The sequence below is a fragment of the Legionella shakespearei DSM 23087 genome, from assembly GCF_000373765.1.
Classification (GTDB): Bacteria; Pseudomonadota; Gammaproteobacteria; order Legionellales; family Legionellaceae; genus Legionella; species Legionella shakespearei.
In genome coordinates this window covers 115,343-173,013 of record NZ_KB892426.1, presented here as the reverse complement: position 1 = coordinate 173,013, position 57,671 = coordinate 115,343, and the positions used below count along the sequence as shown (strand labels likewise).

The window sequence follows — 57,671 nt, the reverse complement described above, 5'->3', positions numbered from 1 at the left end:
CACTCGACATAGATATTATTTTTTATGGCGAGAGAACGATACGCACCAATACTTTAACCATTCCCCACCCTTATTTTGCCTCCAGGGATTTTGTCCTTAAGCCTTTATTGGAAATCAATCCCAATATAGTATTTTGATAGCAATAAACTAATAGAGTAACCTTTTCAGTTTTATTGACATTATTGCAAATGACTTTCAACTTGCTGCAAAACAGACTATCTTTAATCATAAGGAATATCATTTATCTTAATTCATTGTAGATATGGATAAATGTCATGAATAATAATTTTTACTTAATTTATGGAAGATCATGAAAAAAATATTTTTTTCTGCACTTATCCTGACCTCAATCAGCTTATTGACAGGCTGCTGGACGGTTCAGCAAGGACAAAAGTCCGGAATCATCGTTAAAGTGGCTAAAGAAGGCAACTTTTGGGGTACTTATGAAGGTGAAATTATTCTGGGCGGTCTTGAAAATGCCAGTGGCGTCAGTGGCAGAGCGTTTCATTTTACTTTAGGGCAATTTAAATCCGATTTGGTGAAACAGGCCGAATTCGCAATGCAAAACAATAAACACGTGATCATTAGCTACCATTGTGACGCATATACCATGCCCTGGAGTGGTGAAACCAAGTGTTTCGTTAACAAAATTAATATTTTACCTGATAAATAGTGAATACAAGAATCGGTCTCGGTTGTAGAGAGATTAAGGATCAAGAACTTTAAGGTGAGCCAAAATGTATAATAATATTTTATTTGCTACCGACTTGCTTAATGAACATACTCATCTGGCGACCAAAGCGGCTGAAATTGCCAAACAGTTTAACGCTAAATTATATCTCCTGCATGTGATTGAGCTTCCAGCCAGTTTCCAGTTAGCCCAGGGACTTGGTTTTACCGAGTTAGCGAATCCAGCCAAGGATGATGCGCAGACTGTATTATCTTTGATTGGAGAGGAGCTTAACGTACCGGCCGAACGTCAGTTTGTAGAAATAGGTTCAGTGAAGGAACATATATTATTCAAAGCCAAAGATTTAAATTGCCAACTCATTATTATAGGCAGCCGTTCCTCCAGTGGCATTCAATCACTCCTCGGCAGTACAGCACATGCCACAGTGAACCATGCATCCTGCGATGTATTGACATTGAGAGTTTAGGGTCTTAGCAAGTGCCACAACACGTCGTCAGATCCACGTTGTCCTGAGCTACGTCGTCCTGAGCGCGTCTTTTTGCGCGAAGGATCTCCCAATACTGGCACCATGCCGTTTTCAGGAGATCCTTCGCGCAAAAAGACGCGCTCAGGACGACGTAGATGGGGAAGGGTTAGCGGCTACGAGTCAGTATTATTTGTCTTTCTTTTTAGACTTCACCCGTTTCATCAGCCTTCTTTTCTTATTAACCTGACGCTGGGATAATTTATTCTTTTTCTCGGCAAATGGATTAGCTCCACCTCGAAATTCCAGTTTCAACGGGGTACCAACCAACTCCAAATGCTTTATAAATTCATTATTCAAATAGCGTTTGTAGCTGTCTGGCAGTGAATCCAGCTGATTACCATGGATAACAATTACTGGAGGGTTATGGCCACCTATGTGAGCATAACGTAACTTGATTCTGCGTCCACTCACACAGGGAGGTGTATGTTTTGTACTTATATCCTGCAACAGACGAGTTAACCTGGGAGTTGAAAACGACTGGGTTGCGGACGCATAGGCCTCATTAATATCTTTAAATAAACCGCCAACGCCACTGCCGTGCAAAGCTGAAATAAACCTGATTTTGGCAAAACTGGCAAAGTGTAATCGTCTTGATAACTCATCTTTTACACGTTCCCTATGATCTTCATCCAGGCCATCCCATTTATTCACAGCGATAACCAGCGCTTTACCAGACTCAATAATAAAGCCGAGCAAATTCATATCCTGATCTGTAATTCCCTCTCGGGCATCCAGCAACTGGAGACACACATTAGATTCTTTTATTGCCTGTAATGTTTTGATAACAGAAAATTTTTCAATTTTCTCATCAATACGGGACTTTCTACGCACCCCAGCAGTATCAATCAAAACATATTTTTGCTCATCACGCTCGAAGGGAATAGAAATACTGTCACGAGTCGTCCCTGGCATGTCATATACAACAACCCGCTCTTCGCCTAAAATTCTGTTAATTAAAGTGGATTTACCTACATTAGGCCGTCCTGCAAAAGCTATTTTAATTGTATTATCATGATCCAGCGTTTCACTCTCTTCGCTTATAAATGGTGATAATATAGTTTCCAACAGAGAGCTGATGCCGCTGCCATGTGACGCAGATATAGAATGAACATCTGTAAGCCCCAGAGACTGGAAATCAGAACAGGCAATATCATCATCCAGCCCTTCCGTTTTATTAACCACCAGATGGATACGCTTGTTTAATTTTCTTAAATTATCAGCAATGTTTTCGTCAATTCCTGTTAAGCCAGAGCGCCCATCAACCAGAAACAGTACTGCATCAGCCTCATTTAATGCGATTGCTGATTGCTTTGACATCAAACTGTCTACAGCAATATCATCAACACCTATACCACCGGTATCGACTACGATATATGGCCTGCCGTTAAAATCAGCATGTCCATACTGTCTATCACGGGTAAGGCCAGGAAAATCAGCGACCAAAGCGTCCTGAGTTTTAGTCAATCTGTTAAACAGAGTTGATTTACCCACATTCGGACGCCCAACAAGCGCTATTACTGGAATCATTATTAGCTCACAGACAGTTGATTAAGCATTCCATTGTCGGTTAACACAAACAGAGTCCGGCCTGTTACAGTTGGTGATACGCTGACACTGCCAGGTAACTGGGCTCGAGCGAGTAATTCACCTGTTTGCGCTTCTATGAAATGCAGATATCCTGTTTTATCGCCGACAACAACATCCTCTCCCAAAAGTACCGGCTCAGTAAGCCCTCTTGCTTTCAATGCAGTTTGCTTCCAATTCACATTACCTGTGCGCTTGTCCAAAGACCAGACAACGTCATTGCTGTCAGTAACGTAAAGCGTATTATTGCTTAAGACCATATTTTTATAAACGGAACCTGGCTTTCTCCAAAGAAACTGTCCATCAGTTAATGATAAAGCACCTATATAACCCTGATAACTCGCCAAATAAGCAACTTTATCTTTTACAATAGGATCTGAATCTATATCAACCAAACGCTCTACATCACTGGCTCCCGTAGCGTATGCGATACTTCTTTGCCAAATCAGCTGACCTGTTTGTATCTCATATGCATCCAGTTTTCCGTCAGAAAATCCAATCAGAACCAGATTATCAACGATAATCGGAGAAGAACTGGCTTTTAAAACCAGGCTGGGAGAACCATGCTCTGCAAACCAAAGCTGCTTGCCCGTAACTGCATCAAAGGCAAATACTTTGCCATCTATGGTTTTTGCTATTACTTTCTGATGAGATAAAGCGGGTGGAGACAGAACCTCTCCAGATACTTTTGTCTGCCACAACTCTTTGCCATCGGCCTGATTCAACAAGGCTATGGTCGATGAATTAGTGCTGACCACTATAAAACCATCCGCTACAGTAGGCCCGCTTAAAATGCCATGCGCAAGTTGGGTAGACCATTTAATTTGGCCATCACTTTTTTTAACTGCCTGAATTAATCCACTGGCATCCGCTGTATAAATCATATCGCCACGAATGACCGGTTTAAGTTTTAAGTAATCTTTGCCCTTATGAGCCCGTCCAACAGGAGCAGACCAATTTTGGGATACCTTAACCTTTGATTCTATTTCTTTAAGATCTTTAGGTTTCGGTGTATTATCTTTGCCTAGCATATAATCATCAACTGTATTACATCCCTGCAACAAGACAGACATCAACAAAACCAATATTTTAACTTTCATAAAACTTTAGCCTTATATTAATAAATTAAGCAGCCTGCGCTTTTTTATCATCAGAAATCATGGATTGACTTTTCAGCGCCAGCTCATTTGTTTTCATTTCTAAAAACAAATTGCCCATACCATTATTTTTTACTTCATTAATTGCCAGTCTATATGAGGTAATAGCTTGTTCATATTGACCTGTAGCACCGTAAATATCACCTTTCAATTCGTTAATAACAGGTAAATACGCTTCGTCATCAACAGAACTCAGCTCTTTTAAAGCATTGGTGTACGATTTTTCTGCGGCCAATAACCTGGCAATCCGGATTTTCGCTATCTGTTTCAGCGCAGTCATGTTGCTTTTGGCTGCTACACTCTGTAACTCGCTTTTTGCCTGATCCAGCTTGTTTTTAGAAACATAAATTTTAGCGAGGGTCATATGAGCAACGTCAGCATAAACGGTATTCCCGTAATCTTTAATCAACTCATTAGCATAAGATCTTACGGCTTTAATATTTTGATGCGAAAAAGCAACCATCATGTTTTCATAAGTCATAGATGCTTGTTGCGTCAGTTTATCCTGATGCCAATGCATGTACCTATAACCTGCGATACAAAGAAGAATCAGTGAAAAAATTATGGTTACTATATTTCCATAGCGTCCCCACCATTTTTTAATGTTCTCTAATTGTTCTTCTTCCGTCATATAAACTGACATTATACTCTCCCGCCTTACGCAAAAATCTGTTGTACACTGAGTCTTTTGGCAAAAGTAACAACAGCACTATGAATGCTTATAAAAATCCTTTAAAAATTGATTTACGTTTTGCTGCTCTATTGTAGTTTGCTCTGCCTCAATTCGTAAATCCTTAATGCTGACCTTGTCATTTTCAATTTCATCATCACCCAAAATCAAGGCCAGACGCGCCCCACTTTTATCTGCTTTTTTAAATTGGCTTTTAAATGATCCACCTGAAGTATTCGTCATTATTTCAATTTCAGGATCGTGATTGCGGATTGACTCTGCCAGCAGAATCCCTTTAATCAGGGCTGCATTACTGGTAGCAATAAGAAACAACGACTTATTGTTTTTCTTTTGTTGCGCTAATTCCAGGGTTTCCATTAACAGAACAATGCGTTCTATACCCAGAGCAAAACCTGCAGCAGGCGTTGGATTACCGCCAAGCTGCTCAACTAATATATCATAACGGCCCCCGGCACAAACAGTAGCCTGGCTTCCAAGCTTGTCCGTTACCCATTCAAATACCGTATGACCGTAATAATCCAAACCTCTGACCAATACCGGATTAATTTTATAAGGTATATTTAATGCGTCAAGGCCCTCACAAAATGCTTGAAAATGTGCGCGGCTTTGTTCACCCAATGCATCCATCAACTTGGGAGCATTAGCTATCAGCGCTTTTAATTCAGGATTTTTGCTATCGAGAATTCTTAGCGGATTTCGCTCTAAACGGCGCTTGCTGTCTTCATCCAACAGATCAAAATGTTCTTTGAAGTAATTTACTAACGTAGCTCGGTAATTTTGCCGTTCACTTAATTCACCCAGAGTATTAATCTCTAATTGGACAGACTCGGCAAATCCTAATTGCTTCCACATGCGATGGCAAATAGCAATGAGTTCAACTTCCATAATTGGGCCAGAAACACCAAAGGCTTCTACTCCAAATTGCGTGAATTGCCTGTAGCGCCCTTTTTGTGGGCGTTCGTGGCGAAACATAGGGCCCATGTACCATAATTTTTGTTGCTGATTGTAAAGCAAGCCGTGTTCCAGACAGGCACGTACGCATCCTGCAGTACCTTCTGGCCGCAGAGTCAGGCTATCACCGTTTAAATCACTAAAGGTATACATCTCTTTTTCAACAATATCAGTCACTTCACCAATAGTTCTTTTAAAGAGTTGTGTATTTTCTATAATCGGAAAACGAATTTCCTGATATCCATAACGTGAAAGACAGTCAGTGAATACCTGCTCTATGAAGCGCCAGACCGCTGTTTGGTCTGGCAAAATGTCATTCATCCCACGTATTGCTTGAATTCGTTCAGACACCTTTTTTCTCCAAAGGCGTCATTTGCGCATTAGGGGTTAACAGGGATTGCATTTTAGACAAATCTGTTAATTTAAGTTCTGAAGGTGCGTCATTTAACGACAACTCGGATATTTTCTCATTAGCATTATATGCCGGTTGTGCGTCTTTATTTTTTTGCCACCAGATACCTACAGCTACTAAAACACCAACGGCAAACAATATGGTCACCATTCTTATTACATATTCAGCTTTGTGCGATTCACGCTTACTTTGCCATAAGGCTCTTTCCGGCTTTTTCTCTACAGTATACTGATCATTAAATACAGCTAAAAAGGGATCTGGTGATACACCAAGAAGTTTTGAATAGGCGCGCAAATACCCTTTAACAAATACGGGTTCTGGTAATGAGTTAAAATCACCAGACTCAATCAGTTCTATGATACGCGCTCTCAAATGCAACTTACTGGCAACGTATTCTATACTGTACCCTTTTTGTTGACGTAAATTTGCCAGTTGCGAACCTGGGTTATCAATTTCGGAATTATATGTATCATCCATTGTGGCTATTGTATTCATTATTTACTCCACTAATATCAGTAGTTGGCTCCATTTTTTTGAGGCTGCTTTCATATTCTGCGGCCAGAGTCTGATTTCCATTTTTCTCAGCAAGACTCTTCGCAAAAGATAAAAATATTCGGTCATTTAACACTAAATCAGGATGTTGCTGAACCAACAGCAAGGCTTTTTCATCATTACCCGCTTTACTTTCCAGTTTGGCTAACTCATATAATGACACTCTGCGTGACGGATCCTGATTCAGCGCATTATTAAAATAAAGCCTGGCCTTTTCAATATCAGGAACTTCAAGTGCGCACAATCCCGCATTTTCGTAGGCCCCGGAAGTATGGACGTATTTCACATCCTTTACTGCTTTTAAGAAATAGCTTTCCGCCTTTTTATAATCACCCTGCCTGCACAAGAAAGTACCATAGTTATTGAGCTGGGCACCTGAACTACCAGACAATGCTATAGCCTTCACGTAATATTTCTTTGCTTCTTCCAGTTCACTGGTCTGTTCAAAATAATAAGCCATAGCGGCATTCACATCCGCTGACTCTGGTTCCTGCTCCATAGCAGTCAGTAATTTTCTTTTAGCTCTCGGCCGGTCACCTTGTTTTAGATACCCTAATCCCAGCTGTACATTATAACTTGCAGCCTTGCTCAGGTCTGTTTTCTTGTTACCAGTATCTTCTTCCTTATTTTCTGCGTGCTGGCATCCGGCTATCAGCAAGAAAGCAATCAAAAATGTGACTCGTAAAGACCTTAGCACGATAACCACTTATATGTTAGAAATGATTCCGCATTATAACCACTTACTGGCAAATTAAAAATGATTTGTGATCTCATTTCTCAACTAATTAGTCTGCAGAGCTAATAATTTCGTTTGATGAGTTGTTTTTAGGGATAAAATGAAGTTTTTGCCATCGCTGGGAGCGGCTTGTCCTATCCTTCACTTCGCCTGCTAACTGTCCGCAGGCGGCATCAATATCGTCACCACGTGTTTTTCGTGTAATCGTATTGATTCCATGTTTAATAAGATGATCTCTGAATGCATCAATAGCGGCTTGGGATGAGCGTTCGTATTGTGTCATTGGAAAGGGATTAAACGGGATTAAATTTACTTTTGATGGGACATCTTTAAGCAATTTAACCAGTTGTGCCGCATGTTCTGGTTGATCATTAACGCCTTTTAGCATTACATACTCAAATGTCACTTTTCGTCTTGGTTCATCTTTGAAATATCGTTTGCATAAAGCCATTAGTTGCGCCAGTGGATATTTTTTGTTAATGGGTACCAGTTCATTTCTTAAAGCATCATTCGGGGCGTGAAGCGAAACCGCTAAAGCGACCGGGCTTTCTTCCCTTAAACGCTCCAAATCAGGCAATACACCTGAGGTGCTTAAAGTAACACGACGCTTTGACAGGCCATAAGCAAAATCATCCATCATAAGGTTCATGGCAGAAACGACATTATCAAAGTTCAGCAAAGGCTCACCCATGCCCATCATGACTACATTCGTGACACGCTGATCATGTGTTCCCTGAGACTGAGATAATTCTCTGACAGCCAACCATACCTGTCCGATTATTTCCGCTGTGCTTAAATTACGATTAAATCCTTGCTTCGCGGTAGAACAGAAAGAACAATTCAGCGCACAGCCAACCTGAGAGGAAACACAAAGGGTTCCACGGTTAGCTTCAGGAATGAATACTGTTTCAATGCAATTACCGCAATCGAGTTTCAGTAACCATTTGTGGGTTCCATCATTCGATTTCTGGCAGGTTACAATTTCAGGTAACCCGATAAAAGACAAGCGGGACAGCTTTTCTCTCAAAGCTTTCCCGATGTTAGTCATTTGCTCAAAATCAGTTAAACCGGCCTGATGAATCCATTGAATTAATTGCTGGGCTCTAAAAGGCTTTTCATCCCATTGAGCAAGCAATTCACGCAATTGTTGATAGGTGTAATTCAATAAATTTACTTTTTGACCGGTCATTTTAACTCCAAAACTGATCTTATCTGTCACATACTTCATGAGGTTCAAAGAAGAATGCAATTTCACGAGCAGCATTCTCGGCACTGTCAGAACCGTGTACGGCATTGGCATCGATACTGTCAGCAAAATCAGCACGAATAGTACCAGGAGCAGCCTCTTTTGGATTAGTAGCACCCATGATGTCTCTGTTTTTTGCAACAGCATTGTCGCCTTTTAATACCTGGATCATAACAGGACCAGAAATCATAAACTCAACCAGATCGTTGAAGAAAGGACGAGCCCTGTGGATATCATAAAAATCTTCTGCCTGAGTACGTGACAACTGAGCCATTTTTGCAGCAACAATATTTAAACCGGCATTTTCAAAACGTGAATAGATTTGACCTATAACAGATTTTGCTACAGCATCTGGCTTAATAATAGACAGGGTTAATTCTTTTGACATAATGCACTCCGACATGGTTAACGTTAAAAGTGCATTATTATACATGAAAATATGGGGTTGTGGCTAATATAAATTCATGTTGGGTGTGAACAATTCCCGCCTGCAAGCAGACCGGGCTACGGTACCATGCCACGTCAGGGCTGTTTTAAATCTGACGAGGCCGTACTACGTTCACGCCTCGCCCAGTGTTCTGTCAAAATATAAGGGCTCACGGTTGATAGCGTCTTGTTCCGGATTAACTTTATAATCAGGCAGTAGCTGAATTAATTCATTGACGCGCAGAATAGTATCATAAAACTGGGTTCGGAATGCTCTGGCCTGCTCCGCCATTTCGTCGGTTTCTTCAACCAAAGGCCGAACTTCATCATCAAAAGCTATGATGATCTTCAGCATCTCATCCATATTACCGATGAGTTTATCTTTTAACTCCTCGGTAAGAGGAATATTCAGCTCTTTATTAAACTCTTCCACAAAAAGGTACTGATTACCCATAGATTCTGCTTTGACGTAGTCGCAGAAAATTAATGCCTGATTCATTCCTTGTCTGACCTGACTCTTCTTATTTTCAAACCCCTTGTTCTTCAAAGTAGTGCTTACCGCGGAAAGTGACGATTCAAATGCATTTTTCCATGCTGATGCAATGGTACGTAAAAACTGTTGGCTTTTTGCAATGACTTCATTTTGCTTTAATTGCAGTTTGTGAAAATTCTCACCCAGAATAACAAGCTGGGCACGCTCATTCTCCATAGATTCCCGCGTCGATGCCCCCTGAGAATCTTCGCTTTTGCTGCTTTCACCGGACAAAAGGTAATCTATAAATAATTTTTGTACGTATAAATGATAGTCATTAGCCTGCTGCAAGACGATCCCATTCAATACGTTTTTTAAAGGTATGCGCAACAATGAATGATAAAAACTAAATGGGCTTTTAATAGCGCTTAATAATTCATCATGAGGCAAAGTAATATTCAGCTTTCCCAATATTCGTTCCGCAGTAATCACCCCATAGGTTGAAAACCATTTGTTTAATTGCTCATCATTTACTATTTCGTCCATTATTCATCCAATTTAAATTAGTCTGTTGCTATGGTATAAAGGGCTTCTTTTAAGAAGTATAGTGTATTTTATAAATGGTAAAACGATTAGATACAGATTTACAAATCTTACATGATTTTCTACGAATTAAAACACCTGAATTATGGCTGAGTTATGCCAGTGACCATATTCCCCTTCTCCTGGCAGATCATGCACATTGTGAACGAAAGGCAGCCGCCACTGCGATTAATTTTATCAGCAAATACCCAGAGCGTCATGAATTGGTTTCTGTGATGTCTCCATTGGCCAGAGAAGAATTACTTCATTTTGAAAAAGTGATTCACCTGATGCAAAGGAAAGGAATTACTTTTGGCCCACTACAGCCATCAGAATACGCAACGACCCTTCACAAACACATCACCAAAAAGGATGGAATAGAACGGCTTTGTGATCAATTGATTATAGGAGCCATAATAGAAGCACGTTCCTGTGAGCGGTTTAATGCCATTATTCCCTATATAGAAGATCAGGAACTTGCCAGGTTTTATGGTACGTTGATCAAATCAGAAGCACGACATTTTGAAGACTATTTAGGCTTGGCTAAATTATATGGAGGAGCTATAGAAGAACGATTGAATCGCTTCCTGACTTTGGAAAATGAATTTATCCGGTCTGAAGATGTGGTGTTCCGCTTTCATAGCGGCATCCCCACTGAAGCAATGATGTATCGCTTAACTTAAGGAGTTCCGCCGTCCCGCGGCTTGTCCGCGGGATCCAGGAATCTCACTCCGAACTTAGATCTCTGGATACCGCGGACAAGCCGCGGTACGGTGGAGTAGTGCTTAACTTAATGGCAGTGTCCTCGGGACGGTGGAATATAAGTTAATACACTATCGCTAATACGGGCTTCAGAACTTACAAATCCCTTACATTGAAGGACCGCTTGGTCTGAATTCCATATTGGGAAGATTAACCTTTAAGAAATGATTCAATCCATGATCCTTATTATCTCTTAATTCTTCAAACGCCTTTTGGGTTAACTCAGCACCACTGCTATTAACAAATTTTGCTGGATTTGTAGCAGAAGGCTTGTATCCCTCTTCAGCCAACCATTCATGCACCGCCTCCGAAAAATAATCATCTAAGGATTTTGCCTTGGGTGCACCTTCAGGAGTAGGCGCAGGAGCTGTATTATCGATGTTATCTGAACGAGTCAATTTATCAATTACAAGCTTACCGTCATCGGAAAACTGTACTTTATGCTGTAAAACAGGCAGAGGAATCTCTTGGGCTGCACCAAATTTATCTGACAAAAAGTCAGTCAAAGCATCACAACCATCTAATGCACCTGGCGTTTTTATAGCAGCAAGAGCCGGGCCATATGTAGGAATCACGTTAAGGGCATCACCAAATACAGGAATATCACCCAAAGTAGTACCAGTCATTACCGAATCACCAATATTGGAACGCATTTCTTTAAATTCCTGGTTTAAAGCCTTGTTCAGCATGCCATACATGGTCAACAATCCTAACATAGCAGCACGCCAGTCATCATAAGCCCTGACTTCAGAATGGTGCGCGGCATCAGCCAATCTCCATGCTTCATCCCATAAGACAATTTCTCTACCTGACTGAGGATCACGTTCAATACGTCCTTTAATCAGTTCGTCACGAGCTTCAGCTTGAGCCATTTCGCGGTCAGCCTTTAAAGCTTGCCGCTCGGCGTCACGCTTTTTATTTTCTTCGTCCGTGCGTATTCTTAGAAGTTCTTCTCTCATCTCTTTTTCTGATTTAGCCATCTGTAAACTCCTGAATAAAAATCAATACTGCGCGAAATAGATTCCCTTTGTTCTATCATAACACAAAAACTTAGGTGTGTCATCCCAGTCGCTCAACACGAAACGCTGTAATTTTTGAGGATCATTATCGTACTCGGTTAATCCAGACTTATGAGTATGGCCATGGATTAACGTAAATAGCCGATGAGACTTCATATGTTGCATTACCGCATCTGCTACCACATCCATCTCTTCCATGGATTTACTGTGATTACTTAAACTGATGTCGCGAACCTTATTAACCAATTTCTCACGGAAAGATAAAGGCAGGCATAAAAACAATTTGGTAAACAATACGTTTCTTGTCAAGAGCCTGAAGCGTTGGTGGCTTATATCCTTAGTACAATAGCGATCACCATGCGACAGTAAAACCCGCTCTTCTCCCAAGGTAATAACCGTTGGATCTGCCAGGACTTGCCATCCTGCAAGTTTGGCAAAGGTCTTCCCCAATAAAAAATCGCGATTGCCGTGCATGTAATATAGTGAGATGCCCTGCTGTTTTAAATTGGATAATTTCAAAGCTATTGAACGGCTCCAGTCATTTAAAGAATCATCTCCTGCCCAGGCATGGAAAAAATCACCTAAAATGTAGATACTCTTTACAGAACCTTGCGCCCATGAAAGGAACTCATTAAAGCGGTTAAGAATTCCCTCATCATCCGGATGCAAATGCAAATCAGATATAAATACCGCATCAATCATAGAGGCTCAATAACAATATGCTGGTCAACAAGATAGATTTGACATGGGCCATTGACTGGTTCTATCGCATCACTCAAGCGATAATATCCAGCAATAGAAACCAGTTCTGCGTCAAGTGCCTGACAAAAAATTCTGGCCTCGACATCGCCGGTGATACCAGCCAGTGCACGCCCTCTTAACGCCCCATAGACATGAATATTGCCATCGGACAATAACTCGGCCCCATGGCTCACCGATGAAGTAACAATCAAATCACTACCTTTCGCAACTACTTGCTGCCCTGATCGCACAGGAGTTGTTAATAATCTGGCTTTTACAGGTTCTACGGCTGTATTTTCTACAGTAACTGGTTCGATGATTGGCTTATCTTGCGCTGTTGATGCATTTAACACAGCCAAACCATGGCAATGAGCCAAAGTATCCTGTAAGGCGTTTCCGCCCTGGATTGCGACCGGAATCATTCCATAATCACGGGCAATCTGACATAAACCCTGCAGATCAAACTCAAGATGATTTACCGCAGACAAATCGAAGACAACTGGTGTTTTTTCGAATAGTTTGGGTGCCTTAACTACAGTTTCAGCAAATTGTTGTGAAAAAATATCCTTATCTGTATTTAAAACTTGCAAAACAGTAAAAGTATAAAGCCTCCCTTTCAACTTAAATCCTTGAGTTTTTGTGATATTTTCACTCATGAGTATGATATCCATAACTGATATTTTTGTTTATACTAGCATGCGGGAACCAATAACAGAAGGATAACAAAGTGGATAAACGATGGTTTGAACAATATCAAAATGACGTGCCACATGAAATTGACCCAAGTCAATATATATCCCTGGTCGAATTATTTAAAGAATCCTGTACCCGTTACAGTAAGAAAAGTGCTTACTCTAACCTGGGCACTGAAATTTCTTACTCACAACTGGATCATTTAAGCAGAAATCTTGCTGCATACCTGCAACAGCTTGGTTTGGAGAAAGGTGCACGAATAGCCATCATGATGCCCAACATTCTTCAATATCCTGTGGCCTTGTTCGCTATCTTGCGTGCTGGCTATATCGTTGTGAATACTAATCCACTATACACCGCTGATGAAGTGATTCATCAGATGAATGATTCAGGTGCAGAAGCAATTATTGTTTTGGCCAATTTTGCCAAAACAGTTGAGAAAGCCTTGCCTTCCACTCCAGCGTTAAAACACGTTATTGTTACCCAAATTGGCGATCTGTTTCCCACGTTCAAACGTATGATAGTCAACTTTGTTGTGAAACATGTAAAAAAACTGGTCCCTTCTTATAAAATTCCACATGCTGTCGCTTTTAATTATGCTTTGCTTGAAGGTGCACAGGCGACCTTGCATCATGTTGAATTAAACCATGACAACATCGCCTTTTTGCAATACACCGGAGGTACAACCGGTGTTGCCAAAGGTGCAATTCTTACCCATGGCAATATGATTGCAAATGTTTTACAGGCATATTCATGGATAGCTCCCTTAGGGATTGACAAGCAGGATATTATTATTACTGCTTTACCGCTTTATCATATATTTTCCCTTACTGCCAATTGCCTTACATTTCTGAAAGCCGGTGCTAAAAATATATTGATTACCAATCCCAGGGATGTCAGCCATTTCATTGATGAAATAAAAAACACTGGCTTTACCGCTTTTACAGGCGTGAATACCTTATATAACTCCCTGTTAAATCATCCAAAGTTTAAAGAAATAGACTTCAGCAAACTCAAACTGGCTTTGTCCGGGGGCATGGCTCTGCAAAAGAGCGTATCCTTGCGATGGTCTGAAATGACCAAAACACGTGTTCTGGAGGCTTATGGTTTAACAGAAACCAGCCCGGCCGCAACTATAAACCCTATGTATCTTGAGGGATATAATGGCAGTATAGGATTACCATTACCCTCAACAGATGTATCCATTCGTGATGATAATGGAAAAGAAGTTGCTATAGGTTCGAGTGGAGAGTTATGCATCAAGGGACCTCAGGTAATGGCCGGTTATTGGAACAGACCGGATGAAACTGCATTGGTCTTTACCAAGGACGGATTTTTGAAAACTGGCGATATTGCGCGAATGGATGAAGAGGGATTCATCTATCTGGTGGATAGAAAGAAAGACATGATTGTTGTTTCCGGATTTAATGTTTACCCCAATGAAGTGGAGCAGGTCATTGGTTTGCATCCAGGAGTATTGGAAGTGGGTGTTGTTGGTGTTGCCGATGAAGAGTCCGGCGAAAGAGTCAAGGCGTGTATCGTTAAAAAAGATCCTGCATTGACGGCCGAACAGGTTATCGCACATTGCCGTGAACACTTGACCGCTTATAAAGTACCCAAGATAGTTGAATTTTGTGATGATCTGCCCAAAACAAATGTAGGCAAGATTTTAAGACGCGCCCTTAAAGATCGAGAGATTGAGAGGAAATCGTCAAAAGCGCAAACTGAAACTGTGTAGCAGATCCCCGTCATCAGGACGACGAGGATCGGAATATGGTACCGTGCCACGCCAGGGCTAGCCCGGTCTGCTTGCAGCCGGGATCGTTGTAGCAATGAGCTTATTCCCGTATTACGGCTACGCCTAATACGGGCTACGAGTCCGTGCGGAGCACACGATCACACTAAAAATATTGTGAATAAATACGTAAAAAAGTACCATCGGTTTCGATGTCCAGAATAATACGATTAATAGCCCTTATCAGATTTTCCTCACCCTTATTGGTCATAATCGCATAGCCCTCACCAATAGGAATCTTTCCGCCAATTAGCTTATAAATTCCTGGGGTTATCGCTATCCAGTATTTTACTGATTCGTAATCCATAATAGCAGCATCGATTTCATTATTTTTCAGGCCGAGAAACATGTCTTCCAGTTCATCGTAATACACAATTTTATTTTTCCTGTTTTCCGACTCAACCAACAGGCTGTATGCAGTAGCAGCACGAACACCAATTTTCTTTCCATACAGATCATCCGGATCCTGCAATTTGGAACTGCTGTTGGCAAAATATTGGGCATTGCTTGCCAAATACGGCAGACTAAACAGATACTTTTCCTTTCTGCCTTCGGTAATAATCATAGAGGAAATCACCACATCAACCTTCTGCTTTTTCAAAGCATCAAACAGATCATCAAAAGCATAAGGTTTAAATTCACACTTCACTTTCAGTCGTTTGCATATTTCAGTCATCAAATCAAAATCAAAACCATACATCATACTGCTGTGATCAGCCCAGGTTTCGAAGGGGGGATTAAATTTGGATGAACCAATAACCAGAGTCTGGGCATGCGAGGTTGTATACAATAATAAGGCACAGCAACAAAGAACGAATAGCTTCATATACTTACCATTATTAATTATTCCATAGTAAGCATGGCACATAAAATTATTTTGTACAAATCAAGGACAAAGTAACTATTTATAGTCAATCAGTTGTTTCATAATTCGAGCAGTAGCTCCCCAGATGATTCCCTCATAAGGGATGAATTGACAACTCTTAAAATGCAGGCCGTGACGTTCAACACGAATGTCACGGTAGTTACTTGCCTGTTTCACCAGATTAAAGGGAACAGAAACAATTGCAGTCACTTCCTGAATATTCATAGAGTAAGGGTGGATGGCTTCTATAGTAGCGAGCCAGGGATAAATCAGAATTCCATTCAGGGTTCTTTCCACTTCAAGAGCTTTTACAGGCATTAATCTTTCTTTATCAATATTGAGTTCCTCATAAAGCTCTCTCAATGCAGTATCATAAAGGCTATGATCTTGTTCCTCCCTTACCCCGCCAGGAAAACTTATTTCACCAGGATGATGACGTAATTGGTCATTGCGTCTGGTCAATATCAAAGAATCTGTAGACAGTTCATGCAAAACCATAACTGCTGATTCAACTGCTGTTGTTTTATTCGCTTTATTTAAGTCCATTAATTATCGCTGTAATTTTGGTATAACATTCACGATATTCATCTTCCCATTGCGAGTCAATAACTATGCCTCCACCTGCTGCCAAATGCAGGATGCCCTCTTTGGCCGTAATGGTACGAATAGCGATGTTGCTGTCGAAGCGCCCATGATGGGAAAAATAAGCAATACTTCCGCAATAAATTCCGCGCGCATAGCGTTCTTGCTCCTGAATGATTTTCATTGCTTCAATCTTGGGAGCGCCGGTGATAGACCCGCCAGGAAAACAGGAAAAAAAAGGCTCACTGAAATGAAACTCCGGACGGCAAAGCGCCTCAACATCGCTTACCAAATGATGTACCGCACTAAAACTTTGCACCTCACAAAGACTGGAAACATGCACAGAACCCGGTTTCGCAATTTTACTCAGATCATTGCGCAGCAAATCAACTATCATAATATTTTCAGCACGATTTTTATCTGAGGAATGCAGTTGATGCTTCAATTGTTCATCATCCTCAGGATTTAAAGAACGTCCTATGCTTCCCTTAATAGGTGATGTCAGTAAATAGCCGTTGTCATGCATTAAAAAACGTTCAGGAGAAAAACTAAGAATATCGGCGTCATTTGTTCTCATGAATGCCGAAAAGGGAACAGGATTTTTAAGTCCTATCTTCTGATAGAGTGCCCATGCGTTGCCTTCAAAAACCGCATGAAATGGTTGAGTGAAATTAACCTGATATGCTCTTCCCTCTTTCAGACTGCTGTGAATGGCATCAAACGAAGCTTTATACTCAATTTTTGAAATTAAAGGCAAAAACTCACTATCCAAACGGGCAGTTACCCTCAAACTGTCCGCTTTTTTCCATAACCACATGATCTCTTCCAGAATTCCCGGTGTCGACGGGTGTTCGTTTGCAGAAAACAAGGTTACCCTTTTCAGGTAATGATCTACTATTATTGCCCAATCATACAATCCCAAATCTACTAAAGGCATATCTTCCAGAGTATCCTGAACAGGAGACTCAATACCTAATAACCTGGCGCCAAAATCATACGCTATATAACCTATGGCGCCACCCTGAAACGGCAGATCACCAACAGATTCTCTGACAGCCAACCTTTTTTTAAAATGTTCTATAAAGGCAGATACATCAGGTGCATCATTCCCAAGAACAATCCTGTCATAAGGATATGCACTAAACATATCATAACGACCACGAGTTTTATCAGTGCTTTCCAAAAGCACAAAACCAGATAAATTTGAGAAATTTTGATATATATTTTGCAAAAAAACAGGATAATCCAGTGAATGCATTGTACTTTTGGACAAATTTTCTCCTAAAAATAGTATTTTATGTTGAATAGTTCTTTACAAAAAGTAAATAAAATGTACAATATACGTTCTAAAATCTTTATTTGTTGTAAGCTCATGTATATTTATTTTCAAAATCTAGCCTTTCAAAACAAACAAATATTATGGGCTTACCCCGAAGGAGGTAATTCCGCCACATGTCTTTATCAAACAGCCGGGAACAATAATACATTAGATCGTGATTTAGTAAATGACACATTAAGAGATGTGATAGGAATAGAAATCAAAGATGGGGTTGCCACTATTAGCCATGTTGATAACTTTTCAAAAAGACATCCTTACTCACCAACCCTGCTGCGTGATGGCTTAAAAAAATCAGGGACGCCTGGATTTTTTCCTGTTCACCCTCACAGTAGCTCCGAGATACCCACGGCCATCATGGCAGCACCACAACAAGACCGATCCAGCTCAACATCTAATCTGAGAGCTCAGCTGCTGTCACTGGATCACTTGCTTGAAAATCATCGTGGAGCCACACTGGTTTATGAGCAGGGACTTCCTGAAAACAACCTGGCGACTTTGGCTTTATTAACAAAACTGAGAATCCATTCACCAGGCTCTCTTAATCTCGCCCTTAAAGTCATACAAGATGTGGATTATTATCATTTACGCCAGAAGCAAATGCATCTGATTCGCACTGTATTCGAAGAGTTTATTATTCCCTCGCTACAAACGTTCCGCAAAGGAGAAGAGCCTCCTAAAAGTGTCAACGAATTCTTCTTGAAAACAATATTAGCAACAATGGCAAATGACACTTATAACCTCAAAGACACTCTTTTCGAAGAATCGGGGCCAATGCATATTCCCGATAATTATAAGTTAAGGGAAATTTATGCACGAAGAATGATGAATGGCTTATTGTATTTCATAGAAGATACAGACGTTCCATTACAAGACCCCAATCCTGAGTTAGCTCACTGGCTTGAAGAGTTCAAAAAGCATTTACAGATTCATCATAATAAATTAGTGCCATTACTGGACCAACTGAAAGAATTAGTGGTATGTACGGGACTGATGTATCATGATTTCAGTAAATTCAACCTGAAGACCTGTGTTCAGGGTGGACATATTGATTTCAGTCTTCTCTTGATTAAAATAAAAGCATTACAGTTGAGTAAAACCACACTCAAATACGCAATGAACCGTCTGGATACAGAACATCGTGTTCCTGAACACTTGATCCAGGGCGTTCCCCCCAGACTGTATTCGCTGAGACTAATGCTTTTGAGTAACTGCCCGGCAACAGTTCAAGCCAATCTGGAAGATCAAAGCATCGATGAATTTATAAATGAAATCATCAGTGAAATAATATCTGATTTAAGAGACTATACAGATGGAGACAAGTTAAAGCCAGCATCACAATGGATTTCCCATACGATAAAAACTAATGATACGAATCTTCATTTACATCAGGAATGGCATGCTCTGTTAGAAGAAAAATTAAAGACAGCAAGTCTACAGACAATTAGAATGAAACAGGAGCGCAAGCATCCGGAAACATGGAAGCAACTGGCAATCGAAGCGATTAAAAGTCTGACTGCAGATCATTTACCAAAATTGTTAAGTACCATGGCAGTTGACAGCAGTTCTCAAACAACTTCAACCATGTCGCCATAAAATAAGGCAAAACACACATCTGCATTCGCTTGATTTGTGAACTTGATTTTAACGTCTTAATTTAACGAGTTATTGATAACAAGAGTGTTTTATCCAGTCGTTACTTCGATGCCGTTCGGGCTGAGGAAGCGCGATAGCGCTGTCTCGAAGCCTTGACATGGTGCTAAGGCTTCGAGACAAGGCTAGCGCCTCTCCTCAGCCCGAACGGCATCGAAGTAAATCAATATTCTTATCCATAACTCACATTAATTTACTGGTTTTTCAATTAATTTGTGAGTATTCTATGGCATCGTTTATCGACAAGGAGCCATGTAATGACAACTGTTGCTCAATTTGATATTAGCTACACGCAATATCTGAATGAACAAGGTGAGATGACTGGAGAAAAGCCCCCTTTTGCTGCCGATCATTCAGCCCTGAAAGAATTATATAAAGTAATGGTGCTGACACGTACTTTTGATAAAAAGGCTATTGCATTACAACGGACAGGAAAAATGGGTACTTATGCGCCTATTACCGGTCAGGAAGCCATTTCAACAGCAATTGGCCATGCAATGCGTCCCGAAGATGTTCTGGTTCCCTATTACAGAGATTATGCCGCCCAATTTCAACGTGGCGTAAAAATGTCTGAAATTCTCGCCTTCTGGGGTGGAGATGAGCGCGGCAGTAAATTTGCCTGTGATTCAGAAGATTTACCCATTTGTGTACCTATTGCGTCCCAATGCTTGCATGCTGCAGGGGTAGCCTTTGCATTCCAATACAGAAATCAGCCTCGTGTTGCTGTGGTTTGCATTGGTGAAGGCGGTACTTCTGAAGGTGATTTTTATGAAGCCATCAACGTTGCCGGCACATGGAAACTCCCTATAGTATTTGTAGTGAATAACAATCAGTGGGCTATTTCAGTTCCCCGAGACAAACAGACAGGCACTGAAACTATAGCTCAAAAAGCAGTAGCAGCAGGTTTTACCGGCTTACAGATTGACGGTAATGACATATTGGCCGCCCGTCAGGTTATTGGTGATGCCATCGAAAAAGCGCGTTCAGGCCAGGGTCCAACATTAATCGAAGCCTTAACCTATCGTTTGTGTGATCATACTACTGCTGATGATGCCACTCGCTATCAACCCTCTGAAGAAGTAGACCAGGCCAGACCAAAAGAACCTATTTCACGGTTTAAGCATTTCCTCGTGGAAAATAAAATCTGGTCATCTGATGAAGAAGAAAAGCTGGTCATGGAATGCTCAGAAAAAGTAGAAGAAGCTGTAGACGAATATCTGAATGCTGTGCCTCAGCCTGTAAGCAGTATTTTTGATTACCATTATGCTGAATTACCTGAGTATCTGGTCGAACAACGTGCAATAGCCATGGAGGAAGCAGCTCATGCCTGATATTACTTTAATTGAAGCTGTAACTCAGGCTTTGGCTTATGAGTTAGCTCAAGACGAAAACGTAGTCGTTTTTGGAGAAGATGTTGGTAAAAATGGCGGTGTATTCCGTGCGACTGTAGGTTTACAGGAGCGATTTGGTGAAAAAAGAGTATTCGATACTCCTCTTGCTGAATCTATGATTGCAGGTCTTGCGGTGGGTATGTCAGTACAGGGATTAAAACCTGTTGCTGAATTTCAATTTATGGGCTTTATTTACCCTGCGATGAATCAGATTATCTGCCACGCAGCCCGTATGCGAAACAGAACTCGCGGCCGTTTACATTGTCCTATTGTATTCCGCGCTCCTTTTGGTGGCGGTATCAGAGCACCGGAACATCATTCAGAAAGTACTGAGGCTTTATTTGCCCACATACCTGGATTGCAGGTAGTAGTACCTTCTTCTCCCAAGCGCGCCTATGGGTTGCTGCTGGCTGCCATGCGTAATCCTGATCCGGTTATTTTTTTAGAGCCCAAGCGAATTTATCGCCTGGTAAAACAACCGGTTGCTGATGATGGTCAGGCTCTGCCTTTAGGTAAATGCTTTACCTTGCAACAAGGCGATGATCTGACGCTTGTCAGCTGGGGGGCGAGCATGCACGAAACGCTTCAGGCTGCAAAACAGTTAGGCGAAGAAGGCATTTCCTGTGAAGTAATAGATGTAGCTACAATAAAACCTTTAGATATTGAAACCATTATTTCATCCGTAGAAAAGACCGGACGTTGCGTCATCGTTCATGAAGGAGCCAAAACCTGTGGCGTAGGCGCAGAAATTTCGGCACAAATAATGGAAAGTTGCATGGCAGATTTATTAGCGCCAGTTCAACGTGTCACAGGTTATGATACGGTAATGCCCTATTTTCAACTTGAAAAGCAGTATATACCTAGTGTTGCACGCATTAAAAACAGTGTTATGAGCATAATGGAGTAATAATGAATATTTTTAATCTACCTGATTTAGGTGAAGGATTACCTGATGCTGAAATTCATGAATGGTTTGTCAAAGAAGGCGATACTGTAAAAGCAGATCAACCTTTAGTTTCTATGGAGACAGCTAAGGCCGTAGTAGATGTACCTTGTCCACAAAGTGGTACTATTGAAAAGCTGTTCGGTAAACCCGGTGATGTGATTAAAACTGGCGAGCCTTTGGTTGCCTTTGCTTCAACCAGCGCTAAACCTGCTGACAAAGGAACTGTTGTTGGTAATCTGGAAGAAAGCACAGAAATAACTGAAGACAATTTCATTATTGGCTCTCATTCCAGCCAAAACAGAGTTAAAACAACTCCCGCAGTGCGTATGTTAGCTAAGAAACTGGGCGTTGATTTGAACCTGTTGAAAGGCACTGGCGAGCATGGTGTGATTACTCGTAATGACGTGCAAGCTCAAGCCGATAAAAACGCACAACTTCCTGTTGGCTATGAGCCATTACGTGGTGTAAGACGTGCTATGCTCAACAGCATGGTGCAGTCGCACGCAGAAGTCGTTCCTGTCAGTATTTTTGATGAAGCGGATATCAACAACTGGAAGCCAGGTACAGATATTACCGTGCGTCTTATCAAGGCTATTGTGCATGCTACGAAGAAAGAACCCGCTCTAAATGCCTGGTTTGATACCCGACATGGTGCTCGTCAATGCTTTGATGAGGTACACCTTGGCCTGGCAATGGATAATGACGAAGGGCTGTTTGTGCCTGTAATTCATGATGCAGAAAAGCATTCCGACAGTGAACTGCGTAAAATCATCAATGAGTTCAAAGAGTCAGTAAGCAAGCGTTCTGTAGCAGCTGATAAATTAAAGGGTGCAACGATAACCCTCTCTAATTTTGGTAAATTCGCAGGTCGTTTCGCAAGCCCAATCATAGTACCCCCTATGGTATCTATATTAGCTGTTGGACGACTGTACAAGGGTGCTGTTGCAACCAGTGAAGGCAAAGTTGAAGTCCATAATCTGCTGCCTTTATCACTCAGTTTTGATCATAGAGCCGCAACAGGTGGCGAAGCAACACGCTTTTTAGGCGCGGTTATTGAGTCCTTACAAGAGAGTTAAGCTTATTCCAGACTCTTTCTCATGTAGGTTGTACCAGAGTTCAACCTACATGCTCATTTCATTAATTGTAGCCTTGATGCAGCGATAGCGTAAGGTTTTCTTTTAACCAGGTGACTACGAAAAACAATATTCTGTGTCAATTAAATGGCTTGTAATTTTATTTTTAATACACTATTCTCGATTTTCACATTCATTTAGGAGGGTAGGATGCCAAAAGGTGATAAAACTGAAAAATTAGCAGATGACACAGCAAAGACCGCAGCAGTACTGACTGGAGTCGGTATAGCAGGAGCCATAATCGGGTATTTCTTTGGTGATACCAGAGGTGGTGTTGCAGTCGCAGCCGTAGCGGCAGGTGCAACTATATATAAGCTGAATGAAATGGGGGAACAGAACAGACCGGTAGAAAACGCAGCAAACCGATTTTTTACCCCATCGGGCGCCAATAACGCAGACAATACCTTTAAAAACATAGTGAGTGGCGGCGGAGCGGTATTTGATGGCGTTGCAAGCCAGCTGACACCCAAAAAATAATGTAGCCCAGTCTGCTTGCAGGAGATTTTTGTCCTGATGGATGCTTCGAGACGGGGTTACCACCCCTCCTCAGCACGAACGGGCCGGTGAGTGGGATGGGCTAAGAAATACCTTATTTCGAATTAACATGACTTCTGAATAACGCCATAACTTTTTTTGCCTTCACCCGATCCGTTCGTGCTGAGGAGGCGCCGCTTTTTGCACCGTCTCGAAGCACTGGCACAGATTTTTTGTCCTGGGCACGCTTCGAGACGGGGTTACCACCCCTCCTCAGCACGAACGGGCCGGTGAGTGGGATGAGCTAATAAAACCCTTATCTTCGAGTTCACATCAGTCCTGAATAACACCGTAACTTTTTTCGCACTCGCACAATCCGTTCGTGCTGAGGAGGCGCGTCTTTTTACGCCGTCTCGAAGCATTGGCACCGATTTTTTGTCCTGATGCATGCTTCGAGACGGGGTTACCCCCTCCTCAGCACGAACGGGCCAGTGGGTGGGATGGGATAATAAAACCCTTATTTTCGAGTTCACATCAATCCTGAATAACACCGTAACTTTTTTCGCACTCGCACAATCCGTTCGTGCTGAGGAGGCGCGGCTTTTTGCGCCGTCTCGAAGCATTGGCACAGATTTTTTGCCCTGATGTATGCTTCGGAGACGGAGTATCCCCTCTGCACGAACATAGCAGTAAGCACCCCATTCACGGTTGCGAGCACAGACTCGTCGCACATCGTTGCTATTCCCCGATCCACGTCGTCCTGAGCGCGTCTTTTTGCGCGAAGGATCTCCCTGATTTGGCACCATGCCACTTTCAGGAGATCCTTCGCGCAAAAAGACGCGCTCAGGACGACGTGGATCGGGCGTCGGGCCAAGAGACAGTTGCTTGCAGCCAGGATAGGTGCCACTTCGATCCCGGCTGCAAGCAGACCGGGCTACAGGTCAAACGTTAGCGTTGGTGTCTTTCGCAATTTTGTTTAATAAATTAGCCAATCTGCAACCGGCGAAAAGAATTTGCTTTTGTGATATGTTCTGGACACTTAACTGATACTTCTTGCTTGGAATCCTATTTTTCCTGGTGTTATAAACTTCAGTTACCGCAAGCTTGTGAGAAGCCTTAATCCATTGTTGTGGATTCTTATCTTTAAGCGCCATATCGCAGGACCATTTTTGCTCTAACTGACGCGCTTTATTTTGAACCTGGAATTTTTTACTACCACCAATAAGTATCCCGCCACCATTATCCCAATATTTATGTAAATTCTCTCCAATAGGATTCTTGGCCAATTTAAATAAATTACCACCCAAATCACCTTCAGGCAAACGCTTGCTTACTTTGGTCACAGTGTGAAGAGGTTGATGAATATCGCCAACCAAATGAGTCAGAATACGCAGACTCAAGCCCTTATCTACATTGGTAGATTTACTGGAGGATAAAACTGCAATGGCTTGCTTGATACCCCAAAGCGCATTCATATCCTGAACCACCGGAAGCGTCGTATTGTCTTTACTAAAAGGAATATCGATATAATGCAAAGTATCATACCAATGTATGTCTTTTAATCTTATTAAATCCATCCACGCAGCTGCAGTTACAAAGTTCGTGCTATGAGACACGGTACTGTATGATTTCGTGTATTCATCACACATCTTTTTAGCTGCGGGAGTCAAGTTATCATAGGCAATCTGAGCCACCAGTTGGTGACCCATTCCATTCCATGCCTTTGCAGTTAATGCAAAACATAATAAAAACAAGATAATAACAATACGAAGCATAATTAGCTCAAATAGGGAGACCATGCAGGTTCTTGTACATCACCCTCACGCGCTGGAAGTCTCATTCTGATTCTACCGTCTATAGAAACGATACCTAATACACCTTTATCCTGGTTACGGGTGGCATAAAGCACCAAACGGCTGTTTGGCGAAACAGAAGGAGACTCATCAAGACCTGAGAATGTCAGGCTGGCGATAGGTCCACCGTTGGCATTTTGCAAACCGATATTAAAGCTTCTGTCATCACGATGCAGCATGACTATATTTTTCATATCCGGTGTGTAAGAGGCACGGGCATTATAATTGCCCTCAAAAGTAACACGGCTCACCTGCCCTGTTGCCAATGTTAATTTATAAACCTGTGGTGAACCACCACGTCCTGAAGTAAATAGCAAACTACGTCCATCAGGAGAAAAACGTGGCTCTGTGTCAATAGCATCACCAAAGGTGATTTGTTTCATACTGCCACTGCCAAGATCGACATTATAAATTTTAGGTGTGCCGCTCTTGGACAAAACGACTGCAAGCTGACGACCATCTGGCGACCAGGCTGGTGCACCGTTGATTCCGGGGAAGCTAGTAATCAGGCGACGTTGACCTGACTCCACAGAAACGGTAAAAATCTGAGCTCTCTTACGCTCGAAAGAAACATAAGAAATTGATTTTCCATCAGGTGCCCATGATGGAGACATAATAGGTTCAGAAGAAACCAGAAGACTTTGTGGGTTATGCCCATCGGCATCGGCAACTTCTAAAGAATAACGGTTCCTGTCACGACCGCGTTGTACTGAAATGTACGCGATACGGGTAGAGAATATACCGCGTTCACCGGTTAATTTCTGATACACTTCATCGCTGATATGATGCGCTAAAGGACGTATTTCACTATCGGTTATCTGATAAGACTTGGTAAGCAGAGTAGCGCCTCTTGCTGCTGCATCAGATAAAGTAAAGCTGACTTCATAGCGGTTGCCTATACGTGTTACTCTGCCAGTAACCACACTGTCAGCACCCAGCTGTTTCAACGTATCCACAGAAGACTGTGCGTTCGGGCCTTTAGGTCCTGAAACAATTTTAAATTGGCCAGATAAGGTTAAATCGTTTTCAATGACACCGGCTATTTCCTGAGCGCCAGCATCAGAACCAAATGAATTGATTGCTATAGGCAAGGCCGAATTTATCCCTTGAGTCAACTCCAAATCAAGAGCAAATAGCTGGCTGCTGCATAATACAAAAATGAGTGTGATAATTCGATTAATCACGAGTTTTACCCCCTAACTTGTTCTGGACGAACGGTTAAACTGATATCGCGAAACAGATTAAATGTTTCTGCGTCTGTAGGTACGGGAAGCGGTGATGCTTTATAAATCGCTGTTTGGGCTGATCTATCAAGCAGTGCGTCACCACTGCTGCGGGTTAAGGTGACTTCTAATACCATTCCATCTGGAGCAAGACGTATTCTGAATTGGCTCGACATGTTGCTGTCAGCGTTTTCAGGTAATATCCAGTTTCGTCCTATTGCGTTAACAATAAGCGCCTTGTACTTGTCCACCTCACCAGAGATGCGCGCCTGCCTTTCAGCATTTTGAGCTGCCTGGTGCGCAGCTGCCGCATCTGCCTGCTGTTTCCGTTCCGCATCGGCCTTTGCCTGATCAGCACGTGCTTTATCTGCTCGAGCTTTATCCGCTTTTGCCTGTTCTGCTTTTAATTTATCGGCTTTAGCCTTTTCATCGGCCTTCTTCTTATTGAGTTCAGCCAGTTTTTTTGCTTCTTCCTGCTGTTGTTTTACCAATAGGTCTTTTTGTTTTTTTAATTCCTCAATACGTTTTGCTTCGACAGCTTTTTGTTCTGCCAGTTGTTTCAGGCGCTTTTTCTCTTCTTCAGCCTGCTTTTTGCGCTCTGTAGCAATGCGATTTGCCTCTTCTTTCAACTTCGCAATTTGTTGCTGCTCTTTAATCCTTTGCTGCTTTGCCTGTTCAGCCTGACGATTAAGCTCCTTTTGCCTGTTTACTTCAGCCTGATGTTGTTGCTGGCGTTCCTGTTTCAAACGGTTGACCGTTTCCATCACCTCACTATTATCAACACTAACCGCTTTAACTGGCTCCTGTTGCTTTGCTGCTGCAGTAGCAACAATAGGCAACTCCATACCAGGAGTATTCTGGGTTTCTTTGGTCAATACAGGCCGTTGACTTGAGTTATCAGTTAACAGCATGACAATTAAAAACAAATGCAGTGCAATAGCTGAAAAAAACGCTTTGCGGTAACTTGGGGTACTTATCATGCCTGCCCCTCATTCGTTTCACTGGTTGAATCAGTCAGCAATCCTACCTGTTCAGCGCCTGCCTGCTTTAATAAAGCCATGGCCTGAACTACTTTTCCATAGGGAACACCTTGATCTCCCTTCACCAGAACATTAAGTTTTTGTCCGGACTCGCTGGCTAACTGCAATTCGGCAGCAACACGCACGACCAGTGCCTGAGATTCTATAGGATCAGCCGGAGTGCTGCTTATATTAAGAAAATAAGTGCCTTGCTGATTAACAGAAACAATTATTGGTTCCCTGTCGGTGGGCTGTAAAGTCTGACTGGCTGCTTTAGGCAAATCGACAGTGACCCCTTGAGACAACATCGGTGCAGTAATCATAAAGATCACTAATAAAACCAACATAACATCAATGTAAGGCACAACATTAATTTCTGAAATTGGACGTTCGCGTTTGACTTTTGCTCGGATCATTTGCTTATTATCCTCGTGCAGTACCAGAAGTTTGTTGTTCTATCAGCGAAATCAATTCCTCTTGAAATAAATCAAATCGATTTAATAATATATTCGCACGTGTGGTGTATCGGTTATAGGCAATAACTGCCGGTATGGCAGTAAACAATCCCAAAGCAGTTGCAACCAGTGCCTCGGAAATACCTGGAGCCACCATGGCTATAGTTGCTTGCTGTGCGTGTCCAAGAGCCTGGAATGAAGTCATAATACCCCAAACGGTGCCAAACAGGCCCACGTAAGGTGCAATGGAACCCACTGAGGCAAAAAAAGGTAAATGCTGTTCCAGTTTTTCTGCTTCTTTGGCATGGCTTATCTGCATTACCCGCTGAATGGGTTCAAGCGTAACAACACCCTGTTTTCTTGCTCTGACAAATTCTTTAAAGCCTGCGTGGAAAATAGCAGCCATTCCCTGCTTTTCATCGCTATTGCTATCAACATCAGCATAAAGTTTGCTTAAGTCACTGCTGTCCCAAAACCTGCGGTTAAATGCATCGGTTAATTGCTTTTTACGATTAAAGAACCATGCCCTTTGAAAGATCAAAGTCCATGAGACTATTGAAGCGACCAGTAGTATCATCATTACAGACTTAACAACCAGGCCTGCTTGCATAAAATACATCAATACACTTGCTTGATTACCCACGTTTCTCTCCAGTATAGAGGTTTTATCACCCTATTATATCAGGTAGTCGTCTAGGCTTTAACCGGCCATCAACGCATACTGCTTTTATATTTGCGTCACAGAGCAGTTTGCCCTGCTGGTTCAGCATACTTTGTTTAAAAATAAAACTACATGCCTTACGTTCAATAATTTCTGTTTCAATTGTTAATAAATCATCTAACAATGCTGGCTTAATATACCTCATGTTCACTTCACTTATCGCAAATAAAACCTCTAATTGCTTCAGATCACTTAATAACAGCTGCTTTTGTCTTAATAATTCCGTTCTGGCTCGTTCAAAATAGCGAAGATAGTTCGCATGATAAACAATTCCCATATAATCAACATCCTCTGAATACACCCGTACATTGCATTGATGAATGTGCTGAGAGTTCATTGTTTATTCCTGTTCCAAAGCATTTAATCCAAAATGCTGGTATGCCCTGGGAGTTGCCATTCTACCGCGAGGAGTGCGCATAAGGAATCCTTGTTGTATTAAATATGGCTCTAAAACGTCTTCAATAGTTCCTTTTTCTTCACCTATAGCAGCAGCAATGCTGTCAACACCTACCGGACCACCACTGAAACGTTCAATTACAGCCATTAACAGCTTTCTGTCCATCAGGTCAAAACCATGCTGATCCACTTCGAGCATTTCAAGCGCCCTGCTGGCTATATCCACGCTTATTATGCCACGTCCTTTCACCTCAGCATAATCGCGTACCCGGCGTAACAGCCTGTTAGCAATTCGGGGAGTGCCTCTTGAACGCATGGCAATTTCGCGTGCTCCTTCAGGTTCAGCAGGAACATTGAGAAGTTGAGCTGAACGGGTAACGATATGTGTCAGCGAGTCTACAGAATAATATTCCAGTCGCTGTACGATCCCGAAACGGTCTCTCAATGGAGACGTCAGTAACCCTGCTCTGGTAGTCGCTCCGATTAAAGTAAATGGTGGCAACTCCAGTTTGATGGAACGCGCCGCAGGACCTTCGCCTATCATAATATCCAGCTTATAATCTTCCATAGCGGGGTAAAGGATTTCTTCAATTACCGGGCTTAAGCGATGAATTTCATCAATAAAGAGGACATCATTTTCCTGAAGATTGGTTAAAATAGCAGCTATATCACCAGCCCTTTCAATAACAGGACCTGAAGTCTGACGTATATTAACACCCATTTCATGGGCAATAATATTTGCCAAAGTCGTTTTTCCAAGCCCTGGGGGGCCGAAAATCAACACATGATCCAGAGCATCATTTCTTTTTTTGGCAGCATCAATAAAAATCTGCATTTGTGAACTTACCGCTTCCTGACCGATGTATTCACGCAGGCTTAGAGGACGGATTGCACGATCTATTGCTTCTTCCGAGATAATACTTTGGGTACTGATTAAGCGATCACTTTCCAGCATAAGAGTCTTATAAGATTCACCCGATTTGAACTATTTTAACATATGTTTTTTTAATAGCAGCTTTTTCTTTATAAAATTTTCTCAGGATTTTCTCACGTAGTTTCCGAAAGATTGTGCTAACGTGGCGGGGGTGAAACTGCTTCACGTCGTCCTGAGCGCGTCTTTTTGCGCGAAGGATCTCCAAATACTGGCACCATGCCGCGTGCAGGAGATCCTTCGCGCAAAAAGACGCGCTCAGGACGACGTAGATCGGGGAATAACAAGGATGTGTAGAAGAATCAGTGGATTACAGCTAGGATGCCTATTTGATCCCGGCAGCGAGCAGACCGGGCTACACGCTCCGGAGAGCAAAGTAGCAATTGCAAGTATTCGGAATTTAGTTCATATTTGACAGCGCATTCAGCACCCATTGCTATAGGATATTAAATGAACCATTCTGTCTTTCTTACGAATCAGTTTACCAAACCAATTACACCGCTGCTTCTTCCGCAATGGCATATCGTTCCGGGCTGGGAAATGAATCAGTTGACAGAAAAGCATCTTTGTATCGCTATGGCATCAACGGTTTGGGACAAATTGGACGCGGATTGTTTAGCCCAATTTCCAAATTTAAAAACAATTTGTCATTTGGGAATAGGCACAGACAATATCGATAAAGCCTATTTGGCCGAACATGATATCAAACTCTTGTCGCAACCCAATGCCGGCATCCATGACACCGCTGAATTGGCTTTGACTTTAATGTTAAGCCTTGCGCGCAAGATACTCCCTAACCATAACTATACCCGTAATAATGAATGGATAGAGAGGAAACCTCGATTTACAGGAAATCATCTCTTTGGGAAAAGGCTGGGATTAGTAGGACTGGGAAAAATTGGCGCAACCATTGCCAGTTTTGCTGAAGCATTTAAAATGAATATCTCATACACAACCCGTACTCCTAAAGAGACGCCATATGCTTATTATTCCAATGTAAAAGAACTTGCTAAAAACAGTGATTTTTTAATTATTTGCTGTGCTTCTACCTCAGAAACCTATCATTTAATTAATGAAGAGGTACTTGAAAATCTGGGTAAAAAAGGCTATCTCATCAATGTGGCACGAGGCAGTATTGTAGACCAGGATGCACTCATTCATGCGCTCAGTCATGAGAAGATCGCGGGTGCGGGTCTTGATGTATTTTCCAATGAACCGGAAGTACCATTAGCCTTAAGATCATTAGACAATGTAGTGCTATCCCCTCATATGGGAAGTTCTACCCACGAAAATCTCGAAGCAATGTTTCAATTGCAGGCATATCAGTTAAACACTTATTTAAAAGAGTTATCCATGATGGAAAATACGTCAATTAGCTAATGCTTTTTGTGTTTTAATAAAAATAAAGGACTATTATGACAGAAAGTTACATTCTCAATACCAACGAAAAAGCTCGCGATCGCTTAAGCCTGCAGCATGAGCTTTATGCCAGGAGCAGTGTGGGGTTATTAAATGAGGCAGGGATTCGTTCCGGTATGAAAGTCCTTGAAATTGGCTGCGGATCGGGAGCAATGACTCTTGAACTGGCTAAATTAATCGGTAGCCAGGGTTCGCTGCTGGCAATTGATCTGAGTCAGGCTCAGCTGGATCACGTGCAAAAATTGACTGAAGCTCATCGCAATATAAGATTTAAGTTATGGGACGTTAATTATCTCACTGATCTTGGTGAGCAGTTTGATTTTATTTATTGCCGTATGGTATTGCATCATGTTGCTGATGCTCATCCTGTGATTCAGCAAATAAGGAGTTGCCTCAAGCCAGGCGGTATTATCGTATGTGAAGAACCGTCTATTTTTGATTCTACCTTTTGTTCTCCTCCATCAGAAGCCTACATTCAATTTACACAATGGGCCAGAAACTGTTTTATTAGCAACAAGCGTGATTTTGAGATAGCGCACCGATTGGAGCAGGAATTTGCCTCTTCTGATTTTAATGTTACGCATCATTCCTTGTATCAGCCGCTTTTGAGAACCTCACGTGAGAAGGAAATTTATTCTATGGCGCTGGATGATTTAACCCCGCAATTGTTGGAATCAGGTTTGGCATCACAGGAAGAAATTAATCATTTATCGCAGGAGCTTAAAAATCTGGCCAGTTCAAACAGTACTATGTGCTGGATTAGAATGCACAGGCTTATTGCTCAAGCTTCGTGACTGTTTAAGAATGTAGGCAGTTGTCTCTTGCGTGCATCTTTGCCGTTGAGCGCGTCTTTTTGCGTGAAGGACCTCCAAATACTGGCACCATACCACTTTCAGGAGATCCTTCGCGCCAAAAGACGCGCTCAGGACGACGGGGATCGGGGAATAGCAAAGATTGTGTAGAAAAGTCAGCTGCTTTTAACCGGGATCGTGCCACTTCCATCCCGGCTGCAAGCAGACCGGGCTACTGACCCACCTGCCATTAAGTTAAGCGCTACTCCACCGTACCGCGGCTTGTCCGCGGTATCCAGAGATCTAAGTTCGGAGTGAGATTCCTGGATCCCGCGGACAAGCCGCGGGACGGCGGAATTCCTTAACTTAACGTTTCGGATAAGAAGCTTGTTTGAGCCAGTGTCTACCTCTCCTCAGCCCGAACGGCATCGAAGTAACGACTGGATAAAACAAGCCTCTTTAAAGTGGTAGAGTCCATACTAGTACGTTAACTTAATGGCAGTGGCTACAACCCCTAGCCTACATAATCTGACATTAGTTTTCTGGCTCTGTAAATACGTGAGCGCACCGTGCCAATAGGACAATCCAGTCTCTTGGCAATGTCTTCATAGGTTTTTCCTTCAAAAATATGCATCCCGTAGCATATTCTTAACTCTTCAGATAATCTGGAAATAGCGTATTGAACCTGCTCGTTAAATTCGTTATTAAGTAATTGTCCTTCGGGTGATTGATAATTATCTGCATAATATTCATCAGCAAATTGTGCTTCAGAATCCACTCTGAGCGCTACGGAACGAAAATAATTTTTAATCGTGTTTTGAGTTATTCTGTATAACCAGGTTGAAAACTGACACTCTTCCTTAAAATAATGCAAGTGCCTATAGATTTTAATAAGAACCTCTTGCGACAGGTCATTAACATGACTATGGTCATTAGTATAAAAATAAATAATTTGTTGTATTTTAAAGCGGTATCGTTCAAACAAACTGGTGTAAGCCTGCGCATTCCCGCTGCGTGCCAAACCAATAAGATGTTCATCACTGTAAGAAGTATTTTTTTCCATAACTTCCCCATTCTTCCCTAAAAGATCAAATTGAACGCTGATAAAGAACGCAATGACCCACAAATTCAATTAACGGTCATTATGTATCATTATACATCAATTTTTCCACTACAAAGGTGTAAGTAGCGCCACTGGGCTTTAGGTATCTGATCATTAAACAAAATTAAAAAATATTTTTTTTCCGAATTTTGCATTTTAATCAGTTGAAAAAGCGGATTATGGATCACAATATTGAGCGAGTCATAAGTAATATCCCCCTCTGTAGCCCAATTTATTGTCCATCTGCCATTGCTGCAGGTGATGTGTCTGAGAGTGGGGCAAGGACTTTGATGCTTCCAGTCAATGCGCACACGAATACACAAAAATAAAATAAGTAACAATAGCAGAGAAACATGCAGCGAGGAGTGATAAACCAGTTCCAGGGTAAAGACGTACAGCACCAAAACCAAACGAAAATATACTTTCGATTTACCAGGTTTAATGATTATTTCGGACGATGGCAACAATTGCTTTTAACTCTTCATCCTGTGGTTCCTCATACCCCATAAGCCAGGAATATAATTCAGGATCGGTGGCTGTCAGGAGTAAATCAAAGGCTTTTATTTCCTTGGCAGAAAGTTTATCAAGCCCTTTAGCCAGAAATTGCTGTAAAATTAAGTCAAGCTCCAGCATTCCTCTGCGGCAATGCCACTCAAACCGTGCTTTTTCTCGTGCGTCTAGCATTAGCTTTCTCAACAAATAATGTTCTAAATAGATTTTTTAAACACATTGGACTCTATCTTCCATGCCGGGTGATGATACACTACTCTCTTTAGAACGGAAACCCTGTAATCACTATGAATAACGCAATCAGCCATCTTGTTAATACACGCTCATTAACTGTATTTGATTCTACGGAATCGGTGTCGGAATTAAACAAGCAAAAGAATTATCTTTTTGATTTGTCTTTTCTCACGATTCTTGATGTCGTTGGTGATAAAGCCAATGAATTTCTTCAAGGACAATTAACCTGTGACATTAACAGTGTCTCAGACATACAAATGATTCAGGGAGCGCAGTGTAATTTAAAGGGAAGAATTCTGTCGTTATTAGATATTATTAACTGGAATGGTTTTAAGCTGGTTTTACCTAAGGATATAAGTGAAGTAACGCTAAATTCCCTGTCCAGAACCGCATTGCTTTCAAGAGTAAGCATTAAGGAAAACAGCGGACTAAAAGTTTTGGGCTTTTATTTGCAGAATGATAATGACCTGATACCCGAATCTTCCTATTTGCCTAAAGACTTGTACGCACAGTGCCATGATACGGAATATTGTTATTATCATCTTGGCCAAGGCTTTTACATTTTTATCATTCAGGCAGATATGGAGCAGAAATTTTGCCAGCCTTTTATAGAGCAGAATCAAATGGCTGGTTCTTTGATATGGCATACATTACGGTTAATTCACAGGCAAATTGATATTTATCCCGAATCAAGGGGAATGTTTTTACCACATAGACTAGGCTTACAGGATACCCCATACATTAGTTTTAACAAAGGTTGCTACAAAGGACAGGAAATTATCGCCCGGACTCATTATCGAGCAACGCTGAAACATGAGTTAAGGGTATACATCATATCTTCCGGGCAAAAAATTTACTCAGGTCAAAAGTTATTTAGACCAGAAACCGACATGGAAGTCGGTGAGTTAGTCGATTATTCGATTTTAGATGAAGGCTGTTATGTAATTGCAGTAAGTATTTTAAAAGATGCCCCGTCTTCTGTTCGTCTGGAGGGACAAAGTACACTGGTAGAATTGGAAACACCTGCCACATATGGCAAATAAGCGGCATTCTTTAACTTAACATACTAGCACGTTAAGTTAAGAGGGTTTATTTAAAATAGGCGTAGCCTTGATGCAGCGATAGCGCTGAGTGATCCTCTCATATTGAGTACCACTCAGAACTATGCAGGATCGCCTTCCCCTCTCCAGGGGAAGGTGCCCGACAGGGCGGATGGGGGGATCAAAAAAGGAGTTTCTATCAAATAGACCATTTTGTTTTAGAGCTTTCTACCTTAAATGAGTTCTCTTTTTGATCCCCCCACCCGCCCTGTCGGGCACCCTCCCCCGGAGGTGGAGGGGCTACTTGCGCTGATCATCCTGCTTATTTACATCTTTTTACAGGTTAAAATTATGAGAGGATCACTCAGAGCGATAGCGTAATCAAGGCTACAGTTTTTTTATGTATTTAAATCAATCGTTTATTCATTAATGAGTCTTGTCTTTACCAGGTAACATTTGTTTCAGCACATTGTCTTTATCGATAAAATGATGTTTCAATGCACCTGCAATATGCAGTACTACAAACACGATAATAATCCATGCAATAACCGTGTGAGATTCTGACATAAAGTCGCCTAAGGGCTTGTCTAAGCCGATTCCGGGGAAAGGTAAATTGAACAAACCGAAATAGCTGGGTATGTATCCCGCAGCTACAGACATAATCCAACCGCTTAATGGCATCAGGATAAGCAAAACATAAAAGCTGTACTGTACGAAACGTGAAAGTACCTTTTCCCATAATTTAACTGAATCAGGTAAAGGCGGTCTACCACTGGCATGTATCCAGATAAAACGGAAAATCACTAAAAATAAAAGAGTAATTCCTGTGGATTTATGAATAGTATAGGCATGGTACTGCTCAGGAATATCCTCAAGGAAAAAGCCCACGATAAGCATCATGATTACTGCTAAAGCAATAAGCCAATGCAAAAACTTGATCACGGGGGAATAACCTGTCACTTTCCTGGAACTCATTTGCTTCTCTCCTTAGATTTAAAAACCCTGATGATATATCCATCATCAGGGCTCAATAGCAATCAAATTAATCAACCAACTCCGCTTGCGTATAAGATTGCAAGGTAGTCTGGGTTAAATCGAGCAATTCCCGAATCGCTACGAAAAACATCGTGTAATTCAAGACTGTACTTGATTTTAAATCATTAAGGATAAAGCGCCAGCGTTCAATCAATGCGATATGGTTTTCACCCCATGATTCCAGACGAGCCTGCAAATCTTTATTCTTGCTGTCGTAACCCATAATGCCCGCGGTTAATTGACGTTGCTGCCAATCCAAATCATCGCGTAATGCTTCTCTTGACAAAGATTCCCAATGATTCTCGGTTGGGTGGATAATTACTTGTGTCCTTATCCATGCCAAATCAAGGAACTCACCAATGCCAAAGTAAATTTCAGCCACCTTGGCAATCTTCATGTTATGCTTATAAGCTAACTCAATGATATCTGTTGCAGCAAAAAGCCCTCGCGTCACGGTTAACTCGTGAGCCAAACCAGGTGGTATGCCATCCTGAATTCGCTCTTGATATTGTTCCGCATACTGAGCACGACCAGTCTCACCAAATACAGCCGGCATGGCTTTTTTCAGCTCAGTAACACCCTGAGAATATAATTTTACAGTCTGACTGACATCAAGATTACGTCTTTGAGTACGTAAAAACCAGCGCGTTACCCGACGTGACAAACGTACATAAAACATCATCATTTCAATTTGCTTTTGAGCACTGATTTTTGTACCCAACTCTTCTATTTGCTTCCAGATAGACTCCAGATCCAAAACAGTTCGAGTAATCATGTAGGCTCTTACAATAGCTGAAACAGGCGCGCCAGTTTCATCCTGTAATCGATATACATAAGTGAAGCCCATTTCATTATTGATGATGTTACTTAATTTGGTAGCAATGATTTCCCTTCTTAATGGATGATCCTGCATTTGCTTGCTGAATCGTTCCTGTAATGGTTTAGGGAATGAATGAATAAGCACTTCATTCATATAACTTTCTTCCGGCACATCAGAGGCCAGTATTTGCTCTTTCAAAATGGTTTTGCTGTAACACATCAACACCGCAATACCAGGACGACCCAAACCCTGCCCAGAAAGCTTGCGTTCCATCAATGCTTTTTCATCAGGCAAGAACTCAAGATTTCTGTCTATCTTTCCGGTTCTTTCCAATTCATTGATATAACGACCTTGCAATTCAAGAGAGCGAATGGGCTGTGAAGCGGATAAGCTAATGGCGCGAGTTTGCAAGAAATTATCCCTTAAGACCAGCTTGGACACCTCATCGGTCATTTCACCGAGTAACTCATTCCTTTGCTTGTAGGTTAAATCACCAGCAGCCACTATAGTATTCAGTAGAATCTTGATATTTACTTCTTTATCCGAGCAGTTAACTCCACCGCAATTATCGATAAAATCAGTGTAAACCATTCCGCCATGCAAGGTGTATTCGACACGAGCTAATTGGGTAAAACCCAGGTTGCCGCCCTCTCCTACTACTTTACAGCGCAATTGCCTGGCGTTGATACGAGTAGCATCATTTGCCCTGTCACCCACGTTGGCGTTGGTTTCAGTGCTTGATTTAACATAGGTACCAATTCCACCGCTCCAGAGTAAATCCACCTTCGCCTTTAAAATAGTTTTGATTAACTCATTGGGTTCAATCGCTGTTTGTTTCAATCCAAATATTTTTTGCATTTCAGGACTGACTGGTATTGATTTGGCATTACGGTTAAATACGCCACCACCTTTTGATATTAACTTTTTATCGTAATCAGTCCAGTTAGAGCGAGGTAAATTAAATAAACGCTCCCTTTCCTTGAAGCTTTTCTCGGCATCAGGATTAGGGTCAATAAAAATGTGGATGTGGTTAAACGCACCAACCAGTTTAATGTGTCTGGATAACAGCATGCCATTACCAAAAACATCGCCTGCCATATCTCCAATACCGACTACGGTGAAATCATTATTGAAAATATCAATGTCCAGTTCGTAGAAATGACGCTTGACTGATTCCCATGCTCCTCTGGCGGTAATACCCATTTTCTTATGATCATAACCAATAGAGCCGCCTGAAGCGAAGGCATCGCCCAACCAAAAACCATATTCGATGGAAATGGAGTTGGCAATGTCAGAAAATGTAGCCGTACCTTTATCTGCAGCAACGACCAGATAAGGATCATCCTCATCATAAAACACCACATTTTCAGGTTTCACAACTTGACCGTCTTTGTAATTATCCGTGATGTCCAACAAACCTCTGATGAATAATTGATAGCAACTAATACCCTCTGCCATAATTTCTTCACGAGTGCCATTTACCGGCAAATGCTTAGGCACAAAGCCGCCCTTTGCTCCGCTAGGAACAATAACCGAGTTCTTCACTTGCTGGGCTTTCATCAGTCCGAGAATTTCTGTACGGAAATCTTCTCGTCTGTCTGACCAGCGTAAACCACCACGCGCGACTTTGCCACAACGCAAATGCACGCCTTCAAAACGAGGTGAGTAGACAAAAATTTCCACCATGGGATGGGGTTTTGGAACGCCTGGAATTGCCTTACTGTTCAATTTTATTGAAATGTAACTCTTATGTTTACCGCTTTTGTCTAACTGATAAAAGTTGGTACGTAAGGTCGCACTGATAGCCTGGACGTATTGCCTGATAATTTTATCTTCATCAAGGTTGGATACATTATCCAAATCCGTCAATATTTCAGCTGATAAATTATGGAATTGCTCTTCACGGTTGGCAATATGCTCAGGATTGCAACGAATTTCAAACAACCGAACCAGTTTTTTCGCGATATCAACGTTATTATTTAAAGCCATTTCCATATAGTCCTGGCTAAAAGTAAATCCTATTTGTTTGAAGTATTTAGCGTAGGTTCTTAATATTGCTACCTGGCGCCAGTCAAGTCCTGCGGAAAGAACGAGCTGGTTAAAGCCATCATTTTCAGCCTCACCAAACCACACTTTGGTAAAGGCAGTTTGGAAGAGATCTTTGATTTCATCAATGTTAAATTCAAACTCTCTGTTGTACTGCATGGCAAAGTCATTAATCCAGGTTACCTTGCCGTCTTCAAATTTCAAGACATAAGGACGTTCACTGATCGCGCGAAGGCCCAATTTTTCCAATATAGGCAAGACATCTGACAAAGGTATTGTTGTTTCATGCTGGTAGACTTTCAATCTGAAGCTGTTTTCTGATTCGTCCAAAGGCTTATAAAAATTGATGCCCAAAGAATTCTCGGGGCTAAGCACTTCAATATGTTTTATATCGTATACAGCAATACGCGGTGAGAAGTTATCGCAATAAGAGATTGGAAATGCATTTTTATAACGGGCAAACAAGTAATTAGCCTGTTCTTCACCAAATGCAGAATGCAACAAGTGCTGCAAATCATCAGTCCAGGAACGTCCTACTTCGATCAGTTTTTTCTCTATTTCTTTCAGATCATATTCAGTAAGAGTTTGTGGATTTACTTTAATAATAAAATGGATACGTGCTAAAACGGATTCAGAGAACTGCGTAGAAAAGGTAATTTCCTCAGCATTAAAACTCTCGGCCAGAATTTTTTGCATGGCGTATCGTAATTCGGTATTAAAACGGTCTTTAGGTACATAAACCAGACAGGAAATAAAGCGTCTGTATACATCCATACGTGCAAAAAGGCGAATTCGCTTTCTCTCTTGCATGTAAAAGATGCCCATAGCGATTTCAAGAAGCTCATCTTCCGAGCCTTGAATGAGGTCATCGCGTGGTAATGTTTCCAGAATATTCAGCAACACTTTACCCGCATGGCTGCGTGGATTAAGTTTGGAATTTTCCATAATTAATGCCACTTTATGGCGCAGGAAAGGAATGTGCTTGGGATTAGTATGATAGGCTGCAGAAGTATACAAACCAATTATTCTTCGCTCACCAATCACTTTACCCTTATCATTAAAGCGTTTGACACCGATATAATCCGTATATGCATCACGGTGTACGGTGGCTAAAGTATTAGTCTTGGACATAACAAGTATACGTGGAGACAGAGTCAGCTCTCGTGCTTCCGGCGTCATTGCAGAAATGCTGCGTGCACTGGATTTACTTAAATTTTCACGCAATACACCTAAACCAGTTTCAGGAATTGCCTGCAAAATGGTTTCTTTTCCTTTTTCAACCAATTCGTAATCACGAATGCCTAAAAAAGTAAAATGATGGTCTTCTATCCAGGTCAAAAAGGCCTTGGTTTCCTGCACTTCATTTGAGTCTATACTGGTGGATACATTATCCAGTTCCTTAATGGCCTCTCTGACCTCGGCACGCATTTTTTCCCAATCATCAAAGACAGCCCGGTTGTCTTCAAGTACCCTTTCGAAATTTTTATGCAATTCTTCAAGTATTGCCGGATCGGTCTGTCGATCAATTTCCATAAAAATAGGCGCTTCCTGAATGATGCCCTTTTCCGAAGTCGCCTGACCGTTACGCGGTAATATTTCAGTGACGCGATGATGCGCATCCCGTTTGACGCGAATTCCACCCATATGAATAATCAGATGAGAAGCCAGTCCCATACGGTTAATGACCATGCGCAGTGAATCCACGATAAAGGGCATGTCGTCGCAAATAATTTCTACTACTGTGTGGGTTGTTTGCCAACCATGACGTTCAAAATCAGGATTATAAATTCGGATTTTTGTTTCATTTGGCGCGCGTTCTGCAATAAGAGACCAGAAGTTAATTACAGCACCGTACAGGTCATCAATATCCCATTCATGAAGGTCTTCCAGAGCCACCGTGCCGTATAATTGCTTGGCAAATTCAGCGCAAAAAGATGTTTGATCGCCAGTCATCGAGTGTTTTATCTTCTCGACAACCCCTTCAATGATGACATCCTTACCCTCTTCAAATTTATAAGACATTCATTCACCCCGTCAGGATTAGAGCATTAAATTATTTAATTATTGAATATATACCAGAGTATCTGTAGATGCCCAAGATGCCAACTCAATAACTTCTTTATTTTTCATACGAATACAGCCACGAGAACCCGGAACGCCCAATTGGGTCGTATCAGGGGTGCCATGGATGTAAATAAACCGTTCCAGACTATCTACATTGCCGCCTTTATTACGTCCTGGCTCCAGGCCATCCAGTTGCAGAATCCGGGTCAATATCCAGTCTCTTTCCGGAAATTGCTCAGCCAGTTCCGCTGTGTAGATTTCACCAGTCCACTCCCTTGCAACCATGATACTGTTCTCTTGATGTTCGGTGCCCAGTATTGAGTGCACCTTGTGCCATCCACGCGGCGTGCACTCACTATTCTTCACTTCACCAACACCATTTTTTGCCGTAGAGACTGAATAGGTACACACCAAATCATCATCTTCGAAACAGCTCATTTCCTGCTTTGCAGTGGAAATTACTATAATTTTGCTCTTTTGCGTCATGTCATGAACCACTAATTGCTATCGTTTTAGTATTAACAAATTCCAATATGCCCTCTCTGGACAATTCACGTCCGTAACCGGAATGCTTTATACCACCAAAAGGCAGTCTGGGATCTGAGGCAACCAGCGCATTCACAAAACACACTCCTGCTTCAATTTCCTGTGTTGCAATACGTTCTCCTCGTTGTAAATCCCGAGTAAACACTGCAGCGCCAAGTCCATATTGCCCCATATTGGCATGCCGGATGGCTTCTTCCTCAGATCCTACAGTGCTTATGGCTATGACAGGACCAAAGACTTCTTCATCAAAAGCAGTCATACCGGGCTTTACATCCGTTAATAAAGTAGGAGGATAATAAAAACCTTTACAATCAGGAATTATACCACCAAGCAATAATTTAGCACCTTGTTTAACAGATTTTTCTACTTGAAAATGCAGGGTTTCACGTAAATCACTTCGTGCCAGTGGCCCCATGTTTATTTTTGGATCAAGCGGGTCACCCATTTTAAAGGAAGACATATTCTGAATGATTTTTTCGGTTAATTCCGCGGCAATGGATTGCATGACAATTACTCGTTTTGCAGCGATACAAACCTGACCGGAATTACTCAATCTTGAATTAACAATACAACGTGCTGCCAAATCGACATCTGCATCTTCCAGTACCAGATAGGGATCGGCACCGCCCAGCTCCAAAACAGATTTTTTTAAGAATTTTCCAGCATGTGAGGCAACTGCACTACCAGCACGACCGCTTCCGGTTAAAGTTACTGCAGAAACAAAATCGTTTTCAATCACTTTGGCAGCACCCTCATTATCTAAAATCATATGCTGAAACAGAGCAGGAGGAAATTGCGCTTCCAGAAATAATTCTTCTATTTTATTTCCAGTACCAGAGGATATAGGGGCATGTTTCAATAAAGCAGCATTACCAGCCATGATCGTTGGCACTGCAAAACGAAATACCTGCCAGAAAGGAAAGTTCCAGGGCATGATCCCGAAAACAATACCTAATGGCCTGTAACATACCTTGGAGAGCTTCATTTCTGTCTGAACCACTCGAGGGCTCAGGTAGCTTTCAGCATGTGCGGCATAATGCTCGCAAAGCAACATGCATTTATCAATTTCAGCTTTTCCTGTAGTAATGGGTTTGCCCATTTCTGTGGTCATCAGCTTTGCAAGTTCATCCTTTTTTTGTCCTAGTAGCTTAGCCAAATTGAGTAGCAGTTCCTGCCTCTTGCTAAAGGATGTTCCCTTCCATGTTAAATAACTGTGATGTGCTGCTTCAATTTTTTTCTGGATAGCCTGCTCATCAAGACAATCATAACTATTCAATATTTGCTCAGTTGCGGGATTTATAGTCTGAATTTTCATTAAGTCACCATGCGTAAGTTACATTTATATAGGTTAGACCAAAATTTGCATGCTATTTCATTTAAAGTAAGCAACTCTCCTTGCACTTTACTTTTAAATGTTGATACTATTTTTATATTCTATGCTCTTTTACATTAAAGAACAGTACTATAAATCAAGATGTTATTTAATTGGTTTGGTTTTCCCATATCATTTTCTCTCGAGTGCAATGATTGGGTAGTAATAATTAACCTTAGGATAATTAATGAAGCACGTAGAGCCGCCCTTTAATGCCCTTCACCAGATAGCAGCATGGTCTGTCCATTTGTTTACGGCAAGTGCAGCATTTTTTGGAATTCTTACTCTGGCTAAAATATATCAGCACGAATATGTTTTTGCTTTATGGCTTATGGCCCTTACCGTTTTTATAGATGCAGTGGATGGCAGCATGGCACGCTTTGTTCGTGTCAAAGAAGTTGCTCCCAAGCTTGATGGTGCTCTGCTGGACAATATAGTAGATTATTTAAACTATGTGATTACGCCCTGCTTTTTCCTTCTGGTTAAACCAGACATGTTGCCACCAGATTATGCCGCGTTCATAGTCGCTGCAATAAGCATTACTTCAGCCTATCAATTCTGTCAGGATGATGCCAAAACTCCGGATCACTTTTTTAAAGGCTTCCCCTGTTACTGGAACATTGCCGTCTTTTATATGTTTATTTTTGATACATCTATGACAGTGAATACTATTCTGCTCTTACTCTTTTGTGTTCTGATTTTTGTTCCAGTCAAATACGTTTACCCATCGAGACTGGATTATTTAACTGATTCCAAAACCTTAAAAATATTAATGCATTGCTGCTCAGCCCTTTACGGGATCAGTTCCGCATGTTTGCTGATTTATTATCCGAATACCAGTAAGATTTGGCTCACAGTGTCTTTAGGCTATATTAGTATGTATTTGTTTTTAAGTTTTTATCGAACTTATTCTCCTATGATTAAGGCTAAAATTGCGGCAAACAGGGATCTGTAAATCTATTTTTTTAATCCGCCATAGACTTTGGCTGTTTTATGATTAAAATAGCAGCCAAGGTTTGTTTTTCGAGGAAATCATGTCATTTTTTAATCATTTAATAAAATTATTACCAATATCATTGCTGCTCATCAATACGGCTCAGGCAGCTTCAACATTCCCGAGAGGTTGTGAAGTGAGTGGTTTTGGCTATGAACAGAATTATTTAATCCTTAATGAAACCGGTAATCAGTCTTATTATCTAATGCAAAACCGATCTGATGCTAAAATTGAACTAGAGCGCCATGATACAGGCGATGCATTCATGAGCCCTCCTCTACAAGCTACTATTGAAGCAGGCAATTGGGCAGCTTTTGCATCTGATGTTAAAAACGTCAATTTCAAATGCTACAAACATATAGATGAAAATACATCCATCGTAAATTGCAGCGAAGTACTGGAAGTATGCCAATATCCACGCGTCAGATTTGCTTTGAGCAATATGGGTAATTACTGGATCTCAATGAATAAATCACAAGGTGGCGTTATTCAGGAGTCAGTGGCCAAGGGTATTTATCTTAAGTGGTGATAGTAATTCGCTGATCGTAGTCCGTATTGGCGAAGCGTAATACGAGATCAATCTTAGTGAGAACTTCGATCCCGTATTACGCTTCGCTAATACGGGCTACAGACTTACAAACGCAAGGTAACGTTGATATGAGCAGAACAGAATCAAAAATGCTTCCACTGGGAACTATTGCTCCTAATTTTGAACTGGAAGATGTAATAACAGGAAAGCGAGTTAAATTAGCCGAATCCCCTGATTTCACTGCCACAGTCATTATGTTTATCTGTAATCATTGTCCTTATGTGAAACATATAAACACCGAGCTAACTCAGTTGGCTAATGATTACATACGCAAAGGAGTCAGATTTATAGCTATATCATCTAATGATATAGAACATTATCCTGATGACTCTCCAGAAAACATGAAAGCTACAGCAGAAACTCATCACTATCCCTTCCCTTATCTTTATGATGCAACTCAGGAAGTAGCTAGAGCCTATAATGCGGCCTGTACACCTGATTTTTATGTTTTTGGTAATGATTTATCTCTGGTTTATCGCGGACAGCTGGATGATTCAAGACCAGGAAATAATATTCCCGTGACCGGAAGTTCGATTCGCCAGGCCTTGGATTGCCTTCTTAATGACAAGCCAATAAATTTTGCGCAAAAGCCAAGTCTGGGTTGCAATATTAAGTGGAAACAGTAAGATCGTAGCCCGGTTGCTTGCAACCGGGATTTCGACATCCTCAAACATATCCTCAGTTACAAACCACTGTCTCTTCTACACATCGCATCTTTGCTATTCCCTGATCCACGTCGTCCTGAGCGCGTCTTTTGGCGCGAAGGATCTCCCTATACTGGCACCATGCCGCTTGCAGGAGATCCTTCGCGCCAAAAGACGCGTTCAGGACGACGTGGTATGTAGTTTTTATATAAAAAAAGCCGCTCTTTTCAGGGCGGCTTCATTAATTATTAGTCCGCATTCACATGCGGTGCTGAGAGTATCAGGCAGCTGGAGAGGCTATTGCTTTTACTTCATCAATCTTCTCATCAAGTGTAGCTTTCATGTTATCAAGAGCAACTTCAACAGTTGACTTAGGAGTCGTGAAGAATGTGCCTGTATAACCATGAGTAGATGTTGCAGCAACAATCAATGCGGGTATAACAAGTATTGTAGCCAATACACCGATAAGGCCACGGATAATTGGGTTAATATTGAACCAGACACCGGGATGATTTTTTAATGTATTAGCCTCATCACTATTGAGTATGGTATTGCAATCTGTTACGAATTTTTCGAAGCCTGCTTTCATATTATCTTGCGAGTTCCAGAATGACGCACAAGACGCTTTCAAGGCCTGACTCATTTTCGTAGCAGCAAGAGAAATTGATCGCTTGTCTTCTTCAGAATAAGCGTCTGCAGCTGAAAGACATTTAACTTCCAAATCGTTTGCCAAATTACAAAATTCAACCAGTTTTTTGTATAACGCTTTGTTATGCTTCTCATCAGCCCCTTTATCAGCTAATGCCAATCGCGCTGCTGCACCTGGCAAGGTTGCCTGAGGGTTGAACCCGATACCATTGGCTGCATCAGCAGGGTCTAGCTCTAATCGATTATCACCAACAAGTTCGAGTAACTCTTCTCTTGCTTCAAGCATAATAGCAATGGCAAGAAGTAAGTCGATAAGCTGACTAGGCGTAAATGGCTGAGGATTTCCTCCGCCTAAAATAATCATATCAACTGGAGACAATTGCAAGTCACCAGAGTTCGATGCACTTTGAATAATTTGTCCAAATGCATCTGATACGCTATGCACATCGGATAATGCACGAATATTAGTGCCCTGTGCCTGTAATAAAGCTCCTGCTTCAGCAACAGAAACCACTCCCAAATAAAGCGCTTTATTATCTGCACCTTGCTTATAAGCAGCTAAAATCATTTGTTCAATAGTGTGTCGTGGATTGCTCGCTATTTTAGCTGCATTAACCAGCATCACTTGTAACAAGTTGTTAACCGTATAACCAACAGCCAGGACTGACTTTTTACCACTCAGAATATCATCAAGATTCGCAACAACCTGGTTAAGCATTTGAACCAAAACATCATTTCCTGATTGTGGAACCGAGTTCATTATCTCGCCAACAATTACTTTTATCAGAGCATTCTGAGCCTTTAAAGGCAAATCTGCCAAAACTAAAGCATTTGATTCATTCAGAAGTTTTGCATCCGGTCCTTCTAATGCTGCCGGCTGTTCATAAGACACTAATAAATTTTTCAAAAATTCTTTAACTTTCCATCTTGAAACTTTTGCAGCTGCATTATCAATTGACTTGTTGATTACCCTCTTCGCATCATCAACCTTTTTTTCAAGAGCTTGCTTGTGCTTTAAAGCTTCCTGGCATTCATCGTTAAAACGGGCAAAAGCTTCCTGTCGTTGAGCCTGTGGCAAAACACTTAAAGCATTACGCAGTTCTGTTCTGGCTTTGTTGAATTCAACAATATCATCATCCATAGTTGCCAAAGTAGCTTGAAGAAATTTCTGTCCTGCCTCATATGCTGCGTCAAACAAGTCTTCGAGTTTTTCTTCAGCTTCAGCGATCGCAGCTTCTTTTGCTTCTGCATCAGCAGCAAGCTGTTCTTCGTGTGCATTGATTTCAGCGACTAATGGTTCTGCTTGTCTTTTCAAAGATTCTCTCATTTCCTGAACATCGCGAGTTTCTACTGTTTTAAGTTTTTCTTTCTGTTTCTTGGTAAGTTCACGCTCGTTTAATGCTGCAAGAGTGGTTTCATAATTATTTAAAAGATCAATAACTTTCTCTGCATTTTCTTTCGTCACAGGTTTTTTGTTAATCTTAACCATGCTACTTAGAGCGGTAGTCAATTCATGAATTGCTTGAGTAAATTTTGTATCAGAAATTTTGGACATAGTAACTTCACCTTAAATTTTGGTTGCGTCAATTATACGCACATTTACCAAAATAACAACTCAATTTACTTTTAAAGGACATGGTTTAATAAATATTCTTTTAAAATGAATAAGTTACTAATAATTTTTTTAGGCATATAATGTTTCTTAGATTATATGGAAGGATAAGTAATAAATGAGAATCAAACGAATTTTCATCTTGCTAAGTAATAAATTACTCTAATTATCATAATATTAGCGATGTTTTAGTAAAAAAGTTAAATTTTTAATAATACAAACCGTGATGCCAGTCATTCCCCGATCCACGTCGTCCTGAGCGCGTCTTTTGGCGCGAAGTTGATCTCCTAAAAGGCATGGTGCCAGTATTTGGAGATCCTTCGCGCCAAAAGACGCGCTCAGGACGACGTAGATCGGAGGCGTGGACGGAGATGTGGATCGCATTAGGCACTGACGCAATACAAACTACAAAATCCCACTGAATCCTGGCACGGTGTGTAGCCCGGTCTGCTTGCAGCCGGGATCAAAGTGGCACCATACCTTCGCGCAGAAAGACTCACTCAGGACGGCATAGTTCGTAGGATGGAGTTCCAAGAAGTACGAGAAAAGTGGAAACAGTTTTTGCTTTTATCAAATAGATGTAGCCTTGATGCAGCGATAGCGTAATCAAGGTTTTCATACTCAAAAAGATCTCAAGATAAGGAAAACTTGATTACGCTATCGCTGCATCAAGGCTACGGTAATTAAATGACACGAGTTGCCTCGCGTCATTTTTTAAATAGAGAATTACTTGGCTGGAACAATTTCAACTTGCAAATTAGCGATCACATCACTGTGAACGTGAACTTCTACAGTGTAGTTTCCAATTGAATGCAGAGGACCTTCTGGCATTACAATTTCTCTTTTGCTGATTTCAACTGATTTTTCAATCAAAGCATCTTTGATTTCGTTCACGCCAACAGAACCGTATAATTTACCTTCGTCACTAGCCATTGCACTAATAACAAGAGTTATATCATTCAGTTTTGCTGCACGTTGCTCAGCAGTTGCCAAAGATTGTTGTGCTTTTTTCTCTAAATCCGCACGACGCTTTTCAAACTGCTCAATGCTTTTAGCGGTAGCAAATACTGCTTTGTTTTGTGGTATTAAAAAATTACGTCCATAACCGGATTTGACATTAACTTTATCACCCAAATTACCCAGGTTACGTACTTTTTCTAATAAGATTACTTCCATCTTAATAACCCCTTAAGTTGATTCTCTCACCCTGACAGGGAGATATAATCTAAAATTAAATAAACTGTCTAATGCACCCAATAGAACGTAAGCAAACAATACAAAGAAAGGTTTTAACAATATTAAAAGAACTAATAAAGTCATTATCCTGAGTTGTCTTTTACGCGCCAATGCATAGAAAGCCAAGGCAAATCCCGAGATCAGGAAATAGGAAAGAACTAACGGTAACAAATTAATCGCATAGGAAATTTCAAAGTACGATGCTATTGAAACGGCCATCAGAATTAAAAATGAAAGCCTGCCACTGCGAAATGCCAGTAGTTCACTGCTAAATCCTCCGGGTACAAACAATTTAGCCTGTATGGATCGTGCAAAAATTAAAGAAATTAATGCAGAAACAACCACGCTTAATATTTGTATGCCGAAAAAAAGTTGAGCCAAAATAAATGTGCTTATACCATCCGTACCAGCATCCAGTAATTGTTTGTATTCCTGGAATTGCCCCAATATATTTTTAAACTGACTAAATTGTGCCAGTATAAAATCAGGTGCAAATAAATGAATTGCCGTAAACCCGATTAATGCCTGTAAGAAAAACACACCAAAAACGGCTTGCCAACTTGTAGTGCTGCGTAAAACCAGGGCTGCAAGATAACAAGGAATGTAAATAATCAGTGTATTAATTAATGCACTTTCAATGGGAACCAGCATCATCAAAGGCACAGAATGAATAACCAGAGCAGGCAACATTACTTCAAAGCCAGTCTTTGCTCCTCTGCGTAAAGTAACCAGGAGAACCAAAGCGACCGAAAGCCATGAAGCAAAAGGCAATAAAGCAAACAGAACAGCAAACATAATTGCTTGCTGTTTGTTCTCAAGTAAATTCTTACTTTGCCTTAGTATAAAGTTGCCTGTACGCATCATTTATTATCTGTGGCTGTCGCAATAAGGCAGTAAACCGATGAATCGGGCATGCTTGATTGCTTTTGCTAATTGTCTTTGAAAACGGGTTTGTGTACCAGTGATACGGCTAGGTACAATTTTACCTGTTTCAGAAATATAGTTTTTTAATAAATTGATGTCTTTGTAATCAATTTCATTGCCGCCTTCAGCACTGAATCGGCACATTTTTTTTCTACGAAAATAAGCTGACATAAATGTTTCCCCTTAAGCTGCTCTGGATTCTTTTTCTTTCTTCATCAACACGGATTCAGTAGTAATCGCTTGTTTTTGAACTGTGATTAGGTTTCTTAAAATTGCATCGTTAAATTTGAATGCATTTTTAATTTCTTCCAGTGCTTCAAGATTACATTCGATATTCAATAAAATGTAATGAGCTTTGTGAACATCATTGATTGGATACGCTAGTTGACGGCGTCCCAAATCTTCTTTACGGTGAATGATGCCATTGTGCTTGCTTATGATCCCTTCATAACGCTCAACCATTGCTGGTACTTGTTCGCTTTGATCAGGGTGCACAAGAAACATAATTTCGTAATGTCTCATGGTTTCTCCTTGTGGATAAAGCCTTCTGTTTTTATAAAATTCAGTAAGGCAAGGTTTTAAAAAGCTGCCAATCATAACTTATTTGACTAATTGTTACAATAAATAAAGAGAAGAACTCACATATGTACATGATTTATACCGTTCAGTAGCCCGTATTAGGCGATAACCGTAATACGGGAAGTAGTTTCTTGCCACTTCGATCCCGTATTACGGCTGGCGCCTAATACGGGCTACATGACCGTTTAGGTGGTCGACAATCTACTATATAACCACTAACATGCTCATATTATCCACATATGTACAATTAACACTCTCATAAACCATAAATTCTTCTTAATTTGCTATAAATATAGTGACAAGTGTTATCAAATTAGGTTACCGTTCACTTAATGGATGTTGTGACCTTAACATATAACTAATTATAAAATAACGAGGTTTTTGATGGATATCATTTCTCTTCAATTTGAAGAACCTTTAATAATCCGAGTTGCCGATACTGTAGTTAAAATTTTAGCCTTTAAAACACAAGAGCATGGGAATATTAAATTTGGTGTTGATGCTCCAAGAACAATCAATGTGCACAGGGAAGAGATTTTTCATGCGATTAAGCAAAAAGAACTTCTTAATACTACTGAGTAACCTTTTATATACATGAAATTGAATCACAACAGATATTTATTCCTTCTGTCCGGGTTGATTCTATTTCTGGCTTCTCTTTCTTTTATTATCAATTCATTAAAGTATAAATTTCCGGGGAACAATTATTTCCCGGATCATACAGCAGCAATTGCCTTGATTATTTTGCTGGCTTATTCAGGATTAGTTATTTTCTTTGGTAAAGAAAACAGAGCAAGCAAATCGTGTATTGAAATTCTGTACTTTTTTATCATTATGGCTGTGATTGCTTTCGCGACTAATGCTGTTCAGCTTACTCCATTTCACCCTGTGGATAAGGAACTTGTAGCATTTGAATCTTATTTCAATGTCAATCTGATTGCTGTTATGGAATGGACAAGCAGACACCCCTTATTAAAAAATATCTTAGCCATTGCCTATGACACACTTCCTTATCAAATGAGCTTTCTGCCCTTATGCGTTATTGTCAGTGGCAGATTTTCTCTTTTGAGAGACTATTATTTTCTTTTGCTGACGACTACCTTGATTGGATTTTTAGTGTATTATTTTTTCCCTACAACCGCTCCCGCCAGTGTGTTGGACAGTCCTTTGTTTTCGCCAGAACAAATTGCTACAGGACTTAAATTTAACCAGATACACAATCACATAATTCCAACAACAAATGAAGGAGGTTTAATCGCCCTTCCGTCCTTTCATACCATATGGGCACTGTTGTGTGTTTATCTACTGAAAGAATGGCCGATTGCCTGCGCGTTTTTATTAATAATTAATTGTTTTCTCATTGCCGCATGTGTGTTGTTGGGCTGGCATTATCCCATTGATGTAGTAGCTGCATTTATTATTGTCGGGATTAGTTATTACATATTGCTCCATATCAGACAATCCGAGCCGAGACTGGGATTTAATCGCAATACTTAAAGGGCTAATGCATCTAGTTTTGAATGTTTTGTAGCCTTGATGCAGCGACAGCGCTGAGTGATCCTCTCATAATTTTAACCTGTAAAAAGATGCAAATAAGCAGGATGATCAGCGCAAGTAGCCCCTCCACCTCCGGGGGAGGGTGCCCGACAGGGCGGGTGGGGGGATCAAAAAGAGAACTTATTTAAGGTAGAAAGGTCTAAAACAAAATGGTCTATTTAATAGAAACTCCTTTTTTGATCCCCCCATCCGCCCTGTCGGGCACCTTCCCCCGGAGAGGGGAAGGCGATCCTGCATAGGTCTGAGTGGTACTCAATATGAGAGGATCACTCAGAGCGACAGCGTAATCAAGGTTTTCCTTCACTTGCAGATCTTAAATAAGTAAACCTTGATTTCGCTATCGCTGCATCAAGGCTACAGCTTTTTTGCATGAACTTACACGGGATTGTGGTGCATTCATCCTTTAACGCTTTTTATCAATCCTGAAGGATAAGAGAGTTCATGGCTTATTAATTTATTATCCAGCACTGCATTTATCCCTGCTTTATGCAATTTAGCGTGGAGGATTTTATTGAGATTACGGCTTTGCATTCCCTTCAATAAGGGATACATTTGTATCAGCAGTCTATCATCTTGTCTGCCGATTTTTACGGGCTCGTTAATGACTCTGACCGAAGTACCTACGGATACCAAACTATATAACTCCTCTATATCTTCCGGCAACATGCGAATACAACCAGCACTCACTCTGGCACCTACGCCATCAGTTCGGTTTGTTCCATGGATAAGATATGCAGGCCAGCCGAGACGTAATGCATATTTACCCAGAGGATTATCAACTCCTGAAGGAAATTCATCAGGAAGTGGTGCGCCAAGCTCTTCAGCCGCAGCAAGTAGCTTCGGAGTTGGCCTCCAGATGGGATTAGTTGTTTTAGCAGTGACTTTTGTGAACCCCAATGGAGTATTCCATCCTTCTTTTCCAATACCTACGGGAAAAGTTATAACTATGTTCTCATCTGGAGGAAAATAGTAAAGTCGGTATTCCGCAAGATTGATGACTATGCCGGTACGGGGTACATCAGGCAGAATATATTGGGTTGGAACTAATAATTTTGTATGGGCAGGTAATGTATGTATTGCATCAACCTGAGGATTAGCATGCACCATTTCATAATAACCCACATTAAAACGTCTGCCTGCCTCATCTATAGTTTCATTGATACGCGAAGCAGTATGTTGTAGCTCACCAATAACATCTCCTGAGGCTGGTAGTACAAACACAGTTGCATGAGTGGTGGTACTTAGGCAAAAACACAGAAGTGAATATTTTATTGCATTGATACATTTACTCTTCATGCGTATGTTTCTCAACAAAAAGCAGATTTGGAACAATCCGTAGCCCGGTTGCTTGCAACCGGGATGGGATGTGTGATTGTGGAGGTGATCCCGGTTGCAAGCAACCGGGCTACGACTAGAGACTATTATCCACTTTAAAACGCTCGCCATATTTTGACTCGAAGGTTTTAAATAAAGTTTCCAGCTTATCTTTGCCGAAATCTTTAGCATAGTTCATAGGGCCACCACGGAATGGTGCGAAGCCTGTGGCGAAAATCATTCCCGCATCAAGCAGATCTGAATCAGCAACAACGCCTTCGCGTAAACACGCAGCAGACTCATTGACCATACGAAGAATCAATCGATCAGCTATGCTTTTATCAATTTGGGCAGCAGGACGCTTTTTAATTGGTTTACCGTTTTTATAACGATAAAAACCTTCACCCGTTTTACGACCCAATTTACCGGCACTGACCATATCACGTAATTTCTGCGGTACTGTTCCACCGAAATGGCCCGTTAAATTTTCAGCCACAGCCAGGCATACATCCATTCCTACTGTATCAGCTAACTCAACAGGTCCCATAAACATACCGAAGTTCAAAGCCGCTTCATCAATAGTTTCCGCACTATAGCCCTCTTCAAGCAATTGCACACATTCCATCAGATAAGGCATTAAAACGCGGTTCACTAAAAAGCCTGGACTCGATTTTACCGGCAAAGGCAATTTTCCAATTTGATTCACGAAAGCACATGAATTCTGCTGAACCTTTTTGGCGGTTTTAGAACTGCTTACCACTTCAACCAGATCCATTTTAGCCACTGGATTGAAGAAGTGAATTCCCACCAGGCGCTCAGGCTTACTTATCGCTGTGCTGATTTCATCTAATGGAATACTGGAAGTATTGGTCGCAATAATGGCATCCTTCTGCGCCCTTTGCTCTACAGACTTCATTATTTCCTGCTTGACAGCCAGATTCTCAAATACTGCTTCGATAATAACATCAGCTCTCGCTACACCGTGCCCTTCGGGATCAGGAGTCAGGTTATCCATTGCCGCCTGAATCAATCTGGGTTTGCGCAGTTTCTTCTTATACAGCGCATGAGCTCTGCCAATAGCAGGAGCTATTTGTGCATACGTTTTATCTTGCAATGTCACCTGAATGCCCTTTAATGCACACCAGGCAGCAATATCTCCCCCCATGACACCAGCACCAATAACGTGAACATGTTTTGCTTTAAAATGACTGTCTTTGGCAAAGCTCTTTAAACGTTCGCGCAAATGGAAGGCACGGATCAGATTTTTTGAAGTATCGCCCTTGGACACTAATTGCTCGACAGAATCAGCTTCCTTTAAATAAGCCCTGTCGCCAACCCCGCCCTCTTTCTCCCAAAGATCAATCACTGCATAGGGAGCGGGATAGTGTTCCTTACGTACGCGCTTGGCGACGTTATAACGTAATAAATAAGCAATAGGCTTTCTGAGCCATGAACTATTAGTCAAACCATCAATAAAGGATGGTTTATGCTTTGGCGGCCTGTTTTTAATGAAATAGACGGCGGCTCTCTTTAATTGGCGAACAGGAACAACATCATCAACCATACCCAACGCTTTAGCTTTTGGTGAGGCAATTGCGCTTCCTGTGAGAATGACCTGAGACAGTGCTTTAAAACCACCAATAAGCTGAGGTAATCTCACCGTACCGCCCCAACCTGGGTGAATACCCAGCATTACTTCAGGAAGCCCGATTCGCGTGTCTTTTTCATCAGATGCAATACGATAGGTACAAGCAAGAGCCAGTTCATAACCACCACCCATGCAAAAACCATCTATCATCGCAACACTTGGTATAGATAAAGCCTGCAGGCGCGAAAATACAGCCTGGCCTTTTTGCAGAAAATCTACTGCCTGAGCCGCATTTTCAAACTGTGAAAATGCATTCACATCAGCACCAGCAATAAATCCCTTATCTTTAAGAGAATAAATCACCAGACCTATAGCTTTTTTGTCTTGAGCAATTTCCTGTAACAAACTGTTCAGCTCATCCAGCACTTCTTCATTAATCGTATTTACTGCGGCACCTTCTCTGTTAAAACCTAACCAGAGAATCGCGTCTTTGTCTCGTTGAAGTTCCCAATGTTTGTAATTATTCATGTCCTTTCACCTCAGTCACTCGTTCAAGATACATAGCCCCACCCTGTCCACCACCGATACAAATGGAAGCCATACCTCGCGTTTCGTTTCTTTGTTCCAAAGATTTTAATACATGCAATACAATCCGGGCACCACTTGCACCTATGGGATGACCGGCTGCAATAGCACCACCCTCTCGGTTTAGCTTATCCAGCGACGGGCCGCCCATGACTTCGTTCAATCCTAATTGAGTTTTGCAATACTCTTCATCATTCCAGGCGGCAACACAACCAAGAACCTGTGCAGCAAAGGCTTCGTTAATTTCCCAGCAATCCATATCCTGGGGTTTCAATTTGTGCCGCTCCAGAATTGGTGTTGCGGCATGAACAGGCCCAAGTCCCATTTGCGACGGATCCAAAGCAGCCCATTGAGAATCAACGATGCGCCCAATCACTTTTAACTTGTATTTTTTTACAGCCTCAGCGCTGGCCAATAATAATAAACAGGCACCATCAGTAATCTGAGAGCTGTTACCTGGAGTCACCATTCCGTATTTTTTATCAAAGAAGGGTTTTAATTTAGAAAGCTTTTCTACAGTAGAATCTGGCCGCACACCATCATCCTGAGGATAAATTTTTCCTTTGGGATCAATAATAGCAGAGACCTCAGACATTCTGTTTTCATCGTAAGCAGCGGCTAATTTTAAATGGCTTTGAACAGCAAATTCATCCATTTGCTCTCTGGTAATATTAAATCTGTATGCAACCTTTTCAGCGGTTTGCCCCATATTCAAACCAACTATAGGATCGGTAAGACCTCTAAGCAAGGCAATTACCGGAGCAAGAAAAGAGGGTCTGAACTGGGTTATCAGGCCAACTTTTTGCCCCATGCTTTTGGCAGCAAACCAGTTAGCAAGCCACGAAGCCATTTTTTGGTTGAATAATAATGGAGCATGACTCATAGCATCGGTGCCACCTGCAAGAACCAGATTACTGCGGCCGCTGGCTATTTGTATTGCGGCATTATCAATCGCCTGCATTCCAGAGGCACAATTACGCATTACGGTAAAAGCCGGCACCTTGTCACCACAACCTAAGCGCAAAGCAACTACTCGGGCAATATTAGCCTCATCGGGGCCAGGCATTGCGCTACCAATGATAACTTCATCCAATTCTGTCGGGGAGAAAGGTTGACGGTTTAATAATGCTTTACCAGCAGCAACAGCGAGGTCAGATCCGGTAAACGGGCCAACGCCTTTCGCTTTAAGAAACGGTGTACGGTTTCCATCAACAACATACACTTCTCGACCACTTAAATTTGACTGATGTTTCATTAGTCCTCCTTCATCCGTACCTGTATTACAGGTTATTGTGGGTGTTTACCCTAAGCAAATTTACAGGATTAAAGAGTAGCAGTAATCCTCCAAATTTGGAAATTTTAAGTTGATTTTTATGGATAAATTTAAAGACCACTCATGGCCTGCCACATGTACTCTTACATTTTGGAATTGAAGGCCATGCTTTTTTCTGTGACGGTTTTATCATATAAATCGATGATGGTCCAAAGCTCATCGGTGCTGGCAATGTTAATTTTTTTCAATTCCCTGACGATTGCCGCTACACTGAGTAAATTTCCTTTTAATATGTCACAGACTATAAGCTCAACCTCTGATTTGTACTTCCTGAAGTTGTGCGTATAAAAAGAATAGCGATTCTCAGGAATTTTTTCTGAATAGGCCTCAAGAGCAGTACATAAGTTGATAATTTCTGGATTGTAACGAGGCAGCAGATCCAGATCCAACCGGGGAATAAGATTAAATTTTATTGAGCTGTTGCGCTTTTTACCTGACTGCAACCGGGATGAATTTAAAGAACCCTCTTTGCGACGGCCTGATTCAGTAAATTTCTCTGGTTCCCGACGATCATGCCCCCTTGGACGCTCACTTTTATTAGCATCAGAGTCTAATGCCTTACTGTATCGGCGGATTGCATCAATGAGCTGCCGTATTGAAGTAGTTTGGTCTCTGTTTCTGTAAGGTAATAGATAAATATACAGGTTTGTGAGGAACTTTTCCGGATGTTCTGTCTGGTTTAAGAATTCATTAAGTAAAGGAGCGAGATTGTTAATATCTGCTTTAACCAGATAATCCAGATCTTTAAACGCCCTTCGTTCACAGTCATTCAAAATATCGGTAAGAAGTACTGCGTTTAAAACGGTTCTGTTATCGACATACATGTTCAGGTCAGTTAAAGAGGAAAGCGATTTTACTTTTCTGTGAGTTTTTGTACCAAGCAGATATTGCTTTCTCATAGCGAGTATTTGTTTCTCAACATCAAGAGATTCCAGGATATGTTCGCTATTTAACATGTAAATGAAGTCAGAACTATAAACCGAATCGTCCTCGGTACTTTTGACATGTAATAGGGTGAGTCCGACACACTTTTGAGCAAATTGCGCCAAAGACCTGCCCCTCCCCTGATTTTCTT

The 57,671-nt window shown here is 41.3% G+C and carries 55 protein-coding genes (2 of these 55 running past the window's edge); 18 read left to right on the top strand and 37 right to left on the bottom strand.

What is annotated here, in order from left to right; all coding sequences use genetic code 11:
• The 3 genes from folK to B094_RS0113025 form a co-directional block, all read left to right on the top strand.
• On the top strand, window positions 1–137 hold the end of the coding sequence (gene folK / locus B094_RS0113035; protein ID WP_018578256.1) for a 2-amino-4-hydroxy-6-hydroxymethyldihydropteridine diphosphokinase. Its footprint begins 277 nt before the window's first position; only the last 137 of its 414 coding nucleotides appear in the window; its start codon lies off the left edge, out of view; it ends in the stop codon at window positions 135–137.
• Between the two features lie 173 nt (window positions 138–310).
• Window positions 311–673 (top strand): hypothetical protein, encoded by a 363-nt coding sequence (locus B094_RS0113030; protein WP_018578255.1) that lies wholly within the window; start codon window positions 311–313, stop codon window positions 671–673.
• A 64-nt stretch (window positions 674–737) separates the two neighbouring features.
• A complete protein-coding gene (locus B094_RS0113025) occupies window positions 738–1,157 on the top strand; it encodes a universal stress protein (RefSeq protein ID WP_018578254.1) in 420 nt (139 codons plus the stop codon).
• Window positions 1,158–1,343: 186 nt separating this feature from the next.
• Here the strand turns inward: B094_RS0113025 and der are convergent, their stop codons facing one another.
• The 9 genes from der to B094_RS0112980 all read right to left on the bottom strand — a co-directional run bounded on the left by der (window position 1,344) and on the right by B094_RS0112980 (window position 9,990).
• The gene (gene der, locus B094_RS0113020; protein ID WP_018578253.1) at window positions 1,344–2,744 is read right to left on the bottom strand and encodes a ribosome biogenesis GTPase Der; all 1,401 of its coding nucleotides are present in this window, start codon (window positions 2,742–2,744) and stop codon (window positions 1,344–1,346) included.
• Window positions 2,745–2,746: 2 nt separating this feature from the next.
• A complete protein-coding gene (gene bamB / locus B094_RS0113015) occupies window positions 2,747–3,901 on the bottom strand; it encodes an outer membrane protein assembly factor BamB (RefSeq protein ID WP_018578252.1) in 1,155 nt (384 codons plus the stop codon).
• A 25-nt stretch (window positions 3,902–3,926) separates the two neighbouring features.
• Complete coding sequence (locus B094_RS0113010; RefSeq protein WP_018578251.1) at window positions 3,927–4,601, bottom strand: YfgM family protein; 675 nt, start codon at window positions 4,599–4,601, stop codon at window positions 3,927–3,929.
• Between the two features lie 66 nt (window positions 4,602–4,667).
• Window positions 4,668–5,921: a histidine--tRNA ligase gene (gene hisS, locus B094_RS0113005; RefSeq protein WP_237762257.1), complete on the bottom strand. Its 1,254-nt coding sequence runs from the start codon at window positions 5,919–5,921 to the stop codon at window positions 4,668–4,670.
• Between the two features lie 22 nt (window positions 5,922–5,943).
• Window positions 5,944–6,507: a helix-turn-helix domain-containing protein gene (locus B094_RS0113000; RefSeq protein ID WP_018578249.1), complete on the bottom strand. Its 564-nt coding sequence runs from the start codon at window positions 6,505–6,507 to the stop codon at window positions 5,944–5,946.
• Complete coding sequence (gene pilW / locus B094_RS0112995; RefSeq protein WP_026254025.1) at window positions 6,482–7,261, bottom strand: type IV pilus biogenesis/stability protein PilW; 780 nt, start codon at window positions 7,259–7,261, stop codon at window positions 6,482–6,484. Before pilW ends, B094_RS0113000 begins: the two co-directional genes overlap by 26 nt.
• 88 nt (window positions 7,262–7,349) lie before the next feature.
• Window positions 7,350–8,489, bottom strand: a complete 1,140-nt coding sequence (rlmN, locus tag B094_RS0112990; protein ID WP_018578247.1) for a dual-specificity RNA methyltransferase RlmN — start codon at window positions 8,487–8,489, stop codon at window positions 7,350–7,352.
• Between the two features lie 19 nt (window positions 8,490–8,508).
• On the bottom strand, window positions 8,509–8,934 hold the full coding sequence (gene ndk / locus B094_RS0112985; protein ID WP_018578246.1) for a nucleoside-diphosphate kinase: 426 nt from the start codon (window positions 8,932–8,934) through the stop codon (window positions 8,509–8,511).
• 171 nt (window positions 8,935–9,105) lie between these two features.
• Window positions 9,106–9,990 (bottom strand): hypothetical protein, encoded by an 885-nt coding sequence (locus tag B094_RS0112980; protein ID WP_018578245.1) that lies wholly within the window; start codon window positions 9,988–9,990, stop codon window positions 9,106–9,108.
• A 74-nt stretch (window positions 9,991–10,064) separates the two neighbouring features.
• On the opposite strand from B094_RS0112980, the gene B094_RS0112975 reads away from it, so the two are divergent.
• The gene (locus B094_RS0112975; protein WP_018578244.1) at window positions 10,065–10,709 is read left to right on the top strand and encodes a MiaE family protein; all 645 of its coding nucleotides are present in this window, start codon (window positions 10,065–10,067) and stop codon (window positions 10,707–10,709) included.
• 186 nt (window positions 10,710–10,895) lie between these two features.
• On the opposite strand, the gene B094_RS0112970 is transcribed toward B094_RS0112975, so the two are convergent.
• The 3 genes from B094_RS0112970 to minC are packed head-to-tail and all read right to left on the bottom strand — an operon-like array spanning window position 10,896 to window position 13,204.
• The gene (locus B094_RS0112970; RefSeq protein ID WP_018578243.1) at window positions 10,896–11,768 is read right to left on the bottom strand and encodes a hypothetical protein; all 873 of its coding nucleotides are present in this window, start codon (window positions 11,766–11,768) and stop codon (window positions 10,896–10,898) included.
• 21 nt (window positions 11,769–11,789) lie between these two features.
• On the bottom strand, window positions 11,790–12,509 hold the full coding sequence (locus B094_RS0112965) for a UDP-2,3-diacylglucosamine diphosphatase (RefSeq protein WP_018578242.1): 720 nt from the start codon (window positions 12,507–12,509) through the stop codon (window positions 11,790–11,792).
• A complete protein-coding gene (minC, locus tag B094_RS0112960; RefSeq protein WP_018578241.1) occupies window positions 12,506–13,204 on the bottom strand; it encodes a septum site-determining protein MinC in 699 nt (232 codons plus the stop codon). Before minC ends, B094_RS0112965 begins: the two co-directional genes overlap by 4 nt.
• A 71-nt stretch (window positions 13,205–13,275) precedes the next feature.
• On the opposite strand from minC, the gene B094_RS0112955 reads away from it, so the two are divergent.
• Entirely contained in the window at window positions 13,276–14,979 is a 1,704-nt protein-coding gene (locus B094_RS0112955; RefSeq protein WP_018578240.1) for an AMP-binding protein, read from the top strand.
• 163 nt (window positions 14,980–15,142) lie between these two features.
• Here the strand turns inward: B094_RS0112955 and B094_RS0112950 are convergent, their stop codons facing one another.
• The 3 genes from B094_RS0112950 to pabB form a co-directional block, all read right to left on the bottom strand.
• Complete coding sequence (locus B094_RS0112950; protein ID WP_018578239.1) at window positions 15,143–15,862, bottom strand: transporter substrate-binding domain-containing protein; 720 nt, start codon at window positions 15,860–15,862, stop codon at window positions 15,143–15,145.
• A 75-nt stretch (window positions 15,863–15,937) separates the two neighbouring features.
• Window positions 15,938–16,447 (bottom strand): NUDIX hydrolase, encoded by a 510-nt coding sequence (locus B094_RS0112945; RefSeq protein WP_018578238.1) that lies wholly within the window; start codon window positions 16,445–16,447, stop codon window positions 15,938–15,940.
• Window positions 16,434–17,756, bottom strand: coding sequence for an aminodeoxychorismate synthase component I (gene pabB, locus B094_RS0112940; RefSeq protein ID WP_026254024.1), 1,323 nt, complete (start codon window positions 17,754–17,756; stop codon window positions 16,434–16,436). The genes B094_RS0112945 and pabB overlap by 14 nt, the downstream gene beginning before the upstream one ends.
• 99 nt (window positions 17,757–17,855) lie before the next feature.
• Between pabB and B094_RS0112935 the strand changes: the two genes are divergently transcribed.
• The 5 genes from B094_RS0112935 (at window position 17,856) to B094_RS0112915 (ending at window position 23,419) form a co-directional block, all read left to right on the top strand.
• Window positions 17,856–19,415 (top strand): hypothetical protein, encoded by a 1,560-nt coding sequence (locus B094_RS0112935; protein ID WP_156412808.1) that lies wholly within the window; start codon window positions 17,856–17,858, stop codon window positions 19,413–19,415.
• Window positions 19,416–19,729: 314 nt separating this feature from the next.
• Window positions 19,730–20,803, top strand: a complete 1,074-nt coding sequence (gene pdhA / locus B094_RS0112930) for a pyruvate dehydrogenase (acetyl-transferring) E1 component subunit alpha (protein ID WP_018578235.1) — start codon at window positions 19,730–19,732, stop codon at window positions 20,801–20,803.
• Complete coding sequence (locus B094_RS0112925) at window positions 20,796–21,770, top strand: alpha-ketoacid dehydrogenase subunit beta (protein ID WP_018578234.1); 975 nt, start codon at window positions 20,796–20,798, stop codon at window positions 21,768–21,770. The genes pdhA and B094_RS0112925 overlap by 8 nt, the downstream gene beginning before the upstream one ends.
• 2 nt (window positions 21,771–21,772) lie before the next feature.
• Window positions 21,773–22,885 (top strand): dihydrolipoamide acetyltransferase family protein, encoded by a 1,113-nt coding sequence (locus B094_RS0112920; protein WP_018578233.1) that lies wholly within the window; start codon window positions 21,773–21,775, stop codon window positions 22,883–22,885.
• Between the two features lie 207 nt (window positions 22,886–23,092).
• Window positions 23,093–23,419: a hypothetical protein gene (locus B094_RS0112915; RefSeq protein WP_018578232.1), complete on the top strand. Its 327-nt coding sequence runs from the start codon at window positions 23,093–23,095 to the stop codon at window positions 23,417–23,419.
• A 938-nt stretch (window positions 23,420–24,357) separates the two neighbouring features.
• Here the strand turns inward: B094_RS0112915 and B094_RS0112905 are convergent.
• From B094_RS0112905 to ruvB, 7 genes are read right to left on the bottom strand one after another with little or no spacing between them, the layout of a single operon-like run.
• Entirely contained in the window at window positions 24,358–25,191 is an 834-nt protein-coding gene (locus B094_RS0112905) for a S1/P1 nuclease (RefSeq protein ID WP_018578230.1), read from the bottom strand.
• Between the two features lie 2 nt (window positions 25,192–25,193).
• Window positions 25,194–26,453 carry a Tol-Pal system beta propeller repeat protein TolB gene (tolB, locus tag B094_RS0112900; RefSeq protein ID WP_018578229.1) on the bottom strand — a complete coding sequence of 420 codons (1,260 nt, stop codon included), beginning with the start codon at window positions 26,451–26,453 and terminating at the stop codon, window positions 25,194–25,196.
• Between the two features lie 5 nt (window positions 26,454–26,458).
• Entirely contained in the window at window positions 26,459–27,472 is a 1,014-nt protein-coding gene (gene tolA, locus B094_RS0112895; protein ID WP_018578228.1) for a cell envelope integrity protein TolA, read from the bottom strand.
• On the bottom strand, window positions 27,469–27,927 hold the full coding sequence (gene tolR, locus B094_RS0112890) for a protein TolR (RefSeq protein WP_018578227.1): 459 nt from the start codon (window positions 27,925–27,927) through the stop codon (window positions 27,469–27,471). Before tolR ends, tolA begins: the two co-directional genes overlap by 4 nt.
• 7 nt (window positions 27,928–27,934) lie before the next feature.
• Entirely contained in the window at window positions 27,935–28,609 is a 675-nt protein-coding gene (gene tolQ, locus B094_RS0112885; RefSeq protein WP_018578226.1) for a protein TolQ, read from the bottom strand.
• 25 nt (window positions 28,610–28,634) lie between these two features.
• Window positions 28,635–29,024 carry a YbgC/FadM family acyl-CoA thioesterase gene (locus tag B094_RS0112880; RefSeq protein ID WP_018578225.1) on the bottom strand — a complete coding sequence of 130 codons (390 nt, stop codon included), beginning with the start codon at window positions 29,022–29,024 and terminating at the stop codon, window positions 28,635–28,637.
• Window positions 29,025–29,027: 3 nt separating this feature from the next.
• Complete coding sequence (gene ruvB / locus B094_RS0112875) at window positions 29,028–30,038, bottom strand: Holliday junction branch migration DNA helicase RuvB (RefSeq protein WP_018578224.1); 1,011 nt, start codon at window positions 30,036–30,038, stop codon at window positions 29,028–29,030.
• A gap of 426 nt (window positions 30,039–30,464) precedes the next feature.
• On the opposite strand from ruvB, the gene B094_RS0112865 reads away from it, so the two are divergent.
• Together B094_RS0112865 and B094_RS0112860 are read left to right on the top strand one after the other, a co-directional pair.
• On the top strand, window positions 30,465–31,394 hold the full coding sequence (locus B094_RS0112865; protein ID WP_018578222.1) for an NAD(P)-dependent oxidoreductase: 930 nt from the start codon (window positions 30,465–30,467) through the stop codon (window positions 31,392–31,394).
• A 35-nt stretch (window positions 31,395–31,429) separates the two neighbouring features.
• The gene (locus B094_RS0112860) at window positions 31,430–32,227 is read left to right on the top strand and encodes a class I SAM-dependent methyltransferase (protein WP_018578221.1); all 798 of its coding nucleotides are present in this window, start codon (window positions 31,430–31,432) and stop codon (window positions 32,225–32,227) included.
• 511 nt (window positions 32,228–32,738) lie between these two features.
• Here B094_RS0112860 and B094_RS0112855 read toward each other — a convergent pair.
• Both B094_RS0112855 and B094_RS0112845 read right to left on the bottom strand, forming a co-directional pair.
• Entirely contained in the window at window positions 32,739–33,287 is a 549-nt protein-coding gene (locus B094_RS0112855; protein WP_018578220.1) for a sigma-70 family RNA polymerase sigma factor, read from the bottom strand.
• A 477-nt stretch (window positions 33,288–33,764) separates the two neighbouring features.
• Window positions 33,765–34,010, bottom strand: coding sequence for an FAD assembly factor SdhE (locus B094_RS0112845; RefSeq protein ID WP_018578218.1), 246 nt, complete (start codon window positions 34,008–34,010; stop codon window positions 33,765–33,767).
• A gap of 113 nt (window positions 34,011–34,123) precedes the next feature.
• On the opposite strand from B094_RS0112845, the gene ygfZ reads away from it, so the two are divergent.
• Entirely contained in the window at window positions 34,124–35,113 is a 990-nt protein-coding gene (gene ygfZ, locus B094_RS0112840) for a CAF17-like 4Fe-4S cluster assembly/insertion protein YgfZ (protein WP_018578217.1), read from the top strand.
• A 423-nt stretch (window positions 35,114–35,536) separates the two neighbouring features.
• Here the strand turns inward: ygfZ and B094_RS0112835 are convergent, their stop codons facing one another.
• The 4 genes from B094_RS0112835 to B094_RS0112820 all read right to left on the bottom strand — a co-directional run bounded on the left by B094_RS0112835 (window position 35,537) and on the right by B094_RS0112820 (window position 42,936).
• Window positions 35,537–36,085, bottom strand: coding sequence for a cytochrome b (locus B094_RS0112835; RefSeq protein WP_018578216.1), 549 nt, complete (start codon window positions 36,083–36,085; stop codon window positions 35,537–35,539).
• 67 nt (window positions 36,086–36,152) lie between these two features.
• Complete coding sequence (locus B094_RS0112830) at window positions 36,153–41,033, bottom strand: NAD-glutamate dehydrogenase (RefSeq protein WP_018578215.1); 4,881 nt, start codon at window positions 41,031–41,033, stop codon at window positions 36,153–36,155.
• Window positions 41,034–41,072: 39 nt separating this feature from the next.
• On the bottom strand, window positions 41,073–41,561 hold the full coding sequence (locus tag B094_RS0112825; protein WP_018578214.1) for a L,D-transpeptidase: 489 nt from the start codon (window positions 41,559–41,561) through the stop codon (window positions 41,073–41,075).
• Between the two features lies 1 nt (window position 41,562).
• Window positions 41,563–42,936, bottom strand: coding sequence for an NAD-dependent succinate-semialdehyde dehydrogenase (locus B094_RS0112820; protein ID WP_018578213.1), 1,374 nt, complete (start codon window positions 42,934–42,936; stop codon window positions 41,563–41,565).
• 244 nt (window positions 42,937–43,180) lie between these two features.
• On the opposite strand from B094_RS0112820, the gene pcsA reads away from it, so the two are divergent.
• From pcsA to B094_RS0112805, 3 genes are all read left to right on the top strand, one after another.
• Window positions 43,181–43,948: a phosphatidylcholine synthase gene (gene pcsA, locus B094_RS0112815; RefSeq protein ID WP_018578212.1), complete on the top strand. Its 768-nt coding sequence runs from the start codon at window positions 43,181–43,183 to the stop codon at window positions 43,946–43,948.
• A 79-nt stretch (window positions 43,949–44,027) separates the two neighbouring features.
• Window positions 44,028–44,516 (top strand): hypothetical protein, encoded by a 489-nt coding sequence (locus B094_RS0112810; RefSeq protein ID WP_018578211.1) that lies wholly within the window; start codon window positions 44,028–44,030, stop codon window positions 44,514–44,516.
• Between the two features lie 128 nt (window positions 44,517–44,644).
• Entirely contained in the window at window positions 44,645–45,202 is a 558-nt protein-coding gene (locus B094_RS0112805) for a thioredoxin family protein (protein WP_018578210.1), read from the top strand.
• Window positions 45,203–45,500: 298 nt separating this feature from the next.
• Here B094_RS0112805 and B094_RS0112800 read toward each other — a convergent pair whose 3' ends face one another.
• The 5 genes from B094_RS0112800 to rpsF form a co-directional block, all read right to left on the bottom strand.
• Entirely contained in the window at window positions 45,501–47,423 is a 1,923-nt protein-coding gene (locus B094_RS0112800) for a hypothetical protein (protein WP_018578209.1), read from the bottom strand.
• Between the two features lie 783 nt (window positions 47,424–48,206).
• Entirely contained in the window at window positions 48,207–48,656 is a 450-nt protein-coding gene (gene rplI / locus B094_RS0112795; RefSeq protein WP_018578208.1) for a 50S ribosomal protein L9, read from the bottom strand.
• A 12-nt stretch (window positions 48,657–48,668) separates the two neighbouring features.
• Window positions 48,669–49,580, bottom strand: coding sequence for a hypothetical protein (locus B094_RS0112790; RefSeq protein WP_018578207.1), 912 nt, complete (start codon window positions 49,578–49,580; stop codon window positions 48,669–48,671).
• 3 nt (window positions 49,581–49,583) lie between these two features.
• On the bottom strand, window positions 49,584–49,811 hold the full coding sequence (gene rpsR / locus B094_RS0112785) for a 30S ribosomal protein S18 (RefSeq protein WP_018578206.1): 228 nt from the start codon (window positions 49,809–49,811) through the stop codon (window positions 49,584–49,586).
• A 12-nt stretch (window positions 49,812–49,823) separates the two neighbouring features.
• Window positions 49,824–50,162: a 30S ribosomal protein S6 gene (gene rpsF, locus B094_RS0112780; protein WP_018578205.1), complete on the bottom strand. Its 339-nt coding sequence runs from the start codon at window positions 50,160–50,162 to the stop codon at window positions 49,824–49,826.
• 441 nt (window positions 50,163–50,603) lie between these two features.
• Here rpsF and B094_RS0112775 point away from each other — a divergent pair, with 441 nt between their 5' ends.
• A complete protein-coding gene (locus B094_RS0112775) occupies window positions 50,604–50,801 on the top strand; it encodes a carbon storage regulator (protein WP_018578204.1) in 198 nt (65 codons plus the stop codon).
• A gap of 12 nt (window positions 50,802–50,813) precedes the next feature.
• Window positions 50,814–51,716 carry a phosphatase PAP2 family protein gene (locus tag B094_RS0112770; RefSeq protein WP_018578203.1) on the top strand — a complete coding sequence of 301 codons (903 nt, stop codon included), beginning with the start codon at window positions 50,814–50,816 and terminating at the stop codon, window positions 51,714–51,716.
• 456 nt (window positions 51,717–52,172) lie between these two features.
• Here the strand turns inward: B094_RS0112770 and B094_RS0112765 are convergent, their stop codons facing one another.
• The 4 genes from B094_RS0112765 to B094_RS0112750 form a co-directional block, all read right to left on the bottom strand.
• Complete coding sequence (locus tag B094_RS0112765; RefSeq protein WP_018578202.1) at window positions 52,173–53,072, bottom strand: L,D-transpeptidase family protein; 900 nt, start codon at window positions 53,070–53,072, stop codon at window positions 52,173–52,175.
• 115 nt (window positions 53,073–53,187) lie between these two features.
• Entirely contained in the window at window positions 53,188–55,206 is a 2,019-nt protein-coding gene (locus tag B094_RS0112760; protein WP_018578201.1) for a 3-hydroxyacyl-CoA dehydrogenase NAD-binding domain-containing protein, read from the bottom strand.
• Window positions 55,199–56,518 (bottom strand): acetyl-CoA C-acetyltransferase, encoded by a 1,320-nt coding sequence (locus B094_RS0112755; RefSeq protein ID WP_018578200.1) that lies wholly within the window; start codon window positions 56,516–56,518, stop codon window positions 55,199–55,201. Before B094_RS0112755 ends, B094_RS0112760 begins: the two co-directional genes overlap by 8 nt.
• 161 nt (window positions 56,519–56,679) lie before the next feature.
• Window positions 56,680–57,671, bottom strand: partial view of a hypothetical protein gene (locus B094_RS0112750; protein ID WP_018578199.1) — the 3' portion only. 178 nt of this gene lie beyond the right edge of the window; the window shows 992 of its 1,170 coding nt (coding positions 179–1,170); its start codon lies off the right edge, out of view — the gene reads right to left on this strand; its stop codon occupies window positions 56,680–56,682.

Excerpts from the sequence above, each read along its gene's own strand:
- B094_RS0113030 (WP_018578255.1), top strand. The coding sequence starts at position 311 with ATGAAAAAAATATTTTTTTCTGCACTTATCCTGACCTCAATCAGCTTA.
- B094_RS0113025 (WP_018578254.1), top strand. The coding sequence starts at position 738 with ATGTATAATAATATTTTATTTGCTACCGACTTGCTTAATGAACATACT.
- der (WP_018578253.1), bottom strand. The coding sequence starts at position 2,744 with ATGATTCCAGTAATAGCGCTTGTTGGGCGTCCGAATGTGGGTAAATCA.
- bamB (WP_018578252.1), bottom strand. The coding sequence starts at position 3,901 with ATGAAAGTTAAAATATTGGTTTTGTTGATGTCTGTCTTGTTGCAGGGA.
- B094_RS0113010 (WP_018578251.1), bottom strand. The coding sequence starts at position 4,601 with ATGTCAGTTTATATGACGGAAGAAGAACAATTAGAGAACATTAAAAAA.
- hisS (WP_237762257.1), bottom strand. The coding sequence starts at position 5,921 with ATGAATGACATTTTGCCAGACCAAACAGCGGTCTGGCGCTTCATAGAG.
- B094_RS0113000 (WP_018578249.1), bottom strand. The coding sequence starts at position 6,507 with ATGAATACAATAGCCACAATGGATGATACATATAATTCCGAAATTGAT.
- rlmN (WP_018578247.1), bottom strand. The coding sequence starts at position 8,489 with ATGACCGGTCAAAAAGTAAATTTATTGAATTACACCTATCAACAATTG.
- ndk (WP_018578246.1), bottom strand. The coding sequence starts at position 8,934 with ATGTCAAAAGAATTAACCCTGTCTATTATTAAGCCAGATGCTGTAGCA.
- B094_RS0112980 (WP_018578245.1), bottom strand. The coding sequence starts at position 9,990 with ATGGACGAAATAGTAAATGATGAGCAATTAAACAAATGGTTTTCAACC.
- B094_RS0112975 (WP_018578244.1), top strand. The coding sequence starts at position 10,065 with ATGGTAAAACGATTAGATACAGATTTACAAATCTTACATGATTTTCTA.
- B094_RS0112970 (WP_018578243.1), bottom strand. The coding sequence starts at position 11,768 with ATGGCTAAATCAGAAAAAGAGATGAGAGAAGAACTTCTAAGAATACGC.
- B094_RS0112965 (WP_018578242.1), bottom strand. The coding sequence starts at position 12,509 with ATGATTGATGCGGTATTTATATCTGATTTGCATTTGCATCCGGATGAT.
- minC (WP_018578241.1), bottom strand. The coding sequence starts at position 13,204 with ATGAGTGAAAATATCACAAAAACTCAAGGATTTAAGTTGAAAGGGAGG.
- B094_RS0112950 (WP_018578239.1), bottom strand. The coding sequence starts at position 15,862 with ATGAAGCTATTCGTTCTTTGTTGCTGTGCCTTATTATTGTATACAACC.
- B094_RS0112945 (WP_018578238.1), bottom strand. The coding sequence starts at position 16,447 with ATGGACTTAAATAAAGCGAATAAAACAACAGCAGTTGAATCAGCAGTT.
- B094_RS0112935 (WP_156412808.1), top strand. The coding sequence starts at position 17,856 with ATGTATATTTATTTTCAAAATCTAGCCTTTCAAAACAAACAAATATTA.
- pdhA (WP_018578235.1), top strand. The coding sequence starts at position 19,730 with ATGACAACTGTTGCTCAATTTGATATTAGCTACACGCAATATCTGAAT.
- B094_RS0112925 (WP_018578234.1), top strand. The coding sequence starts at position 20,796 with ATGCCTGATATTACTTTAATTGAAGCTGTAACTCAGGCTTTGGCTTAT.
- B094_RS0112920 (WP_018578233.1), top strand. The coding sequence starts at position 21,773 with ATGAATATTTTTAATCTACCTGATTTAGGTGAAGGATTACCTGATGCT.
- B094_RS0112915 (WP_018578232.1), top strand. The coding sequence starts at position 23,093 with ATGCCAAAAGGTGATAAAACTGAAAAATTAGCAGATGACACAGCAAAG.
- B094_RS0112905 (WP_018578230.1), bottom strand. The coding sequence starts at position 25,191 with ATGCTTCGTATTGTTATTATCTTGTTTTTATTATGTTTTGCATTAACT.
- tolA (WP_018578228.1), bottom strand. The coding sequence starts at position 27,472 with ATGATAAGTACCCCAAGTTACCGCAAAGCGTTTTTTTCAGCTATTGCA.
- tolR (WP_018578227.1), bottom strand. The coding sequence starts at position 27,927 with ATGATCCGAGCAAAAGTCAAACGCGAACGTCCAATTTCAGAAATTAAT.
- B094_RS0112880 (WP_018578225.1), bottom strand. The coding sequence starts at position 29,024 with ATGAACTCTCAGCACATTCATCAATGCAATGTACGGGTGTATTCAGAG.
- ruvB (WP_018578224.1), bottom strand. The coding sequence starts at position 30,038 with ATGCTGGAAAGTGATCGCTTAATCAGTACCCAAAGTATTATCTCGGAA.
- B094_RS0112865 (WP_018578222.1), top strand. The coding sequence starts at position 30,465 with ATGAACCATTCTGTCTTTCTTACGAATCAGTTTACCAAACCAATTACA.
- B094_RS0112860 (WP_018578221.1), top strand. The coding sequence starts at position 31,430 with ATGACAGAAAGTTACATTCTCAATACCAACGAAAAAGCTCGCGATCGC.
- B094_RS0112855 (WP_018578220.1), bottom strand. The coding sequence starts at position 33,287 with ATGGAAAAAAATACTTCTTACAGTGATGAACATCTTATTGGTTTGGCA.
- B094_RS0112845 (WP_018578218.1), bottom strand. The coding sequence starts at position 34,010 with ATGCTAGACGCACGAGAAAAAGCACGGTTTGAGTGGCATTGCCGCAGA.
- ygfZ (WP_018578217.1), top strand. The coding sequence starts at position 34,124 with ATGAATAACGCAATCAGCCATCTTGTTAATACACGCTCATTAACTGTA.
- B094_RS0112835 (WP_018578216.1), bottom strand. The coding sequence starts at position 36,085 with ATGAGTTCCAGGAAAGTGACAGGTTATTCCCCCGTGATCAAGTTTTTG.
- B094_RS0112830 (WP_018578215.1), bottom strand. The coding sequence starts at position 41,033 with ATGTCTTATAAATTTGAAGAGGGTAAGGATGTCATCATTGAAGGGGTT.
- B094_RS0112825 (WP_018578214.1), bottom strand. The coding sequence starts at position 41,561 with ATGACGCAAAAGAGCAAAATTATAGTAATTTCCACTGCAAAGCAGGAA.
- B094_RS0112820 (WP_018578213.1), bottom strand. The coding sequence starts at position 42,936 with ATGAAAATTCAGACTATAAATCCCGCAACTGAGCAAATATTGAATAGT.
- pcsA (WP_018578212.1), top strand. The coding sequence starts at position 43,181 with ATGAAGCACGTAGAGCCGCCCTTTAATGCCCTTCACCAGATAGCAGCA.
- B094_RS0112810 (WP_018578211.1), top strand. The coding sequence starts at position 44,028 with ATGTCATTTTTTAATCATTTAATAAAATTATTACCAATATCATTGCTG.
- B094_RS0112805 (WP_018578210.1), top strand. The coding sequence starts at position 44,645 with ATGAGCAGAACAGAATCAAAAATGCTTCCACTGGGAACTATTGCTCCT.
- B094_RS0112800 (WP_018578209.1), bottom strand. The coding sequence starts at position 47,423 with ATGTCCAAAATTTCTGATACAAAATTTACTCAAGCAATTCATGAATTG.
- rplI (WP_018578208.1), bottom strand. The coding sequence starts at position 48,656 with ATGGAAGTAATCTTATTAGAAAAAGTACGTAACCTGGGTAATTTGGGT.
- B094_RS0112790 (WP_018578207.1), bottom strand. The coding sequence starts at position 49,580 with ATGATGCGTACAGGCAACTTTATACTAAGGCAAAGTAAGAATTTACTT.
- rpsR (WP_018578206.1), bottom strand. The coding sequence starts at position 49,811 with ATGTCAGCTTATTTTCGTAGAAAAAAAATGTGCCGATTCAGTGCTGAA.
- rpsF (WP_018578205.1), bottom strand. The coding sequence starts at position 50,162 with ATGAGACATTACGAAATTATGTTTCTTGTGCACCCTGATCAAAGCGAA.
- B094_RS0112775 (WP_018578204.1), top strand. The coding sequence starts at position 50,604 with ATGGATATCATTTCTCTTCAATTTGAAGAACCTTTAATAATCCGAGTT.
- B094_RS0112770 (WP_018578203.1), top strand. The coding sequence starts at position 50,814 with ATGAAATTGAATCACAACAGATATTTATTCCTTCTGTCCGGGTTGATT.
- B094_RS0112765 (WP_018578202.1), bottom strand. The coding sequence starts at position 53,072 with ATGAAGAGTAAATGTATCAATGCAATAAAATATTCACTTCTGTGTTTT.
- B094_RS0112760 (WP_018578201.1), bottom strand. The coding sequence starts at position 55,206 with ATGAATAATTACAAACATTGGGAACTTCAACGAGACAAAGACGCGATT.
- B094_RS0112755 (WP_018578200.1), bottom strand. The coding sequence starts at position 56,518 with ATGAAACATCAGTCAAATTTAAGTGGTCGAGAAGTGTATGTTGTTGAT.